Annotated in this window: 47 protein-coding genes and 10 pseudogenes (1 of these 57 cut by a window edge); 27 read left to right on the top strand and 30 right to left on the bottom strand. The window is 68.6% G+C overall.

The genetic code is table 11. The features are described 5' to 3' along the window. Positions 1 to 529: 529 nt before the first annotated feature. The 4 genes and pseudogenes from OG627_RS35380 to OG627_RS35365 form a co-directional block, all read right to left on the bottom strand. Positions 530 to 712: a hypothetical protein gene (locus tag OG627_RS35380; RefSeq protein ID WP_329060087.1), complete on the bottom strand. Its 183-nt coding sequence runs from the start codon at positions 710 to 712 to the stop codon at positions 530 to 532. Beyond that, positions 709 to 939, bottom strand: a pseudogene (locus OG627_RS35375) (hypothetical protein); the annotation flags it as partial. The pseudogene OG627_RS35375 and the gene OG627_RS35380, both read right to left, overlap by 4 nt. Before the next feature lie 29 nt (positions 940 to 968). Further along, a complete protein-coding gene (locus OG627_RS35370) occupies positions 969 to 1736 on the bottom strand; it encodes a hypothetical protein (RefSeq protein ID WP_329060090.1) in 768 nt (255 codons plus the stop codon). A gap of 16 nt (positions 1737 to 1752) precedes the next feature. Further along, positions 1753 to 2940, bottom strand: coding sequence for a hypothetical protein (locus OG627_RS35365; RefSeq protein WP_329060092.1), 1188 nt, complete (start codon positions 2938 to 2940; stop codon positions 1753 to 1755). A gap of 209 nt (positions 2941 to 3149) precedes the next feature. Here OG627_RS35365 and OG627_RS35360 point away from each other — a divergent pair, with 209 nt between their 5' ends. Beyond that, a complete protein-coding gene (locus tag OG627_RS35360; RefSeq protein ID WP_329060094.1) occupies positions 3150 to 3341 on the top strand; it encodes a hypothetical protein in 192 nt (63 codons plus the stop codon). A gap of 37 nt (positions 3342 to 3378) precedes the next feature. On the opposite strand, the gene OG627_RS35355 is transcribed toward OG627_RS35360, so the two are convergent. Further along, the gene (locus OG627_RS35355; protein WP_329060096.1) at positions 3379 to 4128 is read right to left on the bottom strand and encodes an SDR family NAD(P)-dependent oxidoreductase; all 750 of its coding nucleotides are present in this window, start codon (positions 4126 to 4128) and stop codon (positions 3379 to 3381) included. A 90-nt stretch (positions 4129 to 4218) separates the two neighbouring features. Between OG627_RS35355 and OG627_RS35350 the strand changes: the two genes are divergently transcribed. Continuing rightward, entirely contained in the window at positions 4219 to 4938 is a 720-nt protein-coding gene (locus OG627_RS35350; RefSeq protein WP_329060098.1) for a TetR/AcrR family transcriptional regulator, read from the top strand. Between the two features lie 68 nt (positions 4939 to 5006). Here the strand turns inward: OG627_RS35350 and OG627_RS35345 are convergent, their stop codons facing one another. The 4 genes from OG627_RS35345 to OG627_RS35330 form a co-directional block, all read right to left on the bottom strand. After that, complete coding sequence (locus OG627_RS35345; protein WP_329072230.1) at positions 5007 to 5258, bottom strand: hypothetical protein; 252 nt, start codon at positions 5256 to 5258, stop codon at positions 5007 to 5009. Positions 5259 to 5402: 144 nt separating this feature from the next. Beyond that, positions 5403 to 5615 carry a hypothetical protein gene (locus tag OG627_RS35340; RefSeq protein ID WP_329072228.1) on the bottom strand — a complete coding sequence of 71 codons (213 nt, stop codon included), beginning with the start codon at positions 5613 to 5615 and terminating at the stop codon, positions 5403 to 5405. A 268-nt stretch (positions 5616 to 5883) separates the two neighbouring features. Continuing rightward, on the bottom strand, positions 5884 to 6900 hold the full coding sequence (locus OG627_RS35335) for a DUF6292 family protein (RefSeq protein WP_329072226.1): 1017 nt from the start codon (positions 6898 to 6900) through the stop codon (positions 5884 to 5886). A gap of 342 nt (positions 6901 to 7242) precedes the next feature. Next, entirely contained in the window at positions 7243 to 7599 is a 357-nt protein-coding gene (locus OG627_RS35330) for a hypothetical protein (RefSeq protein ID WP_329072224.1), read from the bottom strand. Between the two features lie 100 nt (positions 7600 to 7699). Between OG627_RS35330 and OG627_RS35325 the strand changes: the two genes are divergently transcribed. Beyond that, entirely contained in the window at positions 7700 to 7894 is a 195-nt protein-coding gene (locus tag OG627_RS35325) for a hypothetical protein (RefSeq protein ID WP_329072222.1), read from the top strand. Beyond that, positions 7885 to 8838: a hypothetical protein gene (locus OG627_RS35320; RefSeq protein WP_329072219.1), complete on the top strand. Its 954-nt coding sequence runs from the start codon at positions 7885 to 7887 to the stop codon at positions 8836 to 8838. Before OG627_RS35325 ends, OG627_RS35320 begins: the two co-directional genes overlap by 10 nt. Positions 8839 to 9156: 318 nt before the next feature. Here the strand turns inward: OG627_RS35320 and OG627_RS35315 are convergent. Further along, positions 9157 to 9321: pseudogene (locus tag OG627_RS35315) on the bottom strand (IS5-like element IS4811 family transposase); the annotation flags it as partial. 110 nt (positions 9322 to 9431) lie between these two features. On the opposite strand from OG627_RS35315, the gene OG627_RS35310 reads away from it, so the two are divergent. Both OG627_RS35310 and OG627_RS35305 read left to right on the top strand, forming a co-directional pair. Continuing rightward, positions 9432 to 9872 (top strand): MarR family winged helix-turn-helix transcriptional regulator, encoded by a 441-nt coding sequence (locus OG627_RS35310; RefSeq protein WP_307059686.1) that lies wholly within the window; start codon positions 9432 to 9434, stop codon positions 9870 to 9872. Between the two features lie 83 nt (positions 9873 to 9955). Next, on the top strand, positions 9956 to 10846 hold the full coding sequence (locus tag OG627_RS35305) for an NmrA/HSCARG family protein (RefSeq protein ID WP_329072214.1): 891 nt from the start codon (positions 9956 to 9958) through the stop codon (positions 10844 to 10846). Positions 10847 to 11059: 213 nt separating this feature from the next. Here the strand turns inward: OG627_RS35305 and OG627_RS35300 are convergent, their stop codons facing one another. After that, complete coding sequence (locus OG627_RS35300; RefSeq protein ID WP_329072212.1) at positions 11060 to 12712, bottom strand: IS1182 family transposase; 1653 nt, start codon at positions 12710 to 12712, stop codon at positions 11060 to 11062. Between the two features lie 293 nt (positions 12713 to 13005). Here OG627_RS35300 and OG627_RS35295 point away from each other — a divergent pair, with 293 nt between their 5' ends. Next, entirely contained in the window at positions 13006 to 14085 is a 1080-nt protein-coding gene (locus OG627_RS35295; RefSeq protein ID WP_329072210.1) for a protein phosphatase 2C domain-containing protein, read from the top strand. Positions 14086 to 14577: 492 nt separating this feature from the next. After that, positions 14578 to 15378, top strand: a complete 801-nt coding sequence (locus OG627_RS35290) for an alpha/beta fold hydrolase (RefSeq protein ID WP_329073204.1) — start codon at positions 14578 to 14580, stop codon at positions 15376 to 15378. Positions 15379 to 15460: 82 nt separating this feature from the next. Here the strand turns inward: OG627_RS35290 and OG627_RS35285 are convergent. From OG627_RS35285 to OG627_RS35275, 3 genes and pseudogenes are all read right to left on the bottom strand, one after another. Beyond that, positions 15461 to 17108: pseudogene (locus OG627_RS35285) on the bottom strand (IS1182 family transposase). Positions 17109 to 17237: 129 nt separating this feature from the next. Continuing rightward, positions 17238 to 17813: a transcriptional regulator gene (locus tag OG627_RS35280; protein WP_329072208.1), complete on the bottom strand. Its 576-nt coding sequence runs from the start codon at positions 17811 to 17813 to the stop codon at positions 17238 to 17240. Continuing rightward, entirely contained in the window at positions 17813 to 19408 is a 1596-nt protein-coding gene (locus tag OG627_RS35275) for a helix-turn-helix domain-containing protein (protein WP_329072206.1), read from the bottom strand. Before OG627_RS35275 ends, OG627_RS35280 begins: the two co-directional genes overlap by 1 nt. A 93-nt stretch (positions 19409 to 19501) precedes the next feature. Between OG627_RS35275 and OG627_RS35270 the strand changes: the two genes are divergently transcribed. After that, the gene (locus OG627_RS35270; RefSeq protein ID WP_329072204.1) at positions 19502 to 22225 is read left to right on the top strand and encodes a DEAD/DEAH box helicase; all 2724 of its coding nucleotides are present in this window, start codon (positions 19502 to 19504) and stop codon (positions 22223 to 22225) included. Between the two features lie 215 nt (positions 22226 to 22440). Here the strand turns inward: OG627_RS35270 and OG627_RS35265 are convergent, their stop codons facing one another. After that, positions 22441 to 23652: an FAD-dependent monooxygenase gene (locus OG627_RS35265; RefSeq protein ID WP_329072202.1), complete on the bottom strand. Its 1212-nt coding sequence runs from the start codon at positions 23650 to 23652 to the stop codon at positions 22441 to 22443. Positions 23653 to 23749: 97 nt separating this feature from the next. Beyond that, positions 23750 to 25258: an MFS transporter gene (locus OG627_RS35260; RefSeq protein WP_329072200.1), complete on the bottom strand. Its 1509-nt coding sequence runs from the start codon at positions 25256 to 25258 to the stop codon at positions 23750 to 23752. A 97-nt stretch (positions 25259 to 25355) separates the two neighbouring features. Here OG627_RS35260 and OG627_RS35255 point away from each other — a divergent pair, with 97 nt between their 5' ends. Further along, entirely contained in the window at positions 25356 to 26024 is a 669-nt protein-coding gene (locus OG627_RS35255) for a TetR/AcrR family transcriptional regulator (RefSeq protein ID WP_329072198.1), read from the top strand. 184 nt (positions 26025 to 26208) lie between these two features. On the opposite strand, the pseudogene OG627_RS35640 reads toward OG627_RS35255, so the two are convergent. The 5 genes and pseudogenes from OG627_RS35640 to OG627_RS35225 form a co-directional block, all read right to left on the bottom strand. Further along, positions 26209 to 27703, bottom strand: a pseudogene (locus OG627_RS35640) (DUF4158 domain-containing protein); the annotation flags it as partial. Positions 27704 to 27911: 208 nt separating this feature from the next. Then, entirely contained in the window at positions 27912 to 28427 is a 516-nt protein-coding gene (locus OG627_RS35240; protein WP_329072194.1) for a DinB family protein, read from the bottom strand. Between the two features lie 147 nt (positions 28428 to 28574). Then, positions 28575 to 30248, bottom strand: coding sequence for a hypothetical protein (locus tag OG627_RS35235; protein ID WP_329072191.1), 1674 nt, complete (start codon positions 30246 to 30248; stop codon positions 28575 to 28577). A gap of 274 nt (positions 30249 to 30522) precedes the next feature. Next, positions 30523 to 30932: pseudogene (locus OG627_RS35230) on the bottom strand (transposase); the annotation flags it as partial. Between the two features lie 68 nt (positions 30933 to 31000). After that, positions 31001 to 31312 (bottom strand): annotated as a pseudogene (locus OG627_RS35225) (helix-turn-helix domain-containing protein); the annotation flags it as partial. 822 nt (positions 31313 to 32134) lie between these two features. Between OG627_RS35225 and OG627_RS35220 the strand changes: the two are divergent. From OG627_RS35220 to OG627_RS35200, 5 genes are all read left to right on the top strand, one after another. After that, the gene (locus OG627_RS35220; RefSeq protein WP_329072189.1) at positions 32135 to 32527 is read left to right on the top strand and encodes an ATP-binding protein; all 393 of its coding nucleotides are present in this window, start codon (positions 32135 to 32137) and stop codon (positions 32525 to 32527) included. 561 nt (positions 32528 to 33088) lie between these two features. After that, the gene (locus tag OG627_RS35215) at positions 33089 to 34537 is read left to right on the top strand and encodes a carboxylesterase family protein (protein ID WP_329072187.1); all 1449 of its coding nucleotides are present in this window, start codon (positions 33089 to 33091) and stop codon (positions 34535 to 34537) included. A gap of 129 nt (positions 34538 to 34666) precedes the next feature. After that, the gene (locus OG627_RS35210) at positions 34667 to 35689 is read left to right on the top strand and encodes an alcohol dehydrogenase catalytic domain-containing protein (protein ID WP_329072185.1); all 1023 of its coding nucleotides are present in this window, start codon (positions 34667 to 34669) and stop codon (positions 35687 to 35689) included. Positions 35690 to 35732: 43 nt separating this feature from the next. Further along, complete coding sequence (locus OG627_RS35205; RefSeq protein ID WP_329072183.1) at positions 35733 to 36188, top strand: YybH family protein; 456 nt, start codon at positions 35733 to 35735, stop codon at positions 36186 to 36188. A 135-nt stretch (positions 36189 to 36323) separates the two neighbouring features. Next, positions 36324 to 36752 (top strand): VOC family protein, encoded by a 429-nt coding sequence (locus OG627_RS35200; protein ID WP_329072181.1) that lies wholly within the window; start codon positions 36324 to 36326, stop codon positions 36750 to 36752. A gap of 102 nt (positions 36753 to 36854) precedes the next feature. On the opposite strand, the gene OG627_RS35195 is transcribed toward OG627_RS35200, so the two are convergent. Continuing rightward, complete coding sequence (locus tag OG627_RS35195) at positions 36855 to 37790, bottom strand: helix-turn-helix domain-containing protein (protein ID WP_329072179.1); 936 nt, start codon at positions 37788 to 37790, stop codon at positions 36855 to 36857. A 127-nt stretch (positions 37791 to 37917) separates the two neighbouring features. On the opposite strand from OG627_RS35195, the gene OG627_RS35190 reads away from it, so the two are divergent. The 5 genes from OG627_RS35190 (at position 37918) to OG627_RS35170 (ending at position 40700) form a co-directional block, all read left to right on the top strand. Beyond that, positions 37918 to 38313, top strand: coding sequence for an MmcQ/YjbR family DNA-binding protein (locus tag OG627_RS35190; RefSeq protein ID WP_329072177.1), 396 nt, complete (start codon positions 37918 to 37920; stop codon positions 38311 to 38313). Continuing rightward, positions 38310 to 38678, top strand: a complete 369-nt coding sequence (locus OG627_RS35185; RefSeq protein WP_329072175.1) for an MmcQ/YjbR family DNA-binding protein — start codon at positions 38310 to 38312, stop codon at positions 38676 to 38678. The genes OG627_RS35190 and OG627_RS35185 overlap by 4 nt, the downstream gene beginning before the upstream one ends. A gap of 100 nt (positions 38679 to 38778) precedes the next feature. Continuing rightward, positions 38779 to 38943: a hypothetical protein gene (locus OG627_RS35180; protein ID WP_329072173.1), complete on the top strand. Its 165-nt coding sequence runs from the start codon at positions 38779 to 38781 to the stop codon at positions 38941 to 38943. Between the two features lie 3 nt (positions 38944 to 38946). Further along, entirely contained in the window at positions 38947 to 40092 is a 1146-nt protein-coding gene (locus tag OG627_RS35175; RefSeq protein ID WP_329073202.1) for a replication-associated recombination protein A, read from the top strand. Positions 40093 to 40370: 278 nt separating this feature from the next. Beyond that, a complete protein-coding gene (locus OG627_RS35170) occupies positions 40371 to 40700 on the top strand; it encodes an alpha/beta hydrolase (protein WP_329072171.1) in 330 nt (109 codons plus the stop codon). Positions 40701 to 40790: 90 nt separating this feature from the next. Here OG627_RS35170 and OG627_RS35165 read toward each other — a convergent pair whose 3' ends face one another. The 5 genes and pseudogenes from OG627_RS35165 to OG627_RS35150 all read right to left on the bottom strand — a co-directional run bounded on the left by OG627_RS35165 (position 40791) and on the right by OG627_RS35150 (position 43138). Then, positions 40791 to 41018 (bottom strand): hypothetical protein, encoded by a 228-nt coding sequence (locus OG627_RS35165; RefSeq protein WP_329072169.1) that lies wholly within the window; start codon positions 41016 to 41018, stop codon positions 40791 to 40793. Next, positions 41018 to 41119 (bottom strand): annotated as a pseudogene (locus OG627_RS35160) (transcriptional regulator); the annotation flags it as partial. The gene OG627_RS35165 and the pseudogene OG627_RS35160, both read right to left, overlap by 1 nt. A gap of 265 nt (positions 41120 to 41384) precedes the next feature. Further along, positions 41385 to 41600 (bottom strand): annotated as a pseudogene (locus OG627_RS35635) (cysteine hydrolase); the annotation flags it as partial. Between the two features lie 85 nt (positions 41601 to 41685). Beyond that, positions 41686 to 42219 (bottom strand): DUF6328 family protein, encoded by a 534-nt coding sequence (locus OG627_RS35155; RefSeq protein WP_329072167.1) that lies wholly within the window; start codon positions 42217 to 42219, stop codon positions 41686 to 41688. Between the two features lie 364 nt (positions 42220 to 42583). Further along, complete coding sequence (locus OG627_RS35150) at positions 42584 to 43138, bottom strand: hypothetical protein (protein WP_329072166.1); 555 nt, start codon at positions 43136 to 43138, stop codon at positions 42584 to 42586. Between the two features lie 862 nt (positions 43139 to 44000). Between OG627_RS35150 and OG627_RS35145 the strand changes: the two genes are divergently transcribed. From OG627_RS35145 to OG627_RS35130, 4 genes and pseudogenes are all read left to right on the top strand, one after another. Then, positions 44001 to 45185, top strand: coding sequence for a zinc-dependent alcohol dehydrogenase (locus tag OG627_RS35145; RefSeq protein WP_329072164.1), 1185 nt, complete (start codon positions 44001 to 44003; stop codon positions 45183 to 45185). A gap of 59 nt (positions 45186 to 45244) precedes the next feature. Further along, positions 45245 to 45831, top strand: a pseudogene (locus tag OG627_RS35140) (flavodoxin family protein); the annotation flags it as partial. 122 nt (positions 45832 to 45953) lie between these two features. Further along, on the top strand, positions 45954 to 46487 hold the full coding sequence (locus tag OG627_RS35135) for a type 1 glutamine amidotransferase domain-containing protein (protein WP_329072162.1): 534 nt from the start codon (positions 45954 to 45956) through the stop codon (positions 46485 to 46487). A 139-nt stretch (positions 46488 to 46626) separates the two neighbouring features. Then, positions 46627 to 46782 (top strand): DUF6131 family protein, encoded by a 156-nt coding sequence (locus tag OG627_RS35130; protein WP_329073200.1) that lies wholly within the window; start codon positions 46627 to 46629, stop codon positions 46780 to 46782. A 70-nt stretch (positions 46783 to 46852) separates the two neighbouring features. Here OG627_RS35130 and OG627_RS35125 read toward each other — a convergent pair whose 3' ends face one another. Further along, the gene (locus OG627_RS35125; protein WP_329072160.1) at positions 46853 to 48265 is read right to left on the bottom strand and encodes an NADP-dependent succinic semialdehyde dehydrogenase; all 1413 of its coding nucleotides are present in this window, start codon (positions 48263 to 48265) and stop codon (positions 46853 to 46855) included. A 150-nt stretch (positions 48266 to 48415) separates the two neighbouring features. Between OG627_RS35125 and OG627_RS35120 the strand changes: the two genes are divergently transcribed. Beyond that, the gene (locus tag OG627_RS35120; RefSeq protein ID WP_329072158.1) at positions 48416 to 48796 is read left to right on the top strand and encodes a VOC family protein; all 381 of its coding nucleotides are present in this window, start codon (positions 48416 to 48418) and stop codon (positions 48794 to 48796) included. Positions 48797 to 49087: 291 nt separating this feature from the next. Here OG627_RS35120 and OG627_RS35115 read toward each other — a convergent pair whose 3' ends face one another. After that, positions 49088 to 49309 (bottom strand): DUF6479 family protein, encoded by a 222-nt coding sequence (locus tag OG627_RS35115; RefSeq protein ID WP_329072156.1) that lies wholly within the window; start codon positions 49307 to 49309, stop codon positions 49088 to 49090. Positions 49310 to 49536: 227 nt separating this feature from the next. Here OG627_RS35115 and OG627_RS35110 point away from each other — a divergent pair, with 227 nt between their 5' ends. Together OG627_RS35110 and OG627_RS35105 are read left to right on the top strand one after the other, a co-directional pair. Further along, entirely contained in the window at positions 49537 to 50112 is a 576-nt protein-coding gene (locus OG627_RS35110; protein ID WP_329072154.1) for a Dps family protein, read from the top strand. Positions 50113 to 50158: 46 nt separating this feature from the next. Then, complete coding sequence (locus tag OG627_RS35105) at positions 50159 to 52582, top strand: phosphoketolase family protein (protein ID WP_329072152.1); 2424 nt, start codon at positions 50159 to 50161, stop codon at positions 52580 to 52582. Positions 52583 to 52612: 30 nt separating this feature from the next. On the opposite strand, the pseudogene OG627_RS35100 reads toward OG627_RS35105, so the two are convergent. Next, a pseudogene (locus OG627_RS35100) lies at positions 52613 to 52979 on the bottom strand (TIGR03557 family F420-dependent LLM class oxidoreductase) (it continues 581 nt past the right edge of the window).

Genomic DNA, 52979 nt, shown 5'->3' with positions numbered 1-52979 from the left:
CCGGAGGAACGACGCACGGTCCTACGGACCGTAAAGACGATAAAGCCCTACGGGCTTTATGTAATTCCTCCGGAATTACAATTAAAATTCCTCCGGAATTCAATAGGCCGCAAGCGGCCTGAACGCCCCTCCGCTCCGCTACGGGCCACGGCCTTGATCAACCGGTCGTCACTTACTCTTCCGCTAATTGGAGTTCCTGTTGGCCCGCTGCGCGGGCGGCTGGCTACGGAGATGAGGGGCGTCGTGATCCTGCGTCAGGCGGATCATATGGGCCGAACCTTCCCCGTGCATCACTGCCTGGAACTGGGGTGCCGATTGAGATTCCACCTCACTGCCATCTGGACTAAACGCCAACCAGTGCATCGTGTCGCATACCTGGGTAGGTGTTGGTGATTTCACTTACACCTTCTCTCTATACCCAAGGCGCGCCTGTCTGCTCTACCAGTCAAATGGGAGCGCCTCGGATCGAGTTCGATCCGAGGCGCTCCCTCTGGCCCTCTGTGATCATTCAGGGCGCGTGCGCGTGCTCTCAGAACTCAATGTTCGGGGCCTCTGTGAATTCGGCATCCGAATAGGGGTCGCCGTATTCTCCGGTGTCGGGGTCGTAGCAATAGGCATCGAACAGCTTAGCCTTAGTGAGGGGCTCCGGCTTTCCGTCGACGAACTTCCATCCGCATACCCGATCTTTGACGCTCCATGTCCTCATGATCATGCCGCTGACCATCGGCGCGGAGGATCAGGGCATGCGGAAGCGAGCACGGGGTCTTGCCGGACGGGCCTGCTTTCCGGGGTGTGGTCGGCGAGGGCGGCTAAGTGGCGTTCGGCGTCCAGGACTGCGGCGCAGCCGGTGTCGGCGGTGGTGATGGCCTGGCGGTAGGTGTGGTCGACGACGTCGCAGGCGGCGAACACCCCGGGAATGCTCGTGCGGATGGTCGGAGCCCGGGCCCGCCTTCCGCGTACCGGCCGCATCAGCGCACCGCCTGAGCGGACGGGGCCGCGGCGGCGCTGCGCGTAGTGAAGTTGATCATTCCGGCCCGTGGTGCTCCTTCGGCTCCCAGGTCGTGGTCCAGGGCTTCGCCCAGTCTGTTGTCGCAGACGTCTTCGAGTCGTTCGGAGACCAGGAGGCGGTGCTCCCCGGCGCGCCACGGGTGACTCGGGACGAGCCGTGCCGCGGTTCCGTTCGGCGCGAGTGACGCACGCGTCCGAACGGCTTCTCCGGAAGGGGCCAGGACTGCGATCTCGTCCTGGCAGAGGACGGCGTCCATCACCCTGTCGAAGTGCACGACGACGGGATCAAGGCTCCCCGCTGTCGGGGAGACGAGACGCCAGCGGGTCTCGTCGACCGCCTCCAGCACTGGATCGCTGACGCGGAAGGTATGGCGTGCTGTTTGCCCGAGCGCCGTGACGGCGAGGCTGTACGTGCGCCCGACGACCAGCGCCGCCTCGTGTGACGGGTCTGTTCCCAGACCGCGTTTGATCCTTCCTGGCTCCATCAGGACCGTCAGGCGGCGCCCGTCGACGGACCAGAGCTCCTGCGGCAGGACGAGGAAGGGCTCAGGCACCACCTGTTCCTCCTCATCCACCAGCCAGAGGCGGTCACGATCGAAGTGCGCCTCTCCCTGCCTGGGAAAATGTAGGTAGAAACGCAGGGTGTTGGCGGGCAGGACCTCGGCTTGGGGAGAGATGCGGATGGGCAGCTCTGGTGAAGTCGGGATCGGCGTCTGTGGCGCACTCAACGTTGACGCCTGCCGTTCACGCCGTCACCTTGTGCGGGCTCTCGACGCCCGGGAAATCCATCTCCACCCAGATCTTGTCCAGCCGCCCGGGGAGCGGGGCGACCATCAGGGTCTCCAGCGTCAGGTCGCCGGTGTCCGCGTAGCGGGTCAGCGAGACGAAGAAGCGGTCGCTGAACAGGTCCGCCCGCAGCGATGATCCGACGAACAGCACCTGCTTGCCGACCGGCCCGGCCGGCATGAAGGGGGACTGGTCGAGCATCGGGCCCTGGGTCGGCCGGTTCTCGGGGGTGAATCCCTCGGCGGAGCGGATGCCGGAGAGCGGGACCACGACGGGGCCGCGGCTGAGGTTGGTGATGAACAGCTTCTCCTCGTCCCCCTCGCGGTAGGCGACCATGCTGATGGGCTGGCCGTTGCCCATGTCGCCGATCGTCTTGCCCCGCACCGTCGCTCCGTGCTTGAGCTCTGCGACCGGGATGGTGACCAGCGGGCTGCAGGCGTAGGCGGCGACGAGGGTGTCCTCACCGTCAATGGTGGCGAACTGCATGGCCCGGATCGGCGCACGCGTTTCATACATGCCGTGCGCGAGGTGGTAGATCTCCACTTGGGTCTCGCTGGCCTCCCCGGTGAACGGGTACGGGATCCGCCGCAGCGTGGAGGAGAACTCCTGGTTCGAGACGCCGGCGACAAACACCTCTCCGGCGTGGAACTTCAGGTCCACGATCGTCATGGACCGCAGCGGCGTCCGCGCCTTCTCGTCGAAGTAGGACGCCGGTGGCATGGGGAAAGTGCCGGCCCGGGACTTGAAGGTCTTGCCCTCGTCGGGAGCGTCGGACAGCTGGTGCACCGTCACGTTCGACGAGGAGAGGTCGAAAAGGCAAACCTCGCCGGCCAGCGAGACGCTCACGACCGCGGGGGCCAGGCGATCGCCGTTGCGCACCCCGACTGACAGGTACGGCTCGCGCGTCAGGGGATGGACGGCCATCCCGTTCATCACCAGTCTCTTCGCCGTCACGCCCAGCGCCGCGGCGATCTTCTCGTCGATCGACTCGAAGAGGAAGGGATCGAGCGAGGCCGGAGCCTGGCCCCGGCCCGTTTCGAAGGCGAAGACGGCCCCCGACTTGCTGTCGCCCACGAAGAGAACCCCGTCGGGGTTGAAGGTCAAAGCTCCCGCCGACCGCGGGGTGACTTGGTCAATCGTGTTCACGATGGTCTCCTGGCCGCTCTCAGTGGCGTACCGCCCACATGTTTTGTAGGGATCACTCCACTCTGCGCTCCAAAATTGGAGTGTCAACTACAAAATCTGAGCGGTCCGCGAAGGCATTTCGCACCTACCCCCGAGGGTGGTCGCGTTCGCCCGGGCGGGCGGCTTCGGCTGCGATCCGTGGGATTGGGTCGGTGGCCACACATGTCGGAGTGCGTGAGATCGATGGTGACGAGGGCAACGGCCTGGTGCGGATGGTGCGTCGGTGCGCCGCGTCGGTGGTGGCCTGGTGGATGGCGCAGATGGTGCTGCCGTCGACCCCGGGCGTGGACTTCGCGAGCCGGCCGACTCCGCTCCGCCCGGGTCCGTGTTCCGGGCGGAGCGGAGTCGGCCGGTTCGCGTGACCGAGCTTCGGCGTTTGCTGCTTCGCGGGCGAGAATGTCAGACCGCGAGGCGGCCGCCGTCGACCGGCAGCAGCACGCCATGGATGAAGCTGGCCTCCTCGGTGGCGAGGTAGGCGATGGCGGCGGCGATCTCTTCGGGCTTCCCGACGCGCCCGGCCGGCGCGCCCTTCGCGAGCTGATCCAGCGCGTCGCCCATGGGAATGGTGCCTTCGGTGCGGGTGGGGCCGGGGCTGACGGCGTTCACGCGGACCCCGGCGGGGCCGAATTCGGCAGCCCAGGACTTGGTCAGCAGCATGAGAGCGGCCTTGCTGGAGCCATACAGGCCCATCCCGTTCATGCCGAACTCCGACACCATGGTCGTGATGTTGACGATCGCCCCGTGGCCGCGTTCGGCCATCGCGGGGGCCAATGCGGCCACCAGCAGGTAGGGCGCCTTGACGTTGACGGCGAAGACCTCGTCGATCTGATCGGCCGGGGTGTCGGCGGTGGGGCCGAAGGGGAAGACGCCGCCGCCGTTGACGAGGATGTCGACGTGGCCGCCGCCCGCCTGGGCGGCGCGGGCGGCGAGTTCCCGCACGCTGCGCTCGTCGCCCAGGTCGGCCGCGACGAAGTCCGCCGTCCCGCCGGCGGCGCGGATGCCGGCGACGACGGCCTCGCCGCGGGTCTTGTCCCGGCCGGACACGATGACGTGCGCCCCCAGGGCGGCCAGACGGTCGGCGGTGGCTTTGCCGATGCCGCTGGTGGAGCCCGTGATCAGGGCGGTGGAACCGGTCAGATCGGTGGTCATGAGAAACCCCTCAGCTAGTGGAGCAAACGCTCCAAACCATGCCCGGCTATTTTTGGAGTGTCAACTCCAAAATCGGGGTATGCTGAACCCATGGACCAGTCAACACCCGAAAGCCGGACGGACCGCACATATCGGACCGGTGCGGTCGTCGAGGCCACACCCAGGCCGGTGCGGAAATTCACGACGAAGGGTCTGGCAACCCGGGCTCGCATCGTCACCGCCGCCGCCGAGCTGGTGTTCGCCCACGGCGTGGCCCGCACCGGCATCGAGGACGTCCAGCGTCGAGCGGGTGTCAGCGCGTCGCAGCTCTACCACTACTTCACCGACAAGGACGACCTGATCCGGGCCGTGATCGCCCACCAGACCGACGGCATCCTGGCCGCCCAACGACCCGTCCTCGACGAACTCGACAGCTTCGACAACCTCTACCGCTGGCGTGACCTGCTCGTCGACCTGCAAGAGCAGCGCAACTGCGTCGGCGGCTGCCCCATCGGATCGATCGCGGCCGAGCTGGCCGACAACGACCCCCACGCACGAGCGGACCTCGTCGACGGCTTCGAACGCTGGGAGGCTCCGATCCGCGAGGGCCTGGCCCGCATGCGCACCCGAGGCGACCTGCGCCCTGACACCGACACCGACGCCCTCGCCCTCGCCCTGCTCGTTGCACTCCAGGGCGGACTCCTCCTTACTCAGACCCGTCGCGACACCACCCCCCTGCGCACCGGTCTCGACGCCGTCCTGGCCCACATCCGAACCTACGCGACTGAGCCGACACAGCACCGTGACCCCATCTCGGCCGGGCGGCACTGATTCCCGATGAGGTGGCCCGGATGACGCTCAGCACCTCCCAGGCCGCCCGCGAAGGCCGCTTCGCCGGGTCAGACCCCCTGCTGGGCGAAACTTCTCGGCCGCGAACTGCACACCATCGCCGACCAGTCGACCGTCGAGAAGTAGGACCCACTTCGATCGGCCTCGCGCTCCTCGAACGCGTCGGACTTGGGCATCAAGATGCACAGCACGTCGAAAAGCGCCTGCGCGAAGTCCAGGGCATCTGCCGCGCCTCCGCCCTGATCGGGTTCACCTCGTGGGCGCCCCGGCCTGCTGGCTGCCCCCACCACCACAGCGTCCACGCTCGCACCGTTCGTCGGCGCCGCCTCTGCCTCACCGCCGGGCGGCTACCCGCACCTGTTCCTCCTGCTGACCGCCGTGTCGCCGATCGGCGCCGTGCTACGCCTGACCGCCCGGGCGCCGGACGCATCGCGGGCGCCGGCTAGCTAGCCCTTGATCAGTTTCTGGAACTCCGGGCAGTTCACCGCATGCCACTCCCGCACCAGGACCTCCTCGTCGGCCCGCACGACTTCGGCGTGCCAGGGCAAGCAGCTACCGCACGGCCAGATCTCGTACGGCTCGCCTTCATCGTTCATCGCCGCGAGATCCACCGAACCCACGGGCGCGCTGTACGTCGTGTTCGACTCAGAAGTCGCCATAGGAGCACGTTGCCAGACCAGCGATACTCAGGGCTCCACATCCCAAACTCAGTGGACAACGAACAGACCAAAACCCTGTCCACAACTTCGGCTCGAACCACCATCCGGGCTCGTCCGGCAGGACCGGCGCCGCGCGGGCCAGGGCGACCTTGACCGGATACTCCACGTCCCGATCCTGCGTCGTACGGGACCGCTCCGCACACCGGCAGGGGGAACTCACTTCCCCGGCAGCGTGGCCCCCGGGGCCCAGGTTAGCCCTGGGGCCGGCCTAGGCGGTGAGAGCGGTGATCAGGGCGTCCGGCGGGGGCGTAGTGCCGGTGGCGAGATACCGGATGCTGTCGCCCTGAGGCGGGACGGCTGCTCCCCTGAGGAGCGGGTGCCGGCGGGAGTTCGCGGTGCGCCACCCCTGTCGTTCGTCCCACACGAGCGCGGGGGCCGGCGGGGTGGGGCCGTCCAGGAGGACCACGGCGGTGACGACGTCGTCGGCGGGATGGTGGACGGTCGGAGCGGCGGTCGTGGTGGTCCATCCGCGGTCGTGGAGGGCCTGGGCGACGGCGGCGAAGTACGGGGCCGTGCGGCGGGCGCGCAGGACGGCCTGGGCGCGGATGGCGGCGCGGCGTACCTGTCCGGCCGGGTAGCCGAGGGCGTCCGCGGCTGCGCCGGGTGTCAGGGACGGGTCGGCGGCCATGAGGTCGGCCATGCGGTCGGCGCGCAGGCGGGTGAGGATGTCCTGTGCGGTGTCGCGGTGAACTCCGAGCTCCTGGACGATGTGGGCGGCGCTGATGGTGGGGTCGGCGTCGAGGAGCGGGGCGGTGAGAGCGGGGAGCTGGTCGCGGGGGATCTGGTCTCCAGTTCGTTTCGGCCGGCCGCCGGCGGTTGCGGAGGCTGCCCTGCCCGGCCGGCTGGTCTGGAACTGATGCACGATGCCTCTGGGCCAGTGCTCCACTCCGCGGACTTCGGTCTTGTGCTCGGTCAGGAGTGAGTCGGTCTTGTAGCTGTCCCAGGAGCGGGGGGTGACGCCGATTTCGGCCGCGCACTCCCGGCGGTCCAGGAGGTCTTCGGCGTCGTCCTGGTCCGGGAGCTGCGGAACGGGCTTGCCTTGCAAGTAGGCGTCGACCTGCTCGCTGTCGTACAGCTGTGTCCGGGCCCGAACCGAGCTGATCGGTGCCGGGAATCCGGCGGCCTCGTACGGCTTGACCTTGGTGTATCTCTGCGTGCTCAGGCCCTGTTGCGCGGCCAGGTCCGCCAGAGTCCGCGCGAGGTCGCGGCGTCCTGCTCGGATCACGGGGGTCTCCTCAACTCGCCGTCGATAAAACGGTACCGGTGTCTTAGTCCTGGCTCAGCGTACGGGTATGCTGCGCCGTACGAGGGCGTGACCTATGGGTTATGCGCTTGGGTTTGGCCGGTGCCCGTGCTACCCGCTCCCGAGAGCGGACTGAGGGCGTCGGCCTCTTTCATGTCCTGGTCGTGTTTCCCGGTGGCAGGGCCGCCTAGCGGCGTCGTACCGCCGGGCGCGTACTGCGGGAGATCTGGCTCGTCCCGCAGCACCCGATCCTGTCCAGCACGTTGGGGGGCCCGCACGAGAAGGGCCCGCACGGTGGTGCGGGCCCGTGTGCTGTCGGCGTCGCTACAGCCAGTGGAGGGCGCGGCGGATGTCGCTCGCGGCCCCGGACAGGTTGTCGGTGTCCAGCCGGGTGCCGAAGTCGTACGGGTCGTCGGCTGCTTCCATGACGCGCTCCGAGGCGGCGTCGAAGATGCCGGCGAACGCCTCGTCGACGCGGGCGGTCTTGAGGGCCTGGACGATGTCGTCCTGGTCGGCGCCGCCGCGCCGGACGGCGTCGGCGAGGAGGTTCAGGGCGGCGGCCGCGGCCGGGGCGAGCACGGTCAGCTCCTCCCCCGCGCCTGTGTCGGCCGTAGTGCCGGTCCGCTCGGCCGTCTTCTCCACGTGGGTAATCCGGGCGAGGGCCGGCTGGTGGTCCGTCATGATGGTGTTCTCCCTGTCTCGTTGTGCGGGATCGGTCGGGAGTGGCGCGCTCTGACAGTGGACACCCTGAACAAGAAAACTGTACCGCATTTTTATGACTATGGATGCGCCACGCGCACGCAAGATCGCCGCCCGGACCCGGGCCACCGCACAACCGTCCTGGCCTCGGCCAGCCGTCGAACCCGACTCGTCGGCCGGTCCGGCCGACGAGAACGCCGCAGGCCAGGAAGAACTGGCCGACATCATTCCTCTGGAGATCTTCGACGCCCGCAAGGAGGCCGAGAAGTGGTGGTGAATATCCCCGATACCTCCGGGGACACCGATCAGCCCGGCGAAGCACGCACCGACCCGTCCACGACGCTGGCCGGGTGGCGTCATTTCCTCAACACGGACCCAGCCGTCTTCGACACGCTCGACGAACAGCAGTGGCGATCCATGAGCCAGCCGTTGCGGGAGGTCGACGACGAAGCCCGCATCGCCTACCACTCCGAACTCCAGGTGATCCGCACCTCGACCGTCAAAGAGATCGCCCACCAGGGACGGCTACTGACCCTGCTCAATCAGCGCGAACATGGCGCCCGGCGCGGAATGATCGTCTCCGGAGACTGGACGACCGGGAAGACGACCGCGCTACCCGGCTCAGCCGGACGTGAACGACGCTGGGCTTGCCGACGGTGTGCTGCCGCCCACGCACCCGGCCAGCGGATCGCGCTCTTCGCACCCGCCCACCACCATCACGTCTGTCTGCGGCACAGCCTATGGGTCGGTAAGGCGGCACACCGTCCACAAGATCAAATCGACCTGGCACAGTTGCCGGGAACCGTCCGCGCTCAGCGCTGGCACCGCCGACTACTACGCCGCTACGGGGTCGACTTGATCACCCAATGCCTGCACGCCGCCCGGGGGTTCTGGCAGACGCTTGCCGCCCGCTACTTCGCCCATGGCCACGGCGCATTCCACGACATCATCCGCAAGCAGGCCGGCGCGCGGACCGGTTGGGGACCGGGGCTTTACGCGATGGCCTATCCCGGCATGGTCGCCGCCATGTCCCTCGCGGTGATGCCCTCCTGGCGCTCGATCGTGGCCGACAGTGGTCACCCCGATGACATCGGTCGAGTCCTCGCGGAGTTCCAACGCCGCCTGCCCGTCGGCGCTCCTCACCTGGCCGGTCCCGCCCTCGTCGGCCTTGGTCAGCTTGTCGTTTATGGTCCGAGGTCGAACGCGGATCGAACTTGGTGAGCGTTTTCGCAGTTCACAGGACGTGAAAGCGGCCTTCGGCTGATCCTTTGCTCCGTCACAGAGGCGGAGAACCAGCGCGAAGGCCGTGGTCGTGAGTTTGGTACATCAGGGCGTCCTGCGGGATGCGTTCGCGGAAGCGTCACACTTCCGGTCGGAGTTGTATCCGGCCCCTCGGGTTGCTGCCGATCACTCTGTTCGCGCTCTTCGTCGCCGTGACCGCATCACCCCTCTACCGGCACCTGGCCTGGACAGCCGAAGCACGGAAGCTGATGAGCGACAACGTCGGTTAATGCAGTCCATCCCATCCTCAACGCGAGAACGCGGAAGATAAAGAACAAGGCCGGGGGTGTTCTTCGGCCGACTCACCGTCTTCAACGTGAGTCCGAGGTGTCTCTTTGCCCAGGTCACGAGCTGTCCGGCATAGCCGGAGTCGGCCCAGGCGATCGTGATCTCGGGGTGCATGGGCCGCAGCCGGCGCGCGACCCGTCGCGCGCCGGTAGAGGCGCCACCTGAGAGTGAAGGGAGTGAGTGGCGTGGTCTGCCGGCCCGCGACGAGTAGGCTGATCGTTCATCATCGGACGGGGGAGGCTGGCGTGGACTATGGCGATAAGCTCTTCTGGCTCTCGGTTGTGATTCAACGCAAGTACGCGCAGATCTGCGCCGAGTTCGACCTGACCCCCTCGCAGGCCACGCTGCTCTGCGCAGTCAGGAACGAGCCGCGGCAGATGGCTGACCTCGCCGCGTCGTTGGGTATGACCAAGAACGCATTGAGCCAGCTGGTCGATCGCACCGCGCGGCGCGAGTTGGTTGGCCGGGCAAGCTCGGCTCAGGACCGACGGGTCGTCATGCTCAGAGCGACGCCCACGGGGAAGGTGCTCGGCGAGGCCGTTTACGCCGAGGTCGCCAAGCGCCTGCCCGAGATCGCGAGGAACCTCGACGCCGACGACCAGCGCGACTTCGAGCGCGTGGCCACCGCCATCGTGGACACCTCGGACCTCTCTTCGCCCACCTCGAACCAACCCATCACACCGTGAGGTCCCGCTACATCCGCACCTTGACGTAGTTCATGCCGTGAACTAGTTTTGTTCACGGCATGAACTACTGAAGGGTGGCAGCGATGAGCACACAGACGACCGGCACGATCGCAGTCTTCGGCGCGACGGGGCAACAGGGCGGGGCGGTGGTCGACGCGCTGCTGGACCACAAGGCGCGGGTGCGGGCTTTGGTCCGCAACCCGCAGTCCGACCGGGCTCAGGCGCTGGCCGCCCGCGGCGTCGAGCTGGCGGCCATCCGGGCCGACGACCCGGCGTCGCTGGCCGCCGCGCTGGAGACGGTCGAGGGGTTCTACTTCATGACCCCGGAGGCGAACAGCCTCGAAGAGGTCGAGGCGGAGATCCGCATCGGTACCGCGCTCGTCGACGCGGCGGTCGAGGCGGGCGTCCCGCACGTCGTGTTCAACTCGGTCTTCGGAGCGGACCGGGAGTCGGGTGTGCCGCACCACGACTCGAAGCACTCGATCGAGGAGCACCTGAGGATGTCCGGCCTCAGGGCCACGATGGTTCGCGCGACCGCCTTCATGGAGAACTTCGCGAGCGTGATGGCACCGAGCCTGGAGCATGGGGAGATCGTGCTGAGGCTGCCGATGCCGGAGGACGTCGCCCTGAAGATGATCTCGGTCAGGGACATCGGCCGGGTCGCCGCCGCGCTCCTGCTCGACACCGCGGAGGCGCCCGGCGGAGCCGTCGAGCTCGTCGGCGACGAGCTGACGGGCCCCCAGATCGCCGCGGCGTTCGGCGCGCGCGCCGGGCTCCCGGCACGGTACGAGGCCCTCCCGTTGAGCGTGCTTCCCAACGACCTCGACAAGGCGATGTTCCGCGAGTTCGCGAAGGCGCCGGAATACCCTTCGGACCTCGCGGTGGTGCGCTCGATCGAGCCGGCCACCCTGGACCTGGTCGAGTGGATCCGAGCCACCGGCTGGACCGCGCCCGCAAACGTGGCTGGTTCCTGAGCCCCCGGCCGCGATGAACGCCCCGCGATCGTGCCCACGGTCTCGGCGCTCTGGGCACGGCAACGCATCCGCTAACGGTTGAAGTAGTCACGAAGCTCCCGGGGCGTGCCCGAGGCCGACACCGGCACACTCGTTGTCGAGAGGCCGCCGGTCGACGGCGAGATGAGTGCCTTAGATTACTTGACTCTGTCGGGGATCTTGGAGCTGTCGAGGTCAGGTGCCCAGGGCTCGCCAACTTCGGCCGGGTATCGCGCGTTGGTCGAGGTAGTTCTGGAAGGCAGTCGGTCGGCGGGGCTTGGGGGCTTCCTCGGTTGGAGGCAGTCCGCTGAGGCGTTCGATGTTGACGGCGATGGCCGTCAGGACGTGCTGGATGTGGGCCTTGCCCTGTCCTCGGTAGCGGCAGTGGCGCATGCCGTGTCCGTGGGCGAACTCGTTGACCGTGCCCTCCACTCCGGAACGGACCGCGTAGCGGGTCTTCCACTCGGGCGTCTGTTGCTCGGTGCGGACGCGCAGTTGCAGGTCGCGGAGTTCTCGTAAGGGAAAGCCCACCGTGCGGGCGCTGTCTGCGGTGGTGGTGCACTGGGTGCGGGCCGGGCAGGGCCGGCACTGGCTTTTGGTGAACCTGGCCACGATCAGCGGGGCCGCGGTGGGTGAGGAGGTCGAGTAGGGGCCGTGCCAGCCCTGGCTGACCTGGCCCTGGGGGCAGGTGACCTGCTGGCGGTCGTAGTCGATGTGGAAGTCGTCCCGGGCGAAGCCCTCGTCCCGGCGGTGTTGCCGGGTGGGGTTGCTCCGCAGTGGCCCGGAGACGGTGACCTGGTGTTCACGGGTGGCTTGTTCCAGGTGGGGCAGCGCGGTGTAGCCGGCGTCGACCAGGTGCTCGGCGGGCAGCAGCCCGCGGCGTGACAGGCGGGCGTGGATGCCGGGCAGGATCTGGCTGTCGTGGGTGGTGGCCGCGGTGGTGGCCACGTTCGTGATCACGTTGAGGCTGTCGGGAGCACAGGTCTCGGTCAGGTGTGCCGAGAACCCCTTCCAGCTGATGATGTGTCCGTGCCGTGCGTAGCGGGCCGAGGTGTCATAGGGAGAGACAACCGCCCGGGACGAGGGCGGCAGCCCGGGCCCGCCTTCCTTCTCGGCGGCGCGCCAGCGCAGGCGTCCTGCGGCGTCACGGTGGTAGTTCTGCACCATGATCTGGCGCAGGGCCTGGATGCGAGGGCCGGACGTGCGGTCCGCTCCATGCCGGTAGAGGTGTTCCAGGAGCCGGACGGCGTCGTGTCCGGCGGCAAGGATCCTGGTCTTGGGCTTGGTGGGGTTCTTGCCCAGGCGCACCGGCCGGCCGTAGCGAAGCCCCCAGTCCTCATCGACCAGCTCGTCCAGCAGGTGAGGGGAAGTGCCGGCGACTTCTTCGAGTGCGGCGCGGACCGCCTCGGTGATCAACTCCACGCGGGTCAGGTCACGCACCGCGGCCAGGACGTGGGTGGAGTCCGTGCGCTGCGTGGTGCGCTCGCGCACCAGACCGGCCTCCTTGAGGCGGGCCAGCGCGAGGTCGAGGAGGCGATCAGCACGGTCGCCCTCGGCGAGACGGTCGCGGAAATCGGCCAGCACACTGTGGTGGAACACGTCATCATCCAGCTCCATGGCCATCGCGTACTTGACGTCGATGCGACAGCGAACCGCCTCAGCGGCCTGCCGGTCCGACAGGCCGAGCAGGAACTGCAGCACACAGACGGTGGCCAGTTGAGCAGGCGACAGACCCGGACGCCCGTCACGCGGGTACCAGTCGGCGAAATCCTCGTCACACCACAGCTCATCCAGCCGGTTGCGCACCCATATCGCCGTCGTGCCGCCCGGGTTACTCGCCCGCGCCACCTGCGCGGTCAGAGAAGGGAGTTGCTCACCGGAACAAAGTCGAAGGGACAACGGGCACCTCGACAACTGCGTCGGTCATCGGAACTACCCGAGCATGCCCGTTGACCATGCTCCCGCGCCGCGAAACTCCAGGATCCCCGACAGAGTCAAGCTCAGGAGTGCGCCACGGTAATGCGTCGCATCGACCGCTACACGGAAGGCAGTCAGCTCCCCGATAGTTGACCTTCACCTTGGGAGAAGCCACAGCATCGGTGGGGCCGGGCGATGTGCTCGGCATGAGGAGGAGAGCGGGCATGGGGTTGCTGACCATCGGGACGTTCGCGAAGGCGTCCCGGCTGTCACCGAAGGCGCTGCGTCTCTACGACGAGCTCGGACTGCTGACCCCCGCTCGCGTCGACCCGGTGACCGGCTACCGTCTCTACTCCCCGGAACAGCTGGACCAGGCCCGGCTGGTCGCCTGGCTCCGGCGCCTGGGGATGCCCCTGGCCCGCATCCAGCACGTCTGCACGCTGGAGGCAGGCCCGGCAGCCCGGGAGGTCCGCGCGTTTTGGGCCCAGGTCGAGGCCGACACCGCCGCGCGGCGAGACCTCGCTTCCTTCCTCATCGGCCATCTGTCCTGGAAGGACCCCGCTATGTCTCCGACCACCAAGCCCCTGGGAATCCGTTACGCCGCTCTTTCCGACACGGGCCTTGTCCGCGAGAGCAACCAGGACACCGCCTATGCAGGGTCCCGCCTGCTCGCCGTCGCCGACGGCTTCGGCAGCGCAGGAGCCCCAGCGAGCGCGGCCGCCGTCGAGGCGCTCAAGCGCCTCGAAACCGACAGCATCCCGGCGGGCAATCTCCTCAACGTCCTCGAAGACGCCATCGAGCAGGCCAAACAAGCCGTCAACGGTGTCGCTGGATCCAGCTCATCCCCCGAAGAGGCCGGCACCACACTCACCGCGATGCTCTGGACCGGCTCACAGCTGGCCCTCGTCCACATCGGCGACTCCCGCGTCTACCTCGTGCGCGACGGAGAGCTGTTCCAGATCACCCACGATCACACCATGGTGCAGTCGATGGTCGACGAAGGACGTCTCACCCCGGAGGAAGCCGTCTCCCACCCCCAGCGGGCGCTGCTGATACGAGCCCTGGGCCAGGGAACCGATGCCACCCACGACATGCGCCTTCACGACGCTCAGCTGGGAGACCGATACCTGCTCTGCTCCGACGGCCTGTCGGCCGTGGTGCAGACCGAAGAAATCCGGCGGGTGCTCTCCGAGATCAGCGAGCCCGAGCAGGCCGTCCACGAACTCATCGCCCTCGCCAATGGCTGCGGCAGCCCCGACAACGTCAGCTGTGTGGTCGCCGACGTCATGGAGCTCCAGCAGTAGGAGCGAGCGGCATGCACTTCGAGTTGCACCAGATCCCCTCTCAAGAACTCATCCGTGAAGCCGACGAGTACCGACTCGCCCAACAAGCCAGGAGGGTCGAGCCGACACCCCGACCCATGGCAGCCAGCACCTCGCAACCGACTCCACGGCGCCTGCTGGCCTGGCTCCGCGGGTGAACGACCGCGCTGCCTACGGTTGAGCGGGACACCAACCGTCAGCCTGTCCCGCACAACCGTAGGCACCGCAGGTCAGAGCATCACCCTGCCCACAGTTATCTGGGACAGGACACGGCGCGCCGCCCGCCACCGCGCGGGCTAACATGCGAAACGCCTCGTCCCCGGCAACTCCAGGACACCGTTGGCGAATTCGGCCCACTGCGTACGGGTGGGCACCAGCCCGCGCCGCATGTGGACAGATCGTCCCACTCAAGGGATCGGATACCTGGGGTTCTTGCGGCATGATCGAGTTCGGTATCGATCTATGGAGATCCATATGGCATGGTCTGAGCGCATAGTGACGCGAGACGGTGTGCGACTTGTCTGCCGAGACTGGGGCGGACCGGGCACGCCCATCGTGCTGCTACACGGTCTGGCCGGCCACTCGGGGGAGTGGGATGCAGCAGCCCGGCATCTGAGTCCAGGGCATCGGGTCGTTGCGGTCGACCAACGCGGGCATGGAGCCAGCGAACGCCACGCGCAGGACGTCTCCCGTGCTGCATACGTTGCTGATGTGATCGCTGTTATCGATCAGATGGGGTTGCGACGCCCGGTGCTGGTCGGTCAATCTCTGGGCGGACACACCGCCATGCTCACCGCAGCCGCACATCCTGACCGAGTCCGCGCACTCGTTCTCATTGAGGCCGGCCCAGGCTCTGGGAACCCGGATACTTCCACTGAAATTGGCGTTTGGCTCGATTCGTGGCCGGTGCCGTTCACTACTCGCGAGGCTGCGGCCCAGTTCTTCGGCGGCGGATCGGTCGGTGCAGGTTGGGCGGCCGGTCTGGAAGAACGCGATGGTGGCTGGTGGCCGCGTTTCGATCGCGACGTGATGGTCCGCTCGCTGGCAGAAAATAGCCAGCGCCCATTCTGGGACGAGTGGGAGCAGGTGAGGTGTCCGACCTTGGTGGTTCTGGCTCAGTCGAGTTTCGTCCCGCCGCCGGAAGCTGACGGCATGCTCCGTCGAGGACCCGTCACTGTGGCCGCCAGCATTCCCAGAACCGGTCATGACCTGCACTTGGAGCAACCTGGGACTCTGTGCACCTTGCTCTCGGACTTCCTCGACGGGCTTGCCTGATTCCTGGCCGGCGCTGGACCGAAGCTCAGGAACCGTAATCCTTCCGATTCCACTGTGCTCTTGTCTGCGGGCAGCCGACGCACTACCCAGCTGGCCGGAGGGCTGCTAGGTGAGACGTTCGCGTGCCCGCTCGGGGTGTTTCGGACCACCAGGCGTTGAGCCGTTGGAAGTTCATCGCTGTCGCGGTGAGCTGGTGCTGCAGACGGGCCTTGGCGAGGCCGTGGTAGCGGCATCTTCGCAGGCCGAAGCATCGAATGCCCTGAGAGATCGTGCCTTCGACGCCGGCTCTGCGTGCGTACTGCTCCTTCCACCTCTGGGTGTCTTCCTGGACCCGTGCCTGCTGAATCGCCTCATACTCTGCTTGCGGGCGAAGGGTGATCCGACGACCCATGTCCGATTTGTTGTTGGAACGGGTGCACTGCTCTCGGGTCTTGCAGGGACGGCAGGCAGCCGTCGGAAACCGTGCCCGGACCACGGCCGCCCCCTTCTGAGAGCGGTCTTCCCGCCAACTGGTGGTGGTGATGCCGTTGGGGCAGGTCACCTGCCGGCTCTCCCAATCGACGGCGAAGTCGGCCTGGGAGAATCCGCCGTTCTTGGCCTGCCAACTGGTGGAAGCGAGGATCGGGCCCACCAGGTCGACCTTGTGATTTCGGCGAGCGGCGACCACTTCCCGGGCTGTGGCATAGCCCGCGTCGACCAGGTGGAGGTCGGGCAAGAGATCGCGCTCGGCGAGGTGAGCGTGGATCGGGACGACCAGCCGCACGTCCTGCACGGTGGAGTCGGTCGTAGCAACGTGCGTGATCAGGTTCGGGCTGTCCGGCTCGCAGGTTTCGGTGAGGTGGACCTTGTAGCCGTCCCAGAAGGTGCCGCGCTTCACGCTGCCCCGCGCGTCGGTGTCGTAGGGCGTCACCAACCGCTCCGCGCCTGGTGGGCGGTCCTTGAGGTCGCGACGCCGGACCTGCCCGTCATCGACGAAGTACTGCTGGATCCACATCTGGCGCAAGGTCCGCACCCGGTCGAGCAGAAGAAGAGACGGCGGGGCGTCCGGTCCGTTCAAGGCCATAAGCAGGTTCAACCCGTCGGCACCGATCTGCTCGGTCTGCTTCGTCTTCCCCTTGGGTAGCCGGATGTCCTCGAACCGGATTGCGTACCGGTCGAACCAGTCAGGCGGCACCCAGTCGGCCAACCACTCCGGCTCATGGGCGGCCACGCTGTTCAACGCGGCCCGCAAGGGTCTCGCCGAGCCGAACCAGTCCATTGATCTGCCGCGCGGCGGACAGCACGATCGTAGAGTCCGTGCGCGCACGGCCACCGGCCTTGAGTAAGCCGTGCTCCACGGCGGCCTCAAGAACTCGGTCCAGGAGGTCGACCCCGGCATCTCCCGTAATCAGCCGATCCCGGAACTCGGTAAGTACCGAGTGGTCGAACCCCGGATCGGCCAGCTCCAGCCCCAGCAGGTACTTCCAGTCCAGCCGTCCGCGCACCGCGTCCGCAGCCTGCCGGTCCGACAGACCCTCGGCGAACTGCATGACCGACACCAGCGCCAGCCTGCCCGGCGACCACGCAGGCTTCCCCCTCCTTGGATATAGCCCGGCGAAGTCCGCGTCCGAGAACAACTCACCCAACTCGTCACGAACTCGCATCGCCAGACTGCCCTTCGGGAACGCAGCCCGTGCCACCCGAGCCGTCTCCCCAGGAACTCCGTCGATCTTCCTCGCGTGCAACGACACCGACACCCTCCCCAAACACAACGTCGGCCTTCACGACCACAACGGGGTCATGAAGCCCGACGTCACGTTCGTCCCCGAATTCGCCAACGGTGTCACTCCAGTGCCGGGGGCGAGGCGTGTCAGGTCAGTTCAGGCGGCCCAGCCGATCGACGAGACGTAGCTGTAGGCGTCGAAGTCGCTGCCGAGGTCGTCGAGGATCTCGTCCCAAACCGCGTCCAGTTCCTCCAGGTCGTCGTTCATCCAGGCGTCGACCGCCCGGTCCCAGACGCCCCGGACGTTGACGCTGCGGCTGGACAGGTCCCGCCGGTGCTTGCGGTCGACGCCGACCTGGTTGACCGGGTTGACCTCCACCCGGGTCCCCCGGCCCCCGTTGTTCAGCCGGTGCTTGAGTTCGGCGGCGACGTTGCGGCGGCGCAGTTCCCAGTAGGCGGCGTCCAGGCGGGCGCGGTTCGCCTTGTTCGGGGTGCGTTCTTCGGCGAGCCAGGCCATCAGCGTGCGCGGGGAGACGTGGATGCCGGCGCGGTACATCGCCTCATATCCGGCGTCGGTCTTGGTGAGGTAGCGCAGGCGGGCGGCGAGGCCGCGCTCGCTGTCGACGGGCGAGGCGATACCGGTGACCATGTGCTCGATCGCGATGCCGAGCGCTTCGGCTCCCGGTGCGCCGTCGGCGCCGTATTGGCCGAAGTCCATCCAGCGTCCGGCCATCAGCCGTTCACCCGCCCGACGGTGTACTCACCGGAGGTCTTGCCCTCACCGTGCTTGATCTTCATCTGGGCCACGCCGCGCCCCTCGGAGAAGGTCTGGCGCCAGTCACCGATGACGTGGAGTTCGTCGGTGTGCTTCATCATGCAGATCTCCAGCCCGGCATGGTGGGCCTTGTAGGCGCGGCCGCACTGGAGGGCGTATGCCTGGCTGTGGATGTTGTGCATCCAGTCGGGACGGATCATCTCGCGGTTGTGGATCGACTCCCCCATGGTCGAGATGAACTTGCTGTACATGGCCTTGACGTACTCCAGCGTCAGCGTGTCCCCGTTCGCGATGGCCTCCTCGCGGGCGGCGGACAGGAGCTTGCGCAGGGCATCCAGGAAGTTCTCTGTCGCGCCGGACGTCCAGGACTCGTGGATGACCGGAGCCTCGGTCAAGCCCCACTTCGGGCCGGAGACGCGCAGCAGGAGCCGCAGAGTGGCGTCGGTGACCCACAGCGCGCCGGGCTCGTCGCGGTCCCCGATCGGGTCGGGCAGGTGGGGGTGGAGCCATTCGGCGGGCGTGATCAGGTGGACGCCGCTCCGCTTGGGGCCGACGCCGTCGGCGCCGGTGGTGTGCTCCAGTTTCCCGATCGGGAGCCAGACCTTCATGGCGGACAGGTAGGCGGCGTTGACGTCGAGGGCGGTCACCCGGACATCGCCCGGGACCCGGGCCGAATAGGCCGGGTTCTGGAAGGAGGGGCGCGCCTCCCAGATCAGGTCCGGCTCCTTCTTCGAGGGCTTCTTCAGCACGTCGGGCAGCACCGGGTAGGCGGTGTACTCGTAGCGGGCGGTGGCCCGGGTCTCGTGGAACAGGGTCATGACGTCGGGGATCGCCCGCTTGAGCAGGGACGCGAGGGCGGCGTCCATGTCGCCCCCCGCGCGCTCGGCTTCCTCCTGGACGGCGCGGGTGATGAGCTCGGAGGTCTCGGCCTGGGCGCGGGCGGCCGACCGGGCGCGACGCTGCGGCCGGGTCGGCCCCGGCGCCGGGGCTGGGGCCGGAGAGGCTGCCGGGGCCGGGGAAGCCGCGACCGGAACAGGGCCGGTGTTCGCCGTCGGGGTGGTGGCGGGCTGGCACAGGGCCCCGGCGTGGAGCGGGCGGCCGTCGGTGGACTGGTAGGCCGTCTCGACACCGCAGCGGACACAGGGGCCCGGATCGCCCTCGACCGCGAGGCCGTCGGCACCCCGCAGCGTCTCCAGGCCGCTGAATGCCGCCGGTACCGGAGCGGGCGCCGCCGTGGCAGGGGCGGTCTGCACGGGGGCGAGTTCGTCAGCGAACAGCGCCGCGACCGGGTCCGCGAACTCGGCGGGCCGCGGGTAGATCTCGGCGAGGCCCTTCAGCAAGCGCAGGTAGGGCAGGCGGGCGGGCGGGACGGGGTCGGTGGCGCCGGTCTCCCAGTTCGCGACGGTGCCGCGCTGGACCCCGACCGCGGTGGCGACCTGGGCGCGGGTCAGGCCGGCGGCCTCGCGCAGTCTGCGGCGCTCCTGCGGCGGCGGGATCGCGGCGTTCAGCCGGGCCTCTTCGAGCAGGGCTTCCACACTGATTCCTTCACTCATACGAGAACTGTACCGCATTTGCACGTACATTGGTGATAGATTGTGCATCGGTTGTACGGATGGCTGTGTGGAGACCGCGAGGAAGCAGAGGATATGCAGGAGACGAATCCGCAGGGGACCACCCTTCGGCCGCATCAGGCCGAGGCCGTGGACGCGATCATCCAGGGCCTCTTCCTCCACGGCGGGGCGCTGCCTGCCGGGGGTCTGCGCGGCCAGGTCCACATGTCCACCGGATCCGGGAAAACGATCACCGCTGCCGTGGCCGCGCTGCGCATGGTTCCGCGCGGCGTGATCGGCGTTCTTGTCCCGACGCTGGACCTGCTGACCCAGACGATCGAGGCGTGGCGCCAGGCCGGGCACACCGGCCCGGCCGTCGCGGTGTGCAGCCTGGGAGCCGACCCGCTGCTCGAAGCCCTCGGGGTGCGGTGCACGACCAACCCGACGCAGCTGGCGCTCTGGGCGAGCGGCGGGCCGATGCTGGTCTTCGCGACGTACGCCTCCCTTGCCTCGCAGGGCTTGGCCGACGACCAGGGCGACACCCCGGACGCCGCCGCGCCGGGCGTGCTGGAGCGCGCGTTGCGCGGCTCCTACGGCCAGCGCATGGCCCCCTTCGACCTCGTGGTCGTCGACGAGGCGCACCGCACTTCCGGGGACACGGCGAAGGCGTGGGCGTGCATCCACGACCAGAGGCGGATTCCGGCGGAGCGCAGGCTGTACATGACCGCGACGCCCAGGCTGTGGGAGGCGGGGCCGGGTGCACCGCGCGAGGCCGTCGCGGACGAGGAGACCGGGGCGCTCCCGCCCGGCGGCGGCGAGGCGCTCGGCGGAAAACTCGTGGCCTCGATGGACGACACCGAGCTGTACGGGCCGGTTCTGTTCGAGTTCGGGCTGATGGAAAGTGTCGAGCGCGGCGTCCTGGCCCGGTTCGAGATCGACGTGCTGGAGATCCGCGACCCCTCGCCGCTCACCGAGGAGATGTCGCTGGAGGAGCGGCGGGGCCGGCGCCTGGCCGCGCTCCAGGCCGCGCTCCTCAAGCACGCGGACGAGTCGGGCACCCGCTCGTACATGACGTTCCACAGCAGGACGCTGGACGCCATGGCTTTTGCCCGCGCCCTGCCGGAGACTGCCGCCCGCCTCCATGCCGCAGACCCGGCCGCCTACCCCGCGCGGATCGGCGCGGACTGGCTGTCGGGCGAGCACCCCGCCCCCCACCGCCGCGACGTCCTCGCCCGCTACGCCGACGGACTGGACGCGGAGGGGTGGGTGTGCGAGCTGTCGTTCCTCTCCTCCTGTCGCGTCCTGGGCGAGGGCGTCGACATCCGGGGCAAGCGCGGAGTCGGCGCGGTCGTGTTCGCGGACACCCGCAGCTCGCCGGTGGAGATCGTGCAGATCATCGGGCGCGCCCTGCGCCAGGAACCCGGCGAGGGCAAGATCTCCCGAATCCTGGTGCCGGTGTTCCTGGAGCCGGGCGAGGACCCCGGCGACATGATGGCCTCCCCCAGCTATCGCGGCCTGGTCGCGGTCCTCCAGGGCCTGCGTGCCCATGACGACCGGGTCATCGAGCGCATGGCGCTGCCGACCACGACCGCGCGCGGACAGATCACCTCCGTCCTCGCGCTCGACCCGCAGGAAACAGCCGGCCGCGACGGCGACCAGGACCAGGGCGAGAACGGGGAGAACGCCTCCGACGCGGCGGCCGACCTCGACGGCGACCAGGACGCGGACGCACCCGACGACGCCAGCGCGGACAGCGAGAAAGAGGAAGACCAGGACCAGGACGACAAGAACGAGGACGAGGGTGGGGCCGCTGCGGCGCCGGGCATCGCGGGCACGAACACCCCGCTGCTGCGTTTCTCCGCCCCCCGCGATCCCGCGACCATCGCCCTGTTCCTGCGCACCCGCGTCCTGCGGCCCGACTCCGAGGTCTGGCTCACCGGATACACCGTGCTGCGCACCTGGGTCCGCGAGCACGGCCACGCGGCCGTCCCCAGCGACACCACCGTGCCGGTGGGCGACGACGCGGACCTCTACGGGCTGGGCGGCTGGATCAGCGAACAGCGCCGCGCCTTCAAAGCCGGGACCCTCAAGCCGTGGCGGGCCGACCTCCTGAACGAGCTGGGCATGATCTGGTCGGTCGCCGACGCCGGATTCTGGAAGAAGCTCAGCGCCGCCCGCACCTACCACGCCGCCCACGGCAGCCTCGCCGCCCCGAAGAACGCGGTGATCGACGGAGTAGCGGTCGGCCAGTGGCTCGCCAACCTCCGCAAGCCCGGCGGCCTCGGCAGCGACACGGACCAGACCGAGGACCGGCGCGCAGCACTGGAAGCGATCGACGCGGACTGGCGTCCGAAGTGGCCTATCGACTGGCAGCGCCACTATGCCGCCGCACGCACCCTGCTGGGCGAGGAACAGGGCCCGACCGAGGTGACGCCCGGCGTCACCGTGAACGGAGTCGACGTCGGCACCTGGACCACCCGCCAGCAGGACCCCGCCGTCTGGGCCACCCTGCTGCCCGAACAGCGCGAACGCCTCGAAGCTCTCGGACTCAAGCCCCTGCCCGCGTCCGCCCCGGCCGCCGACGCGACGCCCGCGACCGGTCCGTTCGAGCGCGGCATCACCGCACTCACCCAGTACGCGGCGCGGGAAGGCCACCTCAAAATCCCCCGCCAGCACACCGAAACCGTCGTGATCGACGGGACGGAGCACCAGGTCAAGGCCGGTGTCTTCCTGGCCAACCACAAGAGCCGGCGCACCAAGCTGGGTGCGGACAAGCTGGGCGCGTTCGCGGCGCTCGGGTGCGACTGGGCAGCCGGGTGAGCACCCTGGCGCTGGCGCTGGCGGGCGCCCTCATGGTCGGGTACCTACTGGGCCGCTGGTGCCCCTGGCAGCGGCTCGGTGACTGGGCCCTCGACCAGATCCAGGCCGCCGGACCGTGGGCCCAGGTCATTACATCTCCTGTCGTTGGTGCACTGGTGCTGTCGTCCGTGGCAAGGTGCCGGGGTCTGCGGGCTTCGGCAGTGGCGCCGGCGAACTCAGGGGGCTGCGATGTCGAGGGACTTGCTCTTGAACTGGCCGGCTATGACGGTCTTCATGACGTGCTTGCCGGCCGGGTTGCTGGTCAGCTTCTGGATGAGGGTGCGTACGGTGATGTCCCGGCGGGTCTGGGGGACGAACATCGGCAGTCCCTCCTTACGGCCGAGGTGTTGCTGGGTGGCGATGAAGGGCCGCAGCCTCTGGTCGTACTCGCGCAGGGCCCGGGGGATGTTGTCGGGGTTGCGCTGCAGGGTGGTTCCGAGGAAGTCGGCGCCGGCCAGGGAGCTGGAAGCGCCCATGCCGGAGTAGAGGGTCAGGCACCAGGCGGAGTCGCCGAGGAGGACGACGCGGTCGGTGTGCCAGGTCGGCATCACCACCTGGTGGGTGGAGTCGAAGAGGACATCGTCGGCCTGCTCGAACTGCGTCAGCAGGTTCTCCAGAACGGGCCCGGTGGGCTCGGGCCCGAAGGCGCGGCGCAGGGACTCGATGGGCGGGCGGCGGAACTGGGCGTCCTCGTCGTCGGTCCGGTAGTTGAAGAGCACGCCGGGCTGGTGGTCGGTGAAGGGGAAGACCCAGACGGAGCGGCCCGGCTCGGCCAGGATCAGGCCGTCGTTGGGCCGGAAGCCGGGCACGGCTTCCTTGAGGACGGTGGCGCCGATGATGTGGTGGAAGGGCCGCAGGTAGTCGGAGTCCGGTCCGAAGGCCAGGCGTCGGACGGTGGAGCGCAGCCCGTCGGCCCCGATGACGAGGCCGAAGCGCTCGGTGGTCTCAGTGGTGTCCTCGCCGACGGTAGTGGCCAGGGTGACATCCACGCCGTCGGGGTGCTCGTCGAGGGCGACGGGTGTGGTGCCGTACCGGATCTCGGTCTTCGAGGCGACCTGGTCGTAGAGGGCGGCTTCGATGTCCCCGCGCAGGATGAGGCGCGGCTCGCCGGGGAGGTCGCCGTAGCCCATGCCGGGCCGGCGGCGGCCTTCGCGGTTGATGTCGTAGGTGACGCTGGCGGGGTCGGTCCGGTTACCGATGGCGTCCAGGACGCCCATCCGCTCGGCGGTGGCGCGGCCGGTTTCGAACAAGCCGATGAAGTATCCGGCGGCACGTCGTCCGGGTGCGCGTTCGACGAGTACGGGCTCCCAGCCGATCTCGTGGAGCCGCATGGCTGTGGCCAGTCCTCCGATACCCATGCCCACGATCAGGGCGCGGGGCGTGTTCATCAGGGTCACTCCTTTGTGTGGGGGTGCGGTCCTTGTGGGGGTGGTGACGGTGCCCTCGGCCTTCGCGGGCACCGTCACCGGCGGTGTAGCGGGTTCGTCACATGTGGACGGTGGGGGCGGCGTCGGGGTCGTGGACCGGTGCGCCGCGGCGGAAGAGCAGACCGCAGATGACCATTCCGGCGGCGAAGAGGGCCGCGGACCATCCGTAGGCGGTGGAGTAGCTCTCCAGCGTGGACTGGGCGATCAGGTCGGGGGTGGGCTGCTTGCCGGCGAGGAAGTCGGTGGCGGCGCCTGCGGCCAGGGAGCTGAGCAGGGCGGTGCCGATGGAGCCGCCGATCTGCTGCATGGTGTTGACGCTGGCGGAGCCGACGCCGGCGTCGGCCGGGTCGATGCCGGCGGTCGCGGCGCTCATGGCCGGCGCCATGATCAGGCCCATGCCGAGGCCGAAGAGGAGCAGCGGGGGCAGGACGTGGGCGGCGTAGGTGGAGGAGGCGTCCAGGGCGGTGAGCCAGATGAGTCCGGCGGCGGAGAGGGCCATGCCGAGCGGGACGACCGGCTTCGGTCCGAAGCGGGGGGTGAGGACGCTGGAGGACAGCGTGGCGCTGATCATCACGGCGCCGACCATGGGCAGGAACGCCAGGCCGGTCTCGACCGGCGAGTAGCGCAGGGTCTGCTGCAGGTAGTAGGTGAGGAAGAGGTTGACGCCGAACATGCCGGCAGCGGAGATGAACATCGCGATGGAAGCGGCGCCGCGGTTGCGGTCGAGCAGAACCCGCAGAGGCAGCAGCGGGTGGGCGACGCGGGTCTGGATCCCAACGAACACCGCGATCAGGAGGACACCGGCGGCCAGGAAGCCCCAGGTCCCGGCCGAACTCCAGCCGTCGTGCTCGGCGTTGGCGAATCCGTAGACCAGGGCGAACAGTCCGGCCGTGACGGTGATCGTGCCAGGGACGTCGATCTTGACGCTCCTGTCCCGGCGGTGGCGGGGCAGGAGGACCAGGGCGCCGACCAGCGCGACGGCGGCGAAGATCAGGTTCACGTAGAGGCACCAACGCCAGTCGAGGTGCTCGGTGAGCACCCCGCCCAGCAGCAGGCCGATACCGCCGCCCGCGCCCGCGACCGCACCGAAGATACCGAATGCGGCCGCCCGCTCCTTGGCGTCGGTGAACGTCGTGGTCAGCAGGGCCAGCGCGGTCGGGGCCAGCAGCGCGCCGAAGACACCCTGCAGGGCGCGCCCGGCGACCAGGACCTCGAAGTTCGTGGCGGCTCCGGCCAAGGCGGAGGCCACGGCGAACCCGACGAGGCCGACGACCAGGGTGGTCTTGCGGCCGATCAGGTCGGCGATACGCCCGCCGATCAGCAGCAGGCTGCCGAAGGCCAGCGAGTAGGCGGTTACGACCCACTGGCGGTTGTCGTTCGAGAAGCCCAGGTCAACCTGCGCGGAGGGCAGGGCGATGTTCACGATCGTGGCATCCAGCACCACCATCAGCTGGGCTATCGCGATGACCGCGAGGATCAACCAACGACGGCCATGATGCCGCGCCGCTGACTGATCGGCCCCCGGTGGGCGAACTTCGTTGGTGACGGCAGTCACAGCAATCTCCATAAGAACGACGGAAGCGGAGAATGCATCTCCATTTACGACGCCCACCGTAACACCTAAGTGGAGTAGCCATCTCCACATGCGGGCCTATAGTGGGATCATGAGCCACACAGCCGCCCCCGGACCGCCTCCTGGCGGCACCCCCGCCCGCCCTCTTCGCGCCGACGCGGAACGCAACCGTCAGCGGATCATTGCCGCAGCTCAGCAGGTGTTCGCGCAGCGTGGGATCGACGTAACCCTCGACGACATCGCCCACTACGCCGGCGTGGGAGTGGGCACGGTCTACCGGCGCTTCGCCAACCGCGAGGAGCTGGTCGAAGCGATCTTCGAGACAGAGATCCAGCGCATCATCGATGTAGCGGAAGAGGCCCTGACCCGCGAGGACCCCTGGGACGGGCTCGTCCACTGCTTCACCACGGCCGGCCAGGACTTCGCCGACGACCGCGGCCTGAGAGAAGTCCTGCTCATCGGCACGCACGGCAAGGACCGGGTCGCCGATGCCCGCGACCGGCTCTCGCCCGCGATCAATGCCGTCATCGAGCGCGCCCAGCGCCACGGCTCACTCCGCGACGACATCGAGGTGACGGACTTTCCCCTCATCCAGATGATGCTCGGAACGGCGACGCAGTACAGCCGCGCCGTCTCCCCCGGCCTCTGGCAGCGCTACCTCACCCTGATCCTCGACGGCCTCCGCGCGAACCGCGAGGCCCCCACCCCCCTGCCTCACCTCGCGCTCAGCCAGGAGGAATTCGAACGGGCTGCGCAGTGACGGGCTTATGCCCACACGGCATGATCCGCCCTCCGCGCCGAAGAAGGGTCTGACGGGGCGAGACCAAGGGCTCCGCTCGGTCGCACCACGGGTCCGACGGCCCATGGCGAACGCCACGGGCGAAGCACCGTAGCGGTGCCTGCGCAGACTTTGACGCGCGTCGCGCCGCTCACGCCGCGGACCGGGGCCCGTCCAGCAACCTCGCGCGCGGATCCGCCCATTGGTTCGAGGGGGCGGCGAACACGTCGCGCCGGTTCAGCGCGCGGTGGAGCTGCTCCAGTACACACACCACGTACGCGTCCCGATCGACCGCCCCCTGGAGCAGCTTGGCGTTGGAGAACACCGCTCGCTTCCACATCGCGGGCACCAGCTCGGCGTCGACCTCCCGGGGCAGCAGCGGCCGGTCCTTGACCCGGCGCCGGGAGAGCGCGGGCAAACGACGCACCGCCTTGAGGATGCGCCGTCCGGCTGGGGCGGCGCCCAGCGCGTCCGACTCGCCGAGCAGGGACAGGAACGGGCGCACGGTGTTGTTGCGCAGGGCCAGCTTCTCGCGCATCGCCGCCTCGGCCGAGCCGTCGTCCTCGGGCACCAGGGCCTCGACGGTCGCCACCGCGCCGGCCACCGCCGTACGCGGCACGGCTTCCTCGACCGCCGCCCACAGCGCGGTGGCGTCCAAGTCTGTGTCGTGTTCGACGACCAGGTCCAGCTCCTCGGTGAGGATCTTCGACGCCTTCGCCAGGATGCGGGCCGCCTTCTCCAGCTGCGGCAGCATCGCCAGGCGTTCCCGACCTGACGCCCGGCGGGCCGGGCTGATCAGCCGGTTTGCCATCAGCACCGCGAACAGGTCGAGCGCGTCGTCGACCGCCTGCGTCTCCAGCTGCCGCACCACCGCCGTCAGCAACGCGGTCCGCCGCGGCTCCGGCGCCCGCAGAATCGTCTGCGCCTTGCTCAGCTGCCCGTACCGGGCCAGCGCGGACAGCCGGTTCACCCGGCACCCGGGACAGGTTCACCCGCCCGAGCGCGAACGCGGAGATCTCCTCCACCCGCTCCATCGCGCGGACCATGGCGGTGCCCGTCGTCTTCACCGGCGGTGTGCGCAGGCGCTCCAGCTCCGAGACTTGCTTGCCCTCCGGCGCCACCAACAGTTCGGCCAAGGCCGGCGCGAGTGCCGCAACCGCCACCGAGACACCCGGCAGCAGCACCCGGTTCTTCCGCAGCCACGTCACAGCGTGGTTGAACAGCGCCACCGGCCCCTCGGCGTGCGTCCACGCCCGCCCGTACAGGAAGCTGCGGAACTCCCGCCCCCACCGCCGGTCGGTGAAGTCGCGTTACTTGAACCGCTCCTGGATCTCCTCCGCGTGCCCGTACGGCGTCCTGCGTCGCTCGGAATACCGCTTCACGCGCGACGCGTCCTCGATGCCGAGCTGTCCGGCCAGATACTCCACGACCTCCCACGGCACCGCCAGTGGATCGTCGCCCAGGAACCGGCCGATGTAGCGGACGGTGCAGATCTGCACCGCCATGCCCAGCCGGTGCGCGTCCGTGCGCCGCAGCGCGATCAGGTCACGGTCGTCATCGTCGAGGAAGAAGAACCGCTCCAGCTCCGGGCGTGTGGGCACCTGGGAGAACGTCCCGTACGCCTCGGCCTGCTCATCTTCTTCGCGCTCGGTATGTCTCATGAGACATCCAGCCGACGCAAGCCGGGGCCTGGATCTGCAGGCTACTGAGATTTGATGCGTGATGTCGCTGGGTCGACGTCTTGAATCGCGAAGACGAGGGTTCCCCGCGCGGCATCATGCGAAGATCACCAGTAACGGGCTCTCCCGCATTGGTCGTGAGGCGTGTTGGCCTGGGTCCTGAGGGAAGGGCCCGCTTCGCGGAGCTGCGCTAGTAGTAGCCCTTCGTGCCGTCGAGTAGCTCCCGGACGATGTCCGAGTGCCCCGCGTGTCGCCCCGTCTCCTCGACGAGATGGAGCAGTATCCAGCGGAGGTTGGCGCTGCCGTCGCGGAAGTCGGGGTGGCGGCCGACATCGTCCATGTCGGCCGCGGCAACGATCTCGTTGCCGCGGGTGCACTGGGCCTCGTACTCCGCGAGGAGCTCTGCGAGGGAGCGGCCGTCGGTGTGCCAGTCGGCGTTCTTGCTTGACTCGTCGAATGCGGGGTTCTGCTTCTTATCGCCGCCGAGGAACACCACTTCCAGCCATATGTGCTCGGTCCAGCGCATATGGGAGATGAGACCGGCCATCGTCATGGCCGGTGAGGTCGGGATGACCGGACGGCGCGCGTCCTCGTCGCTCAGCCCTTCGCATTTCCAGCGCAGGATCTGCCGCTGCAGGTCCAGCCAGCCGATGAGCGCGGTGCGCTCGTCCGCTTGGAGCGGGGGGCGTTTCAGTTCCGATGACATGCCGGCGCACGCTACCAGGGCGGTCGGGAGGGGGCGCCTGGATGACGGGCTCTTCCGCGATTTAGGATCTTGGTCACGGTTGGGGACAGCGGGGTATTACTGCTGATCTTCGCATGATGCCGCGGGGCGGGCCCTCCTCTTCGCAGTTCAAGGCACCCAGTGACATGACGCATCAAACCTCAGTAGCGGGGCTGACGACCCCGGCGGGGCCGGATCGGGATGACGGTGGTTGAGACGTCCCTGGCGAGCTGCTGGCGGAGGGCTTCGTTGTCGTGGTGGAGGGCAGCGATCGCGGTGGCAGCGGCCTTGAGCTTGTTCTCCAGGAGGGTGCATTCCTGGGTCTTGGCGGCCAGCCGCTTCTTCAGGTCGGCGATGGTGGCGTCGCGCTGGGACTCGCCGGGGGTGGTCTTGCCGTGAGTGGCGATGTGGGCGTCCCAGTCGGCGAGGACGGCGTAGGCGCGGTTCATTGTGGCGCGGCTGATCTGGGCTTCTTTGTAGAGGTTCTCTTTGGTGAGGCGCCCGTCGGTGCGCTGGGGCCGGCGGGTTGTGGCGGATGTGCCCGGTCAGATAGGTGTGATGGCGGCGACTGCGGGCCTTGGGGGCCGGCTCCTCGCCGTCCATCAGGTTCTCCAGGTAGGTCAGCAGTTGCAGGGCGTGAGTGTGCCTCAGGTCGTGCCATCTCCACCTGCGTGCGGGCAGGTGCGGCGTGGTGGAGTCGGCGAGGGCGGTCATCCACTCCCAGGCCCGGTGCCGGTACCCCTTCCAGGCGTCTGCCCCAGGCATCAGCCCGCCCCGGCAGACGAACAAGGTGAGGGCCTCCAGGCCGAACTCGCCCTCGTAGACAGTGATCCGCCGCAGCTTGGCGGGCATGGCCGACATACGGAACTCGCGGTCGACGCCATCCAGCGTTCCGCGCACCACGCCGCCAGCGACGTCGACACCGGCGACGACGAACAGGTCGCGGGCCTTGCGCTCCAGGGTCCCGGCGGCGGCGCGGACGATGTCCGGAGGTTCGAGCACGCAGAACAGGTCAGCGGACGCGGCAGCGTCTTCGGGGACGTAGAGGGTGCGGGTCTTGCCGTACTTCGCGCACGCCTGCACCTCGAACTCCGAGCTGCCGCCCTGCATCCCGGGCCACAGCCCCATCTCGGGCAGCAGCACTGTGGCCCACTCGCGCCATCGCGCCCCCGTACCCAGGGCCAGGTCCGACCCGGCCCGGTTGCGCAACGGAGCCCAGCCCCGGTAGCCCCGGTTGACCTGCTCGTCCGGCAGCTGCCCGCCCAGGCCGACGTCGCGGAAGTACCGGTACTGCTCGAAGGCCAGGTGCCGGATGTCCATGTTCGACCGCACGCCCGGAGCCAGGGCGTTCCGGCCTCGGGCCGCCAGCCGCACCAGCTGGGCCGGCAGCGAGCCGCGCGCGACGAGGAAGCCGTAGAGATCATCCAGGATGGATGCCTCCTTCCCCCAGGTCCTGGCGGCGACCGGCTTCCTCTGCCACAGACGCCGCCAGTTGCGATAGGCGACCAGGTCGGCCTCCGTCGCGGACAGGACATCGCTGCCCAAGCCGGCGAGATAGCCGTCCAGCCGGGCCGCCATCGGCCCGTAGTCCCGCAGCGTGGTCTCGTCGAGCAGTCCCGTGGACAGGTACCGGCCCCACTCGGACAGAGCGGGCAGCGGCATCATCGTCTCGTCGTCCAGGAATACCGGCATGCCATCCAGCAGTCCCCGCCGCTTCAGCAGCGCGGCCACCTCTTCGGCCGAGACCACCTCACTGTCGAGGTACCAGCCCAGCAACCCCGACTGTACGAAGGCGAACTCCACCCTGATCCCTCCCGGGGCCAAGGCGCACTCCCGTCAGCCCAACTGCCTCATGCCCCACCCGTCACTGGGACTGAACCACAGGCTCCGTGAGACAGAAATGAACAGCGGGAAGAACTCATCAATCAGAAACCCCACCGGCACGAGGCGGACCGTAGCCAGCAGCAGCAGTCGCCCGGAGACCTTTCCACGAACCCCAGCGGCAGCCGCATCCCATGTGCTAGCCGACCAAGATCAATCTCACCGGCACGTTCTGTACCGCAACTAAGGCCGTGTCCTACGTGGTGAGTTTGAGGAGTCGTTTGTAGCAGCAGAGGGTGGCGGCGAGTCCGAGGAAGCCAGGTAGTTGCGGGGGTGGCGTTCGTAGCGGTGGTTGAGTCTGCGGTAGCCGGTCAGCCACGACATGGTCCGCTCGATCACCCACCTCCGGCGTCCCAATCGCTCGCTGGACTCGATGCCTTTGCGGGCGATGCGCACGCCAATTCGCTTACCCTTCAACCATCTGCGCAGGTCAGGGATGTCGTATGCCTTGTCCGCGTGCGGCTTGCCTGGCTTGTAGTGCCAGCCGTTTTCCGGGTCGTGTCTCGTTTGGAGACCGGCGACCATCGGCTTCAGTCCCTGGCTGTCGTGGGTGTTGGCGGCGGAGACTCCGACGATCAGGGGCAGTCCGGCCGCGTCGGACAGGACACGCCGCCCCGTCCGGGGACCAGCTGGGCACGTTGATCGTGCCCTGCCCGCCCTCGATCGCGACGAGCGTCGGCGGCGGGGTGGTGTTCGGCGTTGATGCGCTGGGCTTCTTCGAGCTGGTCTTCGAGGATGACGATGCGGCAGGCGGCCTCGATGGGGGTCCCGTTGTCGACGAGTTCCCGGGCGCGGGCGGCGATGCGCAGCTGGTAGCGGGAGTAACGGCGGTGTCCGCCGGGGCTGCGGAGCGGGGTGATGAGGCGGGCTTCGCCAATCGCGCGGAGGAAGCCCTGGGTGGTGCCGAGCATGTCTGCGGCCCGGCCCATGGTGTAGGCGGGGTAGTCGTCGTCATCGAGACGGCCGAACGAGTCGTCTGCTGTCATTGCACCTCTCTGTGGAACACGCTGGAGGGGCCCTGGTGCCAATGGCACCAGGGCCCCGAAGGAACTGCTACACCATCTGCCGGCCCTGGAACTGCGCCGGCCTTCTGTGTCCGCACGCCCACTCGGGAGAGGGCGGGGAATGCGGGGATCGCGGTTGCTTGACCGGAGACCACCTCACTATCGATGTCCTGCGGTACCCGGGCTCAGCGATTCCGCCCGGGCGATCCTGATGGCGCTCAACTCCTCCGTTCTTCCCTCTTGATCAACTACTGCTTTGTACTGCTGGTGACCTGAACAAGCGCCACTTCCGGCAGCCAGCCCCGTCGCCCGTCCTGCGTCTTCTCTGGCTCAGAACCCCACTGCCGAACCTCCCGGCACGCGCGTCCGCAGCCGACGCCTTTACCGAGGAACCACTGACAACCGCACTGCTGGTCCTGCGAACTGCATATTTCGGTACTGCCACCGCGTTCACCGCGGCTCTGCTCACGGCGGCCCCTGAACCTGCGGGCCACCCGGTCCGGTCGTCAGTCCCGTCGCCGTCCTGAAACAGCCCTGGCTTCGAAACTCCACCACCGCACCGTCCTGCGCACTGCAACTGCTGTACTGCTGCCCGCCAGTTCGTCTCTGCCGGGCCTTGCTGATCTCGGCTACGAGAGAAACCATAACTGCGCCACCACCCAATGTCTACTCCGACCGACTTAGATTTCCGCGCGTTCGACGGCGAGACATTCGGACCCCGCCGGGTTAAGGGGGACCGGGTGGGGCACAAGGGGCGGACAGGCGCGATCAGGCGGTGACGGGCCAGAGGCCAGGGGGAACCTGATGGACACGATGTGCGCCGACGCCACCACCGCCCGCTCCGCAACCAGCACCGTTGCCGACCCGCGCGAGACCACGCGACGCTTCCTCGAAGTCCTCCGGCAGCCGGCCGTCGCCCCAGAAGCGGCCGACACCGTGATCCTGGTCGTCTCCGAACTCGTCACCAACGCCCTGCGCCACGGCGGCGGCACCTACACCCTCCGCCTGACCGCCCACCCTGACCTCATCGAGGTGGCCGTCAACGACCCCAGCCCGCAGGCCCCGCGCATGCGCACCCCCGACCTGAACGGCGGCACCGGCGGCTTCGGCTGGCACATGGTCAACCACCTCGCCCGCACCACCGCGGTCACCCGCCGGCCGCCCGGCGGCAAGACCGTCAGCGCCTTCCTCCGGTAGCACCCGGGAGCGCATCACCCACTGGTGGAGTGTCGGTATTCGAGGGTTGCAGTATTCGCGCGGAGGGCGAGCACTCCCACACCCGGTCGCGGTGACAAGGCGTACAGCTCTCACCGCAGCGGACCCTGTCTGCACGAAGACGCCGGATCAAGAAGAAGAGACCGACCTGTTGCGGCGAACCCGCGCCGACGCCCGCGCTCCGGTGCGGGCCTTCGTCCGCTGCCACCGCGCAGTACGGGCCCTTCCCGGCAGCGGAAATGCCGCGGCAGAAGGCTCACCCGGCGCTAGGACGTTCACGGCGCCGGTACGGCGCAATGTGCTGAATCGCCCCGAGGAGATCGAGCCGGCGCCGTTCGCCGATGATCCGGCCGTCTGCCAGATAGGAGAAGTTCCCGGCCTGCACCGAGATCTTGTTGTCGAAGTGTCAGCTGATGACCACCAGGTGACCGCCATCCGCCGGGCGCTATATCGGATCGCAGGAAACGATGGGAGACGTCACCGCTCGCAACCAGCTGCCGACACTCCGCGCGAAACACCCGAACCGCGCTGGAAGGACACGTCATGACCGCGACCGCGACCGCGACCGCGCCCAGGGCCTCGACTGCACCAGGGGTGCGGTCCTGGTGGGGGATCCCCTACGCCACCGCCGAGCGGTACCGCCGCCCCGTGGTCGCGGACTTCGATGCAGACCGACCCTATGACCGCAAGGGCGTCGTCTCCGTCCAGCCCGACAGCGGCGACTGGCTCGAAGCGGACACCGGGATGGGCGAGGACTGCCTGAACCTGAACGTGTGGGCTCCCGAGCAGTCGGCCGACAAGGCGCTGCCGGTGGCCGTGTACATCCATGGCGGCGGATTCGAGTTCGGCGCGAACACACAGATCACCTCGAACGCCGCCGGTCTCGCCGCGTCGGGGCGCGTGGTGGGTGTGTCGCTCAACTACCGGCTCGGCGCGCTGGGCGCGCTCTCGCTCTCCCAGTACGGTGGGCACCTCGCCGAGGCCAGCAACCTTTTCCTGCAGGACGTCATCGCCGCGCTGACCTGGATCCAGCGGAACATCGCCCACTTCGGCGGCGATCCCGACCAGGTCACTGTCTATGGTCACAGCGCCGGCGCCTACTCCACCTTCGGGCTGCTCGGCGCCTCCTCCGCCGATGGCCTGTACCGGCGACTGGCCGGGTTCTCCGGCGGGCCCGCTCGTAGCGTCCCGGCCTGGTGGGCCGAGGAGCTCGTGCAAAGGTTCGTCACCGAACTCGGCGTGGCGGACAACCCGGAGAAGCTGCTCGATCTCGACGCGGTCTCCCTGAGGGATGCCCTGCGCGAGGTCGCCCCGACCGACCTCGGAGTCCGGGGCGGGGTGGACAACAAGGCCACCGGCGTCGTCCTGGACATCGGGCAGCCCGGCGCGGTGGTGCACGCCCATCCGATGGACGTCCTGGCCTCGGGCGCGCACCGTGATGTTGACGTGCTGCTGAGCATGGCAAGTGACGACATGGTGTGGTGGGTGGCGAACGACCTCGACCGGTTCGACCCGCACACCCTCGACCGCGTCGTCGACGAGGTCGCGGGGTGGCGCATCTCCCGCTCCCGCGCGAAGAGGCTCGTCGATGCCTACGACCGGGACGGCCGTACCCCGGCCGAGGTCCGCGCCGCGGTCATGGCGGATTATCTCTTCGCGCTCCCGGCCGCCCGCGGCGCCCTGGCGCATGCCGCCGCGGGCGGCAACGCTCATCTCCTGATGATCGGGCCCGCCGAGGGCGCGCCCGCGGTGCACGGCAGCGAGATGTACGCCCTGGTCGGCCAGGAACAGCCGGGCCGCAGCGCAGAGCAGGCCGAGCGTGACACGCGGATCCGCGACATCGTGCTCGACTTCGCCACCGGTGAGCAGTCCCGTCTGTGGCCCGCCGTCACGGACAAGCCCACCTCGGGAAGCGTCGGCAACCCGCCCTTCGAGGCCACCGCCCACTACCAGCAGGCCCTCGACCTGTGGGAGGGCATCGACCGCCCCTGACGGTCACCGCGCGATCCCGAGATGCAGAACGGCGCAGAGTCACCACTGAATGATCACCCGGGCACCTGTGCCTGGAGCCCCGGCTCCGTTTTCACATTCCCGGGGGACGAACAGAACAAGGAGTTCGGCATGAGCCGATCGACAGCAACCGGCGGCGCCGCACCGGCGACGATGCGGGCCGTCGTCGTCACCAGGCCCGGCGGCCTCGACGCACTGGAGATCAAGGATGTGCCGGTGCCCGTCCGCAAGCCCGGCTGGGTGCGGATCAGGGTGAAGGCGTTCGGCGTCAACGAGTCCGAGGTCACCACACGCAAGGGCGAGTCGGACGCGGTGGTCACCTACCCGCGCGTGCCCGGCATCGAGGGCGTCGGCGTGGTCGATGCGGCCGACGAGGACAGCGGGCTGCGGCCGGGACAGCAGGTGGCGACGATGATGGGCGGCATGGGCCGCTCGTACGACGGCGCGTACGCCCAGTACGTGACCGTCCCCGCTGGGCAGGTCATCCCGTTCGAGACCGGCCTGCCTTGGGAGGTCGTCGGTGCGCTGCCGGAGATGTTCCAGACCGCCTACGGATCGCTGACCCGCGGCCTGGACCTCAAAGCCGGGCAGACGCTGCTGATCCGCGGCGGCACCTCCACGGTCGGGCTGAGCGCGGCCACCATCGCGAAGGACCTCGGCGCCACCGTCATCTCCACCACCCGCAGCCCGCAGAGGGCCGGGGAATTGCGGGCCGCGGGCGTCGACCATCCCCTCGTCGACAACGGCACGATCGCCGGCCAGGTGCGCGAGCTGATCCCGGACGGCGTCGACGCCGCCCTGGAACTGGTCGGCTGCTCGGTCCTCCCCGACACCCTCCGCACCGTCCGCCGGCACGGCACCGTCTGCTTCACCGGAGCCCTGGCGGGCCAGTGGTCCATCCCGGACTTCACCCCGTTCATGATCCCCTTCGGAGTACGCCTGACCTCCTACGGCGGTCAGGCCAGCGACCTCCCGGCCGACGTCTTCGCCCACCAGCTCCAGGCCATCGCCGCCGGACGCCTCAACGTCCCGGTCGCGAAGGTCTATCACGGCCTGGAACAAGTCCGAGACGCCCAGACCGACCTCGAATCCGGCACCACGCCGGGCAAGCACGTCGTCGTCCTGGACGACTGAAGGAGACGCATCCCCCGGTTCGCCGACAGGCACCGGCTGGGGCATGCACAAAGAAAGGGAGGACGCCGTGGGCGTCAACAAGGAAGAAGTCAGCAAGACCATCATCGAGCTGGAGAAGTCGTACAACGAACGCTTCAGCGTCGGCAACCCGGGCGGCTACCTGGACGGCTTCGCGGACGAGGTGAGCTACTTCGACCCGATCCTCGAGAACATCGTCGTCGGCAAGGAGAAGACCGTCGCGTGGCTGTCGACCATCTACTCCAACCCGCACATCGCGCGCAGCGAGTACCTCAACCCGATGGTCCACGTCGGCGACAGCGGCGGCTTCGCCGTCCTGGCTTACAACCTGAAGACCTACGTGCTCGACGAGGACGGCAACGAGAAGCAGCGGCGCGCCTGGAACGCAACGCACGGCTACCGGCTCGTCGACGGCCAGTGGCTCATCGTGCACTCCAACTGGGCGTTCTCCCAGACCGTGACCGAAAGGATCGCCTCCTGACCGCGGCGCAGCCTGTGGGCCCCAGCCTGACCGGGTTCCTCGGGCATGGCGAGCGGGGCCCCGCCTGTGCCGCCGGCATCCGGCCAGTGGTCGTCCCAGCCGCACCGATCAGCTCCGAGACACCAGCGCACCCGAATGACCGAACACGAGGATCCCATGATCACCGGCACCGCAACCGACGCCTACAGCTCCTTCACCGTGACCGACCTGGAATCGACCCGCACCTTCTACCACGACGTACTCGGGCTGCGAGTCGAAGACCGGGACACAATGCTCACCATCCGCCTCCCCGGCGGTGCGAGCACCGTCGCGTACGCCTCCCGCAACCACCAACCGGCACGATTCACCATCCTCAACATCGTCGTCCCTGACCTCCCCAGTACTGTCGCGGACCTCACCCGACGCGGCGTGGATTTCGTGCACTATGAGGGGGTGCAGATCGACTCGGACGGGATCTACCGCGCCAACGGCCCCTGGTTCGCCTGGTTCACCGACCCCTCCGGCAACGTTCTTGCCGTCTGCGAACGCGACCTCCGCACGGCCTGCGCGAGGCGTACCGGATGATCGACGGCGAGTGGCACGTCGGGCACTCCCACTGGGCGTTCACGCAGACCGCGAAGGCAGCCGTCTCCTCCTGACGGGCAAGGCGCCTGTGCCGGGTTTGCGTCACGCGCCGGTCCTCGCCTCGCGGGCAGCGAAGGCGGCCGGGGTGAGGCCGGTGCGATCGCGGAAGAAGCGGCCGAAGTTCGCGGGGTCGGTGAAGCCGAGGTGGACGGCCACCGTCCGGGCGTCCCATCGGGCACCTCCCAGCAGGCGCCGGGCTTCCAGGAGGCGGCGTTCGTCGATGAGTTCACGTACCCCCTTGCCGGTGGCGTCCCGGGCGGCACGACTCAGGGTGCGGACCGAACAGCCGAGCAACTCGGCGTAGTCCGCGGCTTGGTGCAGCTCCCGGAAGTGCAGTTCCAGGGCGTCCAGGAAGCGTCCGTACCTGTCGGTGCGGCCCGTGTCGGCCGTGGCCGTGCCGGTGGGGGTGATGCCCGGGACGTTGGTCAGGCGCAGCAGCAGCGATTCGAGCAGGCTGCGGCGCAGGGCGTGGTGGATGTCGAGGGGGCGGTACCCGAGTGCGCGGTGTTCGTCCAGGAGCTGGAGTGTCGTCTGCTGGAGCCAGGCGGCGTCGTCAGGTTGCGGGCTGAGCACGGCAGGGGCGTTGTGCGCGGTGAGCGGGGCCAGGAGACGGGCGATGTCGGGCCGCAGTACATCCGGTTCGAACAGGACGAACGGGCCGCGGGCGGAGCCGGGCGGATGCCAGCACAGTGTGTGTCCGGGACGCACCCACAGCCACTGGCCGGGGGCGACGGTCCGCGTGACGTGGTCGACGTCGTGCCGCAGCTCGCCCTCGGTGATCGCGATGAGGTAGTGGAAGGTGGCGCGGACCGGACGGGGCGGGTTCCACGGCCAGTCGTCGTGCTGGGCGAAGAAGTCCTCAATGGTGTTCACCTCAAGGCCGTACGGAGTGCCGACCGGGGGCTGGAAACCGTACAGCGGAACCGCGGCGGGACCGGCCTGCCTGCTCGGCCTGGGGTGTCGCTTTTCGACCATCATATGTCCGCAGTTTACCGCGCCTTATGTCGGTCTCGGGGAGAGAGTGGGAGGTGCCGCCACGACCGTGCGGCGCGCCACTCGCGTCATGGGATGCCCAGCCCGCGCTCACCTGAGGAAGGGAACATTCATGAACGGAACGACCCTGCACAAGACCGCCGCCGCCTGCGCCGAGGAGCTTCCCGGAGCCCAGCTTGAGCATCCCTTCGGCGACGACTGGGAGGTCTTCAAGGTACGCGGCAAGGTGTTCATGCTGATGACCGAGGTTCCCGGGCGTCCCGTCGTGATCCTCAAGGCGGACCCCGGCGAGGCCCACGCCCTGCGGGAGCAGTACAGCCACATCACCCCCGGCTACCACATGAACAAGAAGCACTGGATCACACTGGAGGGTGGGGAGGGTGTCGACGAGGAGCTCGTGGGGGAGCTCGTCACCGATTCCTACCGGCTTGTGGTCGCTCTCCTGCCCAGGGCCGAGCGGCCCGTCGACCCGCACACTTACGGCAGCGGCACGTGGGCGGCCCGGTGAGCACGGCCGGTGACCGGCTCCAGGACACCTCCCGCCGGGCGGCCCTGGCCCTCCCCGACGTCAGCCACGGCTACCCCTTCACCCCCGGACTCGACGTGTACAAGGTCGCGGGAAAGGTGTTCCTGATCGTCACCGACGACCCGGACGATCAGATCATCACGGTCAACTGCGAACCCGAACACGCCCGCGCGCATGTACGCGGTTACGCCTCGATCACACCGGGCCGCTACCTCGACAAACGGCACTGGATCTCACTCGGTCCTGGTCCCGGCATCACCGAGCGGCTGGTCACCGACGCGGTCGAGGATTCCTACGACCTGGTCGCCGAGCGGCTGTCGCGACGCGACCGCCCCGGTGCCCGATGAGCGCCGCGAGCTTCCCCACGATCGGCTGACCCGACGCCTGTCAGTGCCCCGTACACGGCTGGCCACGTCCGCACACGTCCGCCTGCGATCCGAGAGGCCGATGGAACCGACCGAAGCGACCCTGCCGCTCTTCGACGAGGAGCCCTCCCGGCCCCTCGCCGACCGCCTGCGCCCCACCCGGCTGGAAGATGTCGTCGGGCAGGACCACCTCCTTGCCCGGGACGCCCCGCTGGGCCGCATGGTCGCCCAGCAGCGCCTCAGCTAGGCCATCCTGTGGGGTCCGCCCGGAGTCGGGAAGACGACCATCGCCCGGCTTCTCGCGGACGCCGGCAACCTGGCCTTCGAGCCGGTGTCGGCCACCTTCTCCGGCGTGGCCGATCTGCGGAAGGTCTTCGCCGCCGCGCGGAGCCGACGCGGCATCGGCCAGGGCACCCTGCTGTTCGTCGACGAGATCCACCGCTTCAACCGCGCCCAGCAGGACAGCTTCCTGCCCTACGTCGAGGACGGCACGGTCACCCTGATCGGCGCCACCACGGAGAACCCGAGCTTCGAACTCAACGGCGCCCTCCTGTCCCGCACCCAGGTCCTGGTCCTCAAGCGCCTCGACGAAGCCGCACTGTCCACGCTCCTCGACCGCGCCGAGCAGCTCACCGGCCGCCATCTGCCCCTGGACGACGACGCGCGCCGCGCACTGATCGCCGTGGCGGACGGCGACGGCCGCTACCTCCTCAACATGGCCGAACAGCTCCAGGCCCTCCCGGACACCGAGATCGCCCTGGACACCGCCGGGCTCGCCCATCACATCCAGCAGCGAGCCCCGCTGTACGACAAGGTGCAGGAGGGCCACTACAACCTGATCTCCGCGCTGCACAAGTCGATGCGCGGCTCCGACCCGGACGCGGCCCTGTACTGGCTCGCCCGCATGCTCGACGGCGGCGAGGACCCCCTGTTCGTGGCCCGCCGCCTGGTCCGCTTCGCGAACGAGGACATCGGCATGGCCGACCCGCACGCCGTCCAGCAGGCCCTCGCCGCCTGGGACGTGTACGAGCGACTCGGCTCCCCCGAGGGCGAGTTGGCGATCGCCCAGGCCGTCGTCTACCTCGCCACCGCCCCCAAGTCCATCGCCGTCTACCGCGGCTTCAACGCCGCACACCGATCAGCCCGGCACACCGGCTCACTCATGCCACCCGCCCACATCCTCAACGCCCCGACCCGGCTGATGAAGAACCTCGGCTACGGCAAGGACTACCAGTACGACCCTGACACAGCCGACGGCTTCTCCGGTGACGACTACTTCCCCGACGACATGGACCGCGAGACGTACTACCAGCCCAGCCGCAACGGCTACGAAGCCCAGATCACCGAGCGCCTGCGCCACTGGACCGCTCTGCGCGCCCGCCGGCAACGCGGCTGACCGGCCGACACCCACGAAGAATCATCACAGCCGGAGGAGTGAAGACAGCGCGCCCGAGTTGCCCGTGACGTGCACTCACCCGAGCCTGCGCCGCATCCGAGGATGCGGTTCGCCTACTCCCCGTCGTTCCCGAAGGAGAGAACAGATGGCAGACCAGACAGCAGCAGACGACTTTGGCGCCTTGACCATCCGGCCCCCGCTGGACCCGGAGATCGCGCACGGCGGCGGGATGATCATGGGGGGGACGCCGGGACCACGTGAGTCATCTCCTCCCCCACGTGATCGAGGGGAGCGCGGTCGTCGTGTCGGTCGAATACCGGCTGGCGCCGGATCACCCCGATCCCGCGCCGGTCGAGGACTGCTACGCGGGGCTGGTGTGGATGGCGAAGAACGCGGACGAGCTCGGCATCGACACCTGCTCGGCGGAGGGGTTCCGCGACGAGATCCTGATCTACGCCGGCCGCTTGTCCGAGGCGGGCGTGAGCGTCGATTTCCACATGTGGGGCGGAGGCTTCCACGGGTCCGACATGTCGGTGGGTGATGCGGCTGTGTCGCGTGCCTCCAACGCGACCCGCGAGGAGTTCATCCGGCGGGCTCTCGACAGGTGAGCGGTGCGACAACGCGAGATGCGACAGAGCTCGATTACTCGCCCAAGCTTCGATCCCGTGTGGCGCCGCTTCAAGAACTCGCGGAACCTCTCAGTTCACAGTCGCGGGAAACAGGCGCTCGACAGCCGCGACGATGGCAGCCCGGCGCGCCACCAGGAATGCAGCGCGGTCATCGCCGGACGGAGGCAGCAGATCAGGCTGTGCAGCCCAGGCGGTGGCGATCTGGTGGACGAGGACCAAGATGTCGACCGGGTCCCAGTGGGCGTCCAGCCGGCCGGCTTCCTGGGCCTCGCGGATTTGCTCGATCTTGCGGACCACAGAGCTTCCAGGAGGGTGTTGAGCCGGCGGGCAATGTGCTTGGGCAGCACCCGCCGGGTCTTCGCCGAGGCCGTCTCGCTTGCCGTGCGCTCCGTCGTCGTGGCGCACGGCGGCCGGGCTCGGCCGGGCTGGGGGGGCGGTGGTCTGACGGCCGTGGTCGGCCAGGGCACGGCCTGCGATGTCGTCGTCCAGACCGTGTGCGACCGCTCGGCCGCGCAGGGTCTCCAGAAGGTGCCGGCGGGCTTCGGCCGGGACGTGGCGTTAGGCGAAGTTCCTGCGGACGGTGAAGACGACCGCGGCGACGTCCACCACCGGGTCCACCCAGGCCCGGATCGCCGCCCCGACCGTACGGCAGCGGTGCAGGATCGGACGGAGCGGTTCGACCAGATCGGCGTGGGGTCCGGCGAGCGCTGTTTCGACGATCTCGCCGTGGTGGGACCGCTACTCGCCGAAGTCGTCTTGACGTAGATGTGGGCACCTTCCGGCGCCGGGCTTGTCGATCAGCCACGCGATGCGAAGCACCGCCTCCTTGTCGGACGGCACCAAGGGATCGGCATCGGCGTGATCACAGGCGTTGATCATGATCAGCGGACTGCTCCATGACTTCCTTGATGCCACCGCCTCCCCCTCCCCGCTTCCTGCTCGCGGAGGCGTCCGGGCCCGGCCCTCAGTCGTCGGCGGGGTTGCCTCGATGTCGTGCCCAGAGCGGGGCCACGAACCAGCAGAGCAGGAACCAGACCGCCACCACACCGACCAGCGCGGCGGCCCAGGCGTCCTGGACCGCCACTCTAAGCACCAGGAGCAGCGATGACGTCATGGTGCACAGCAGGAGCACGAGTCCGAGCACGGTCAGGCGGGAGGCCAGGAGCACCGTCTCCGGCTTGAGCCGCCGGCCGGTGAGAAGGCGATGCAGTGCGACCGGGCCCACCAGGACCCCGACGGTGGCAGCACCCAGGACCACGGTCACGGTATAGATGTGCCGGTCGGTGTCCGAGAGGTCGGTGAAGCGCTGCTGGAAGACGACGGTGAGCAGGAATCCGAAAAGGATCTGGACCCCTGTCTGGGCGACCCTCAGCTCTTGGAGCAGATCGCCCCAACGTCGGTCGGCGCGCTCTTCCGGAGTCTCCTCACCCCGCCCGCGATCGTGTGTGCCGGTTCGCCCTCGCCTCGTAAGGCGCGCGTCGCCCTCGTGGTCACGCATCCTGTTCGCCTCCTCGGCGCGGTTGGCTCCGGCGGCACCACTCTGCGCCCATGTTGAAGGATGTGGTTGGCACAGCACACCACGCGGGAGCCGCGCCGGACGGCCGTGTGCCACAAGGGTTGGGATGCTGGCGCACCGCAGGTCTCTGTCGAACTGGTCCGGCTGCGTATCACCAGTGTCGTCGGAATGTCCCGGACGACGTGACTGACGTCGGCCAGTAGGGCTCGCAGTCCTTGACGCGTCCGTATTCCGGGGAACGGCCCCGGCGTGGGTGGGCCGGGGCGCGCTCTGCCCGGTGGCCGGGACACGTGGCTGATACGCCGGAGCCCGCTGCTCCGATCGGTGAAACGGCGGTGTCAGACGGTCAGCTCCAGTTCGTCTTGATGTCGAAGGCGTATTCGAACTGTGCGACTTCCTTCTCGTCGTCGTTCACGAAGGATGCCTTGGCGGTGTAGCTGCCGCGGCTCAGAATGCCGCTCGGGGCCTCCTGCCAGCCGTGGCGGGGGAAGCGCACCGTGTGTTCCTTGTCCTGCTTGCCGAACGAACCCAGCATCTGGTTGTCCTTGGCGACCCGGATGCCCTTGCGGTACACCACGGAGAGGTACTTGACGCCGCTCGCGATCCCGTCGTCGACCGTGAAGGCGACGGCCAGCCTGTAGGGCCCGCCTTCGGCGAGAACGAACGGCTTCGCCTTGAGGTCGGCCAGCTCCTGGGCGTCGTCCAGCCGCCATGTGGTGGAGGGGCGGTCCTCGACTTCCAAGGTCAGCGTGCGCAGGGTGACGGTGCCGGCAGTCCCCTCCCCGATGTCCAGGCTCTCCTTGTACTTTTGCAGCTGTGGGTCGTTGTCGTCGCCTTGCTGCAGGGCGTTCAGGCTGACCTTCTTGCCCACCTTGTACTCCGGCGCGTCGTCGTCGGGCATTGCGTCCCCTTGTGTGTCCACGGACAGGATCGGGATCGGCTGACCCCGGGCCAGCAGGACAACACAACGCTCATCAGCACGAAGCAGGCGTGCCGCACTCCTGTTACGGTGGCAGCCAGTTGATCTACAATCCCGCCGGGTTTCGCGCCTGCTGGCTCTCTGCCCATAGCGTCGGCGGGGTTGCCCCAGGGAAGTCCTGCCTTGCAGGAGGGCTACCCAGCTACCCGGGACCGTTACGGCGGGTCGCTGGGCCGCGTGTCGGCGCTGCGGGGTTCCCGCTCTCCGTCATCAAGTTCACCAGGATGAGTGATGCACCGGCGACCTGGTGCTGCCAACGCCGACCGCGCGCCGAGGTCTGACGGCTGTCAGACGATCGCAACGGGGGGGAACGCACCTGCGGCAGCCAGATACCCCAGAACACCCCGCCCTTTTTCCTGGGCCGCGTCGCCACGTTGTTCGCCGTGGAGGCATCGGGAGCTCCGCTGTGTGGGAGGGGCAGGGCCTGGAAGCGAGGCGATGAGCCTCAACAGAGCGATCCGACCACTCCAGCAGCACGGGCCGGATCCGGTTAATAGCAGTTCCGGATCGTCGCCGCATGGCGGGCCCGGGAACGAGGGCCGCCGTCGTGCAGCAGCCGGGCCCAGCCTCCGACATCGTGGGCGCTCTCTGTGGCTGGAGACCGTCGAGCTTGGGCTCCAGCCACAGTTCGAACGACGACGGCCGGTCGTCGAGGAACACGCCGATGTGGTCGAGCGAGGGCCCCGTCCTGCGCCTGCGGGTCACGTGTTGCAAGGTGGGGAGCAGGCTGGGCGCCGGAGCCGACTGGACATCTGGTGGAGGGACGACACACAAGGAGGCGATCATGAGAGCTCTGACCTGGCACGGAAAGCGTGATGTACGGGTGGATACGGTCCCCGACCCGAAGATCGTGGATCCGACCGACATTGTCGTGCGCATCACCTCAAGCGGTATTTGCGGCTCGGACCTGCACCTGTACGAGGTGCTCGGACCTTACCTGGACCCCGGCGACATCTTGGGGCACGAGCCGATGGGCATCGTCGAGGAAGTCGGTTCGCAGGTGACCGCGGTATCGGTCGGGGATCGTGTGGTCGTCCCGTTCAACGTCTCGTGCGGCGCCTGCTGGATGTGTGGACAAGGGCTGCATTCGCAGTGCGAGACCACGCAGGTCAAAAAGCGCGGGATGGGCGCCTCGCTCTTCGGCTTCTCCAAGCTCTACGGCCAGGTCCCCGGCGGCCAGGCGGAGTTGCTGCGGGTGCCGTTCGGCAACACACTGCCGGTCAAGGTGGAACACGGGCCACCCGACCAGCGCTTCCTCTATCTCTCCGACGTCCTGCCCACCGCGTGGCAGTCCGTCGCCTACGCCGATATCCCGCCTGGTGGCAGCGTCACCGTGCTCGGCCTCGGGCCGATCGGTGACATGGCGGCCCGCATCGCCCTCCACCGCGGAGCAGGCACAGTCATCGGCGTCGACCTCGTACCCGAACGGCTGTCCCGGGCGCGCGCCAGAGGCGTACACACCATTGACCTGAACGAGCACGGCGACAACGTCGTGGACGAGATCCGCCGCCTCACCGGCGGACGCGGCTCGGACGCCGTCATCGAGGCCGTCGGCATGGAGGCACACGGCGCCCCTCTCACCAAGGCCGCCCAGCAGTTCGTGGGTCTGCTGCCTGACAAGCTGGGCGAGAAGATGATGGGCCGCGCCGGCGTGGACAGCATGGTGGCCTTCAACACCGCCGTCGAGGCGGTACGGCGCGGGGGCACGGTCTCACTCATCGGCGTTTACGGAGGCGCCATCGATCCGGTGCCGATGCTGACGATGTTCGACAAGCAGATCCAGCTCCGCATGGGGCAGGCGAACGTCAAGCGCTGGGTCGACGACATTCTGCCGCTCCTCAACGAGGAGGACGTCCTTGGAGTGGACGGATTCGCCACGCACACCCTGCCCCTCGAAGAAGGACCCCAGGCGTATAAGACCTTCCAGGCCAAACAGGACGGCATGATCAAGACCGTCCTGACTCCCTGACCGGTCGGCTACCCGCCAGGCCAGCCTCTCCCCCGCACGCACGTGCCCAAGGAGTGTTCATGACTCGTGCTGTCGCGCTCGTCTGCACATTGAGCCCGTCGCCCAAGAACTCCAGCAGTCACCTCCTCGCCGAACAGGTGATGGCAGAGTTGTCCAGCATCGGAGTGGAGGGGGAAACCCTCCGTGTCACCGACCACGACATCAAGCCGGGGGTCGCGCAGAACATGGGCGAGGGAGACGCCTGGCCGGCACTGCGGGAGAAGGTGATGGCGGCTGACATCCTCCTTCTCTCCACACCCATCTGGCTCGGCCACCCCTCCAGCGTCTGCCAACGCGTACTGGAACGCCTGAACGCCGATATCTCCGAAACGGACGACCAGGGAAGGCAGTTGACCTACGGAAAGGTCGCCGCGACCGCTGTCGTCGGGAATGAGGACGGAGCCCACAAAGTGAGCGCCGATCTGTTCCAGGGCTCAACGACCTGGGCTTCACCCTCGCCCCCGGAGCCATCACCTACTGGGTCGGCGAGGCCCAGCACGGAACCGACTACCAGGATCTCAAGGAGACGCCGTCGGGCACCGCCGCCACGACCCGGGCCCTCGCCGTCAACGCCGCGCACCTCGCGCGGCTCCTGGCCGCGGCCCCTGTCCATCGAGCTGAGCAAGCCCGGTGTACTCCCTGCCCGCGTGCGGTCAGGCGAGAGCAAGGCCGTGCCGTACCCCAGAAGGAGGCGGTACGGAAAACCACTACGGAAAGGACGTGAGTCGCATGCGCGTGGCATTCCTCGTAGCACCCGAGGGCGTGGAGCAGGTCGAGCTGGCCGAGCCGTGGAAGGCCGTGGCCGACGCGGGTGGAGAGCCGACACTGGTCTCCACCGCCGAGGGGGAGATCCAGGCGTTCCACCACCTCGACAAGGCGGACACCTTCCCCGTCGGCCGCACGGTGTCCCAGGCCGGCGCCGCGGACTACGACGCACTGGTGCTCCCCGGTGGCGTCGCCAACCCGGACGCACTGCGGACGGACGGGGCGGCCGTCGCCTTCGTCAAGGGCTTCTTCCAGGCGGGCAAGCCGGTGGCAGCGATCTGTCACGCGCCCTGGACGCTGATCGAGGCCGACGTGGTGCGCGGCAGGACGCTGACATCATGGCCCTCCCTGCAAACGGACCTGCGCAACGCGGGAGCCACCTGGGTCGACGAACAGGTCAGGATCTGCACCGCCGCCCCCAGCACTCTGATCACCAGCCGGAAGCCGGACGATCTGAACGCCTTCTCCCACGCGTTCCTCAAGGAATTCGGCGCCTGAGAGCAGGCTCCCCCGACCTGGGCCGCGCCGGCCTCGCCGCCCTGTCCCGCGCTGGGAAAACACGTGTCCGAGGTCGCGAAAAAAGCGGGTCGAGCGCAAGCTGGAGCTGGAAGAGCGTGCATGACGATGGGAGCGCGTGGTGGTCGTCCTCGGCATCATCCTGCTTGTGGTCGGTTTTGTCACCAGCATTTCCGCTCTGTGGACGATCGGCATCGTCCTCGTCGCGATCGGCGCGATCCTGTGGGTGCTGGGCGCTCTGGGGCACGCTGTGGGCGGCAGGCGGCACTACTGGTGATAAGCCTGGGTCTCACTCGCTGACGCCAGACGGCGTCGGCGGCGCTGTTCGGGGCCGGACAGTCAGGCGACTACGAGGTCGTGGCGTCCGGCTCCGCGCCGAGCCACACGGTGGTGGCATTGCAGAATTCCTTGATCCCGTGCCCCGCCAGTTCACGGCCGTAGCCCGAGCGCTTCACACCGCCGAAGGGCAGAGCCGGGTGCGAGGCCGTCATTCCGTTGAAGAACACACCGCCCGCTTCCATGTCCTGGACGAACCGCCGCATCTCGCCCTCATCGCGCGTCCAGACGTTGGAACTCAGCCCGAAGGGCGTGCCGTTCGCAAAAGCGATGGCCTCCTCCACCCCGCTGACCCGGTACAACGTGGCCACCGGACCGAATGTCTCCTCGGTGTGGACGCGCATCGTGTCCGTGACACCGGCGAGCACCGTCGGTGTGAAGAACCAGCCCCTCTCGTAGCCCTCGGGCCGGGCTCCTCCGCACAGCGCGGTGGCTCCCCGGTTCAGGGCGTCGTCGACCAGTTCCTCCAGATCGGCGCGGCCCCGTTCGGTGGAGAGCGGTCCGACGTCCGTGGACTCGTCCAGCGGATCCCCGACGGTCAGCGCGCGCACTCCCGCTGTGAACCGTTCGGCGAAGGCGTCGTAGATGTCCTCGTGCACGATGAACCGTTTGGCGGCGATGCACGACTGGCCGTTGTTCTGGACCCGCGCCGTCACCGCTGTCCGTGCCGCCCGCTCGACGTCCGCAGAGGACATGACCACGTACGGATCGCTGCCGCCCAGCTCCAGGACAGTCTTCTTGATCTCGTCGCCGGCGATCGAGGCGACCGAGCGGCCGGCCGGCTCGCTGCCTGTGAGGGTCGCGGCGGCCACCCGGCTGTCGCGCAGAATGGCCTCGATCGCGTCGGAGCCCACCAGCAGGGTCTGGAAGCACCCCTCCGGGTAACCCGCCCTGTGGAAGAGTTCCTCCAGGTAGAGCGCGGTCTGCGGAACGTTCGAGGCATGCTTGAGCAGGCCGACATTGCCCGCCATAAGGGCGGGCGCGGCGAACCGTACGACTTGCCAGAGGGGAAAATTCCACGGCATCACCGCGAGCACCACACCAAGCGGGCGGTAGTGCACCCGCACGTGGGCGGCGCCCGAGTCCACGACATCACCTTCCGCGGGGTGCTCGTCCGCGAGGAGCGCCTCGGCGCGCTCCGCGTACCAGCGCATCGCCTTGACGCACTTGAGGGCCTCCGCGCGGGCCTGCGCGAGGGGTTTACCCATTTCGGTGGTCATCGTGCGGGCGATGTCCGGGGCGTCCCGCTCCAGCAGATCAGCGGCGCGGCGCAGTAGCCTCGCCCGTTCGCCGAAACCAGTGAGGCGGTACAGGCGGAACCTGTCGGCGGCAGCCGCGAGCCGGTGTTCGATCGCGTCCGCTCCGAGCGCGTCGAAGGTCTTGAGCGTCTCGCCGCTGGCGGGGTTCACCGTCGCGATGGGCATAGTGTTTCCTCCTCCTCGTACGAACGCTTTCGACCCTTCCGCGCACCGCCACCGCCCGCAACATGGCGGGAGGGCCCCGCCCGGCGGGGCTGCGGGCGAACAGCAAACGGCACCACGCGTGCGGGCGACGGCCGGGGGTACACGCAGTTCATGACCGTCGCGAAGATCAGTGTTCTCGTCCTTGACTGCGCAGAACCCGTCGAACTGGCGGAGTTCTACTCGTCCTTCCTCGACGCGGAGGTCCGCGTAGGCCCGGATCCGGACTTCTTGGAGATCATCGGCAATGCCGGGGTCCATCTCGCGGTACGGCGGGACCATGGCTACGCGCCGGCGAGCTGGCCACGGCCCGAGAGCTCTCAGCAGGCACATCTGCGCATCCTGGTGTCACGGGGGGAAATCGACGAGGCGGAGCGCGAGCTGATCGCTCTCGGCGCACGGCCCCTGGACACCAAGGACAACGGCGGGCCGCGGGACACCCGGCTCTACTCCGACCCAGCCGGACACTCCTTTACCCTGGCCATCCTGACCTGACGATATCCAAGCCCAGCACTCTTTGTGTCGCTGATCCGAGGACCGGCTGCGCGTTCCGGCCTCTGTATTCAGCCGGCCGTCCCCGCATGCGGTGCCCCTCCTGGCCGCAGACACAGACACAGACACAGACACAGAGAAGAGTGCGGGTCCTCCGGGATCTGAGGCGAGCGCGGTCCTCAGTTCGCGGCGCTCGCCGCCGCCCGGGCAACTCGCCCGGCACGGCTTGAGCAGCGGCCCAAGGCCCACCCGGCGGACCGGTCTATCGCGCCTTCTGTAGCCATCTGGACCGTCCTACCGCTCCTGGGGCGGCTCGGAACCCTCTCGGGCCGGGCCGTCCTGAGGCCGGTTGGGCTGTTCCTCCGGCAGGGGGCGACGGGGTTCCCGGGCCAGGATGCGCCGGCCGTAGACAAACCCGGCGATGAGGACGCCGACGACGACGAGGCCGAATACCAGGGGAAGGAGAGCCGCGGCCCCGGGCGACGCGGCGTACGTCTCTGCCAGCGTGTCACTCATGTCACTGCTCATGACGGCCGCGTACCCCGCGAAGTCTCATCCATCCTCCCTCGCCCGACTCGAATCCCACGCCAACTCGTACGGCCGCCTCCCTGTGGCGTGTCCCGGTCGCTACGCATGAAGTGGGAGCACGGCAGCCGGGCCCGTACTGGGGCCGTGTTCGGGCGAGCGGGCCGGTGGTACCCGATGGGGCGAAGCGAAATGAGGCCGGCAAGAGAGGAAACCTCATGTCATCGCAGAACGACCCGCAGTACACCGTGCCCGGTATGACGGCCTCGGAGGGCGGGGAGACCGTCCAGTCGCTCAGGATGCGGCTGCACGCCCTCAATGATCTCGCCCTGACCCTCAAGCACGTCCACTGGAACGTCGTCGGACCGCACTTCATCGCGGTGCACGAGATGCTGGACCCGCAGGTGGACGCCGTTCGCGGCATGGTCGACGAGACCGCCGAGCGCATCTCGACCCTGGGCGGCTCACCCGCCGGGACGCCGGGCGCCCTGGTGCGCGAGCGCGGCTGGGACGACTACGCCGTCGGCCGGGCGGAGGCCATCGAGCATCTCGGAGCCCTGGACCTCGTCTACTCGGGCATCATCGCCGATCACCGTCAGACGGCCGTCTCGGTCGGCAAGCTGGATCCGGTCACCCAGGACATGCTGATCCAGCACCTGCGCAGCCTGGAACTCTTCCAGTGGTTCATCAGGGCGCACCTGGAGAGCGCGGGCGGCAGGCTGAGCACCAGGGGCGGGACCACCGAGACCGATGCGGCCGCCGCGGCGGGAAAGCAAGTACTCCACCGGCCCTGAACCGAACTGCGGCCTTCCGGGTCCGGCTCCCAGCAGGAGGACGAGCATGCGCGAGACCAGCGTGAGCGGCGAAGAGAACCCGACGGGGCCGACCGCCGGAGAATCGACGGCCGGGAAGCTGACGGCCGGGGAGCTGACGGCTCTCGACGCGCACTGGCGCGCGGCGAACTACCTGGCCGTCGGCCAGATCTACCTGATGGCCAACCCGCTGCTCCTGGAGCCGCTGGCACCGGAACACATCAAACCGCGACTGCTCGGCCATTGGGGCACCTCCCCCGGCCTCAATCTCGTCCACACGCATCTCAACCGGCTCATCACGGCACGCGACATCGATGTGCTGTGCGTCTGGGGGCCCGGCCACGGAGGGCCCGCCGTGCTGGCCAACTCCTGGCTGGAGGGCACGTACTCCGAGACCTATCCGGACGTGAGCCGGGACCTGGATGGTATGGAACGCCTGTTCCGGCAATTCTCGTTCCCCGGAGGTGTTCCCAGCCACGTCGCGCCCCAGACCCCGGGCTCGATCCACGAAGGCGGTGAACTGGGCTACTCCCTCGCCCACGCCTACGGAGCCGCGCTGGACCACCCCGATCTGCTGGTCGCCTGCGTGATCGGCGACGGGGAGGCGGAGACCGGCCCGCTCGCCGGTTCCTGGCACGCGAACAAGTTCCTCGACCCCGTGCACGACGGCGCGGTCCTGCCGATCCTGCACCTCAACGGGTACAAGATCGCCAACCCGACCGTGCTCGCCCGACTGCCGCAGGACGAACTCGACTCCCTGCTGCGCGGCTACGGGCACGAACCCCTCTACGTCACGGGCGACCGGCCCTCGTCCGTCCACGGCGCCATGGCCTCTGCGATGGACCGCGCCGCCGACCGTATCGGCGAGATCCGGTACGCCGCCCGCAAGGGCGCGATGACCAGCCGGCCTGCCTGGCCCATGATCGTGCTGCGCACGCCCAAGGGCTGGACGGGTCCAGGCGAGGTCGACGGAGTGCCGGTGGAAGGGACGTGGCGCGCGCATCAGGTCCCGTTGAGCGGTGTCCGGGACAACCCCGACCATCTGCGTCAGCTGGAGGCGTGGCTGCGCTCGTACCGCCCCGACGAGCTGTTCGACGCGACAGGCGCACCGGGCCCGTCGGTACTCGAGTACGTTCCCGAGGGCGCGCGCAGGCTGGGCGCGACTCCGTACTCCAACGGCGGGCTGCTGCTGCGGGAGCTACCGGTCCCGCCCCTGGAGCGGTACGCGGTGCGCGTGGACGCGCCCGGCAGGGCTTCACACGAACCGACCCGAGTGCTCGGCCTCCTGCTCAAGGACATTATGGAGGCGACCAAGGGCCGGCGGGACTTCCGGGTCGTGGGCGCCGACGAGACCGCCTCGAACCGGCTGGAGGCGCTCTACGACGCCACGTCCAAGGCGTGGCAGGCGAACGTACTCGGCACGGACGAGCACCTCGCCCGCGACGGCCGGGTGATGGAAGTGCTGTCCGAGCACCTCTGTCAAGGCTGGCTGGAGGGCTACCTGCTCACCGGCCGGCACGGGCTGTTCTCCAGCTACGAGGCATTCGCCCATATCGTCGACTCGATGGTCAACCAGCACATCAAGTGGCTGCGGACCTCCCGGCGGCTCCCCTGGCGCCGCCCCATCGCGTCCCTCAACTACCTGCTGACCTCTCACGTCTGGCGCCAGGACCACAACGGCTTCTCCCACCAGGACCCCGGTTTCGTCGACCACGTCCTGAACAAGAGCCCCGAAGTCGTACGTGTCTACCTCCCGCCGGACACCAACACACTCCTCGCCGTCGCCGATCACGTGCTGCGCAGCCGCGACTACGTCAATGTGATCGTGGCCGGCAAACAGCCCGGCTTCGACTGGCTCACCCTGGAGGAGGCCCGCGCGCACTGCGCGCGTGGCGTGGGGGTCTGGGAGTGGGCCGGTACGGAGGACGGCTCCCGGGAGCCGGATGTCGTGCTGGCCTGCGCCGGTGACGTGCCCACGCTGGAGACCATGGCAGCCGCCGACCTGCTGCGGCGCCATCTGCCGGAGCTGGCCGTACGCGTGGTGAACGTCGTCGACATGGCCCGGCTCCTGCCGCACGAGGAACACCCGCACGGGATGAGGGACTCCGAGTACGACGCCGTGTTCACCACCGACAAGCCGGTGATCTTCGCCTACCACGGCTACCCCTGGCTGATCCACCGCCTCGCCTACCGCCGCGCAGGACACGTCCACCTTCACGTACACGGCTACAAGGAGGAGGGGACAACCACCACACCGTTCGACATGGTGGTCCGCAACGACCTCGACCGCTACCAGCTGGTCATGGACACGATCGACCGGGTACCGGGGCTCGGTGTCCGGGCTGTCGCCGTGCGGCAGGCCATGGCGGACGTACGCACCCGCCATCACGCCTGGATCCGCGAGCACGGCACGGACCTGCCCGAGGTGGCCGACTGGACCTGGTCCGGCTGACCGGGCCGTTCGCCGTCGACCACCGGCGTTTCAGAGGGCTCGCAGGGCGGGCAGCAGTGTCTTCTGCGACCAGTCGAGGAACGGCTCCTGGTGGTCGCCGCCGATCTGGATCAGCGCGATCTCCGTGAAGCCCGCCTCGATGTACGGCTTCACCGCTTCGACAAACCGTTTTGTGTCGCTGTCGCACGGGATGGCCTCGGCGATGTCCTCCGGGCGCACATGACCGGTGGCTTCGGCGAACGCGGCCGGGTTCGGCAGTTCCGAGTTCACCGGCTACGGCCCCACGGACCAGCGGAACTGCTCGTGCGCTCGGGCGACGGCCGCCGCCCTGTCGGCGTCGTAACAGACGGGAAGCTGCCCGGCCTTCGGCTTGCCCGCGCCCCCGTGCGCGGCGAAA

Origin of the sequence: Streptomyces sp. NBC_01429 (assembly GCF_036231945.1) — a bacterium.
Classification (GTDB): domain Bacteria; phylum Actinomycetota; class Actinomycetes; order Streptomycetales; family Streptomycetaceae; genus Streptomyces.
The sequence above is the reverse complement of the archived record's forward strand: the minus strand, read 5'-3'. Positions and strand labels throughout refer to the sequence as shown.

Excerpts from the sequence above, each read along its gene's own strand:
- OG627_RS35325 (WP_329072222.1), top strand. The coding sequence starts at position 7,700 with ATGGATGCGCCACGCGCACGCAAGATCGCCGCCCGGACCCGGGCCACC.
- OG627_RS35340 (WP_329072228.1), bottom strand. The coding sequence starts at position 5,615 with ATGGCGACTTCTGAGTCGAACACGACGTACAGCGCGCCCGTGGGTTCG.
- OG627_RS35110 (WP_329072154.1), top strand. The coding sequence starts at position 49,537 with ATGTCATCGCAGAACGACCCGCAGTACACCGTGCCCGGTATGACGGCC.
- OG627_RS35265 (WP_329072202.1), bottom strand. The coding sequence starts at position 23,652 with ATGAACACGCCCCGCGCCCTGATCGTGGGCATGGGTATCGGAGGACTG.
- OG627_RS35215 (WP_329072187.1), top strand. The coding sequence starts at position 33,089 with ATGACCGCGACCGCGACCGCGACCGCGCCCAGGGCCTCGACTGCACCA.
- OG627_RS35150 (WP_329072166.1), bottom strand. The coding sequence starts at position 43,138 with ATGCCCGACGACGACGCGCCGGAGTACAAGGTGGGCAAGAAGGTCAGC.
- OG627_RS35350 (WP_329060098.1), top strand. The coding sequence starts at position 4,219 with ATGGACCAGTCAACACCCGAAAGCCGGACGGACCGCACATATCGGACC.
- OG627_RS35305 (WP_329072214.1), top strand. The coding sequence starts at position 9,956 with ATGAGCACACAGACGACCGGCACGATCGCAGTCTTCGGCGCGACGGGG.
- OG627_RS35355 (WP_329060096.1), bottom strand. The coding sequence starts at position 4,128 with ATGACCACCGATCTGACCGGTTCCACCGCCCTGATCACGGGCTCCACC.
- OG627_RS35240 (WP_329072194.1), bottom strand. The coding sequence starts at position 28,427 with ATGTCATCGGAACTGAAACGCCCCCCGCTCCAAGCGGACGAGCGCACC.
- OG627_RS35290 (WP_329073204.1), top strand. The coding sequence starts at position 14,578 with ATGGCATGGTCTGAGCGCATAGTGACGCGAGACGGTGTGCGACTTGTC.
- OG627_RS35105 (WP_329072152.1), top strand. The coding sequence starts at position 50,159 with ATGCGCGAGACCAGCGTGAGCGGCGAAGAGAACCCGACGGGGCCGACC.
- OG627_RS35380 (WP_329060087.1), bottom strand. The coding sequence starts at position 712 with ATGATCATGAGGACATGGAGCGTCAAAGATCGGGTATGCGGATGGAAG.
- OG627_RS35195 (WP_329072179.1), bottom strand. The coding sequence starts at position 37,790 with ATGATGGTCGAAAAGCGACACCCCAGGCCGAGCAGGCAGGCCGGTCCC.
- OG627_RS35210 (WP_329072185.1), top strand. The coding sequence starts at position 34,667 with ATGAGCCGATCGACAGCAACCGGCGGCGCCGCACCGGCGACGATGCGG.
- OG627_RS35255 (WP_329072198.1), top strand. The coding sequence starts at position 25,356 with ATGAGCCACACAGCCGCCCCCGGACCGCCTCCTGGCGGCACCCCCGCC.
- OG627_RS35330 (WP_329072224.1), bottom strand. The coding sequence starts at position 7,599 with ATGACGGACCACCAGCCGGCCCTCGCCCGGATTACCCACGTGGAGAAG.
- OG627_RS35125 (WP_329072160.1), bottom strand. The coding sequence starts at position 48,265 with ATGCCCATCGCGACGGTGAACCCCGCCAGCGGCGAGACGCTCAAGACC.
- OG627_RS35295 (WP_329072210.1), top strand. The coding sequence starts at position 13,006 with ATGGGGTTGCTGACCATCGGGACGTTCGCGAAGGCGTCCCGGCTGTCA.
- OG627_RS35115 (WP_329072156.1), bottom strand. The coding sequence starts at position 49,309 with ATGAGTGACACGCTGGCAGAGACGTACGCCGCGTCGCCCGGGGCCGCG.
- OG627_RS35205 (WP_329072183.1), top strand. The coding sequence starts at position 35,733 with ATGCACAAAGAAAGGGAGGACGCCGTGGGCGTCAACAAGGAAGAAGTC.
- OG627_RS35220 (WP_329072189.1), top strand. The coding sequence starts at position 32,135 with ATGGACACGATGTGCGCCGACGCCACCACCGCCCGCTCCGCAACCAGC.
- OG627_RS35155 (WP_329072167.1), bottom strand. The coding sequence starts at position 42,219 with ATGCGTGACCACGAGGGCGACGCGCGCCTTACGAGGCGAGGGCGAACC.
- OG627_RS35180 (WP_329072173.1), top strand. The coding sequence starts at position 38,779 with ATGGAACCGACCGAAGCGACCCTGCCGCTCTTCGACGAGGAGCCCTCC.
- OG627_RS35270 (WP_329072204.1), top strand. The coding sequence starts at position 19,502 with ATGCAGGAGACGAATCCGCAGGGGACCACCCTTCGGCCGCATCAGGCC.
- OG627_RS35260 (WP_329072200.1), bottom strand. The coding sequence starts at position 25,258 with ATGGAGATTGCTGTGACTGCCGTCACCAACGAAGTTCGCCCACCGGGG.
- OG627_RS35280 (WP_329072208.1), bottom strand. The coding sequence starts at position 17,813 with ATGGCCGGACGCTGGATGGACTTCGGCCAATACGGCGCCGACGGCGCA.
- OG627_RS35145 (WP_329072164.1), top strand. The coding sequence starts at position 44,001 with ATGAGAGCTCTGACCTGGCACGGAAAGCGTGATGTACGGGTGGATACG.
- OG627_RS35200 (WP_329072181.1), top strand. The coding sequence starts at position 36,324 with ATGACCGAACACGAGGATCCCATGATCACCGGCACCGCAACCGACGCC.
- OG627_RS35190 (WP_329072177.1), top strand. The coding sequence starts at position 37,918 with ATGAACGGAACGACCCTGCACAAGACCGCCGCCGCCTGCGCCGAGGAG.
- OG627_RS35135 (WP_329072162.1), top strand. The coding sequence starts at position 45,954 with ATGCGCGTGGCATTCCTCGTAGCACCCGAGGGCGTGGAGCAGGTCGAG.
- OG627_RS35275 (WP_329072206.1), bottom strand. The coding sequence starts at position 19,408 with ATGAGTGAAGGAATCAGTGTGGAAGCCCTGCTCGAAGAGGCCCGGCTG.
- OG627_RS35120 (WP_329072158.1), top strand. The coding sequence starts at position 48,416 with ATGACCGTCGCGAAGATCAGTGTTCTCGTCCTTGACTGCGCAGAACCC.